Origin of the sequence: Nocardioides marmoribigeumensis (assembly GCF_031458325.1) — a bacterium.
GTDB classification, from domain to species: Bacteria; Actinomycetota; Actinomycetes; order Propionibacteriales; family Nocardioidaceae; genus Marmoricola_A; species Marmoricola_A marmoribigeumensis.
Window position 1 is genome coordinate 956,143 of sequence record NZ_JAVDYG010000001.1, and the last position, 57,671, is coordinate 1,013,813.

Consider the following 57,671-nt stretch of genomic DNA (forward strand, 5'->3'; position numbering starts at 1 on the left):
TCGGCGTGATGGTCACCCGTTCGGTGTACCCGTGCGGGCAGGGTCCATCCGCCTGTGTCGGCCCCACACAAGCCGGTCGCTCTGAGGCGTGACCGAGGTGTCGGACTCTGCCGGCCCCTGCAGTGCTGCCGACGGTCGCGCGCTCGACCACGACAGCTACCCGGTGACCTGATCGTGCGCTGCAACCAGTGCTCCTGGGATAGACATCTCCTGTGAGCGTCACCGCAGACTACGAAGACCTGGTCGAGCTGGTGCGCGCCTACGGGACGTTCGCGGCGAGGTTCGGGGCCAAGTCGGTGATCAAGGTGGCGAAAGCCGGCGGCGCGTTCCACGAGGTCAAGGCCATGCGCTCTCCGTACTCGCGCCCGGAGGGCTTGATCACGCTCTACGAGAAACTGGCTACGGAGGAGGAGCGCATCGACCCGAACTACGAGTCCCTACAGTCGGGGCAGCCCTTCGAGCACCTGGCAGCAAGATTCATGTCGAGTCACCCTGGGCTGACCTCGACCGACGCGGCCGCGATCGCGGAGCTCCACCGCTTGCACTGGGACCGCCACAGCGAGACGTCCTGGCGACGCACCGTCGCCGCTGTCATTGCGATTGCGGCCTTCGCCGGCCAGTTCTTCACCGCCGAGGTCTTCAAGACCATGCACTGGACGGGATACGGGACGTATCGGACCGCGCTCGCGTTCGGCACTCTCCTGGCTGCTGCCTACCTCTCGATGATGATTCTGACTCTGTCCTCTGCGACGCGACGATCGGCGCCGGTCCGTGACGTGGAGCTGGTGATCGTGCTCGTGACCGCACTCGTGCACCGCGCCGAGAGCGCACGGGCTCGACCCACAACGCAAGGCAACGAATGATCAGGCATCCGTCTGGCGCCGAGAGTTGCGGAGGCGTGGCTCGAGCGGGGGACAACCGCGGTGCCTGGTAGCGGGATGTCGTGGGACCACCTGATCTCCTGGGCGCTCGAGGGCGGGCCCGCGCCGGTCGAGCTGACCGACGACAAGGTCGCCCGCATCGCGATCGCCGAGGAGCAGCTGCGTCACGCCGGCCGCTCGGGTGCGGTCTACGGCCTCACGACCGGCGTCGGAGCGCTCCGCCACGTCCCCCGACCCGAGCCCACCCCGGACGACGGCTCGTCCCCCGGTCTCCGGCTCTGGCGCAGCCACGCGAGCGGCGTCGGCACGACGTACGACGACGCGACCGCCCGGGCCGGCATGGCGATCCGCCTGCACCAGATCACCTCGGGCCGCTCAGGGGTCTCGTCCGGGCTCGCCTCGTCGCTCGGGGCGGCGATCGCGTCCGGCGCCGTGCCCGACCTGCACCAGTCCGGCTCGATCGGCACCGGTGACCTCGTCCCCCTCGCCGAGCTCGCGCTGACGCTGCTCGGCGAGCGCCCCTGGCGGTCCGGCTCGGCGCCCATCGCCCAGGTCGACGACGCCGACGCGCTGCCGTTCATCTCCAGCAACGCGATGACGCTCGCGCGCGCGGCCCTCGTGCACCACCGGATGGTCAACCTGTCGGTCGCCGCCGAGAAGGTCGCGGCCCTCTCGATCGCGGCGCTCCGGGGCTCGCTCGAGCCGTTCGACCCGCGCGTCCACGCCCGCCGACCGGACGCGTCCCAGCAGCGGGTCGCCGCGCGCATCTTCGCCTACCTCGAAGGGGCCGACTGGGAGCAGGCCCGCATCCAGGATCCCCTCGCCCTGCGCACGATCCCGCAGGTGCACGCTCCGTTCGTCGACGCGCTCTCGACGCTGGTCGAGTCCGTCCTCATCGAGGTCAACGACCCCACCGAGAACCCGATGGTCGGCGACGACGGCCGCCCCGTGCACCACGGTGGCTTCATGACCGCGCGCCTGTCGGCGACGCTCGACGCGTTGCGCCAGGCGAGCTATCCGGTGCTGTCGCTCTCAGCGGCGCGCCTGTCGCACCTGCTCAACCCGTCCCTGACCGGCCTCCCGGCCTTCCTCGCGAGCGGGCCGCCGGACAGCTCGGGCCTCATGGTCCTGGAGTACGTCGCCCAGGACGCCCTCGCGCGGTGTCGCCTCCTCACCTCACCGGTCTCGACGGGCAACCTCTCGATCTCGCTGGGCCTCGAGGAGCACGCGAGCTTCTCGACCCAGGCGGCCTGGGCGTGCGAGTGGCTGGTCGAGATGGCGCAGACCGTCCTCGCCTGCGAGCTGGTCGCCGCCGTACGGGCGCTGCGCATGAGTCGCGACCGGCTGACCGGCGTCCCCTTGGAGGATCTGTACGACCGCGCGGCCGCCGTCCTCATGGAGGAGCGCGCAGACCGATCCCTCACCCCCGACATCGCCGCCGGGGTGGACCTGGTCGAGCGGGGCCTCGGCGGGTAGCGGCATCCCGCACCCGCGGACCGCCACGGGCGTCGAGCGCCTCAGTCCGTGGCCAGGACCAAGACCCGGTCGTCGGCCGAGACCGCGAACGTCTCGGACTTGGAGGGATTCACCACCACACCGGAAGGCAGCTCCGCTGACCCGACCAGCTCCGTCGAGCGATAGCCGAAGGCCGTCTCCCCACGACGGCGTGCCGACTCGACGATCGTGGCGAAGTTGACCTCGCGGCCGGTCTCGACGTAACGCTCCGCCGGCCGCAGGTAGATCTCCGCACCGTCTGCATCGAGAAGGTCGAGGAAGACGGGCTCGAGTCGACGGTCTGAGGAGAGCTGGGCGAGCATCAGGCTGAGGATCCTGTCGCTCACGATGACGTCGTCGACGTGCGCGACCTCCGCCAGAGGACGGTTGCGGTCGTCCAGCAGCTCGCTGACCACCGCGGGGACCTGGCCGTCGCCGACGATGTCGCGGACGTGCAGGAGGGTTACGAGGGTCCGGGCGTCCGCTTGCTGCACCTCGAGGTGCTCGGAGTAGCAGAGCACGATGACGTGATCGAGGCCGGCGTGGACGTGCCGGTCGAGCACCTTGCGGGAGGCCGTCGGGCCGCACACGATCGTGGGTTCCACGTTTGCCAGCTGGGGCAGGTCGGGCTCGCCGAACTCTGTCAGCACCGTCAGCGTCGAGCCCGGCTCCACGTAGGCGTCGAGCTCTCGGACGATCGTCCTGGCTCGCTCGTTCCAGCCCAGCAACAACGCGGTGACCGGGGCCTCGGACTGCGGCGCCGTGCGTGCGATCAGGCACTCGTCGGCCGTGGACGCGCTGGGCGAGGGCGACGCCAGGACCGAGTCGTCCTCGGCCAGGACGATCAGCGCCTGGTCCCCGATCAAGGTGTCGTGAGGTGGGTTGAGACGCGCGGTGCCGTCGCTCGCCAGCAGGCCGAGCACGGCCACGTCCTCGTAGGCACCGAGCGCGTCGCCGTACCGCTGGCCGGTGAGTCCGTGCCCGGCGTGGAAGTAGATCTCGTCACCATGGAAGTCGAAGAGCTCGATGTAGACCGCTGCTGCTCCCGACTGACGGGAGGTCTGCACAATCAGCCGGGCCACGGTGCCGCGCTTGTCCACGATGACGGCGCGGCCCTTGCCGACCATCCGGGCGGTCTCCAGATTGTCCGGGTCCGCGATCTCGGCGACGATCGGAGCATCGCTCTCGCTCTTGTGGGTGAGGGCGAGGAGCACCTTGATCACCTCGCTGTCAGGGTCGGGTCCTGCGGAGGAGAGCACCACGACCGAGCGCGCCGTAGCCGCGCTGCTCAGGGCCAGGTCGCCGAGGTCGGTCGGTGACCCCGTGCGGCACACGACACGGGTTCCCCTGAGGTCAGGGACTCTGTATCGGATCTCCTCCTCCATGGCGACCTTGTCCCGCTCCGCCAGGATCACGACCACGGGCCGGCGCACACTCTCGTTGGCGATCGCCAGCTCGGCGAGGATGGTGAAGACGGCATCCGACCATCCGAGGATCACGATGTGTCCGGACTCGATGACCTGTGACCGGCCGCGACGCAGGTCAGCCAGCCTTGCGTCGATCCCAGCGGCGATGACTCCGATCAGCGCGCTGACGATGACGAGACCGCAGAGTGTCAGGGCGAGCATCGTGAGGAGGTACGACCAGTTGCCGGAGTCGTTGGCGACCGTGCCCGGGTCGAGAGCGTGCAGGAGCGAGGCGAAGAGCTCCCCGAAGAAGCCGTCGCCCTGTCCCTGGCGCAGGTCGAAGGCCGAGGTGACCACAGCGAAGACCATGGTCATCAGCAACGTCGCCGCGCCCAGCCACACCACCAGCGCAGGCGTGCCTCGGGACATCGACCTGTCGAACGCGTATCGCAACCGCGCCGTGCGACCTGGGCCCCTGAAGCTCCGTGCGGCAGAGGTCGACCTGGATCTCTTGACGATCGCTCGCTTCGTCCGAGCTCGCATCTGCCGGCCGGTCTGTCCCATGGATCCCCCGATCGCATCCAGTCGCCTCAGGAGCGTGGCTGGGGCTCACGGGCTGAGACGGCCAATTGTCCGGAACATTAACGCCGCGCGAGCACGGACGTGACGCAAAGGCCGCGACTGGCGACGCTCAGCGCTCCAGCAGCGCGACGGTCCTCGGGTCGGGCTCACCGTCGAAGAACGCGTCGAGCACCCGCTGGAACACCGGCTCGGAGCCGGCCAGTGCGAACAGCGTCATCGACGACCTGAGCTTCGCGTCGTCGGGTGATCCGAGGATCTCCCGCGGGGTTCGATCGGGGTGCTCCAGGACCGCCTCGGCACACTCCACGAGGCGTGGGCCCAGCACAGGGTGGTCGAGGTACGCCCGTGCCTCCGCGAGCGAGCCGATCGCGTAGGTCTGCGACATCGACGAGTGACCGAGGCCGGCGACCTGCGGGAAGACGAACCACATCCAGTGGCTCGTCTTGCGACCGGCGCGCAACTTACCCAGCGCCCGCGCGTAGACCTGCTCCTGCGCCTCGACGAAGCGCCCCAACGGGTAGGCGTCGGCATCCATCGGCCGAGGGTACGCAAGGAACCCCGGCTCAAACCTCCGCACCCCCGAAAGCCGCAACCGGACTAGGCAGCGGACGGCAGGAGGCTTCCGAACGTCCCGAAAAGGGCAAACGTGATGCATCTGGCACCCACCATGAACGGGAGCCGACCCAGGCCGCGGGCAGCGTCCGTCAGCGACACCCAGACCGGAGGGACCGATGAGCGAAGCCGTGCCCGTCGTGGCTCCTCTGGCCTCGGTCCAGGAGCGAGCCCACCAGGCCTCCGACCTGGCTCAAGCCCTCGTCGAGGAGGTCAAGCCCCGGCTCCGCGGCTGGCTGCACGCGGCGATCGTCCCGGTCACCCTCGCCGCCGGCCTGGTGCTGGTCCTGACCTCTGCGCCCGGGGCGGCGCGCGTGGGCTCGGCCGTCTTCGCCACCTCGGCCCTGGTCCTCTTCAGCGTCTCCGCGACGCTGCACCGTGGCCGCTGGGGGCTGCGCACCAACCGGCTGCTGACCCGCCTGGACCACGCCTGCATCTTCCTGCTCATCGCCGGCACCTACACCCCGTTCACGCTGCTGCTGCTGGACGGGACCCGGCAGGTCCTCATGCTGTCGATCGCGTGGGGCGGCGCCCTCCTGGGCGCGACCTTCCGGGTCGTCTGGACCGGGGCACCGCGCTGGCTCTACACCCCGCTCTACATCGCCCTGGGCTGGGCCTCGGTCTTCTTCCTCGGCGACTTCCTCGCCCGGGGAGGCGTGACGGTGGTGGCGCTGATCGCCGCCGGCGGCCTGCTCTACACGGTCGGTGGCGTCGTCTACGGCCTGCGGCGGCCCAACCCGATCCCGTCCTGGTTCGAGTTCCACGAGGTCTTCCACGCCTTCACCGTCGTGGCGTTCGCCGCCCACTACACCGGCGTCACCGTCCTCACCCACACCCTTCGCTGAGCACACGTGGACGTCCGCGTCGGGCTGTGTGGCTGGACGATCTCCCAGTCGTCCTACGTGCGCCGCTTCCCGGTCGTCGAGATCCAGCACACCTTCTACGAACCGCCCGCCGACGCCGTCCTCGAGCGCTGGCAACGCCAGGTGCCGGCCGACTTCGAGTTCACCATCAAGGCCTGGCAGGTCGTCACGCACGAGTCCACCAGCCCGACCTACCGGCGCATGAAGAACCCGCTGCCGACGAGCGCCCGAGGGCAGGTCGGAGCGTTCCGGACGACCCCGGCGGTCCTCGCGGGTTGGGAGCGCACCGTCGAGTGCGCCCGCATCCTCCGCGCCACCGCCGTGCTGCTCCAGTGCCCCGCCGGCTTTCGCCCCACCGCGGACAACGTGGACCGTCTGCGCACCTTCGTGCAGCAGGTACGACCCCCCGCCGGCCGACTGCTCTGGGAGCCGCGCGGCGAGTGGTCGACCCAGCTGCTGACCGAGCTCTGCACCGAGCTGGACCTGGTCCACGTCGTCGACCCGATGAAGACCGAGACGGTGACGCCCGAGCAGACCTACTACCGGCTGCACGGGACCACTGGCTCGCGGCACGTCCACACCGATGACGAGCTGCGCCGCCTGCGGGACCTGGTCGACGGGCGTCCGTCGCCGTACGTCATGTTCAACAACCTGCCTCGCACGGGCGACGCCGAGCGGTTCCTCGCTCTGCTGGGTCACTGAGCCCGGGAGTGCGGCGACAGGATCCCGGCCGGACGCCGCTCAGTGGTCCTCGTGCCAGTTGGCCACGATGGCAGCGATCGGTGGGAGCACGGCAGCGACGGCCGACATCACGAGGGCCGCGGTCGTCGACCACAGTCGGACCACGTTCCACGCGAGCAGGATCAGCACGAGGCACGACCCCATCAGGGCGAAGTACCACCGCCGGCGCCGGCGGAGCCTCTGGCTCTGCGGCGCCCGCACCTCGGTGGCCGTGACGTGTTGCTGGCGTCTCATCACCTCCACGTTCCCACGCCCGCCATGGGGTCACGCCCCGGTCTGGACCCGTGACGCGACGGAGGTGAAGGCGTCGAGGACCCTGCGCACCGCGAGGCGCTCGGCACGGTCAGGCCGGGACATCGCGAAGATGTAGCGCCCCGTGGGGATGCCCTGCACGGGTCGGAGCGTGACACGTTCGCCCGGCGTGGTGAAGCGCGGGAGCACCGCGACCCGGTCACTCGCCGCGACGAGCGCCTCGATCAGCCGGTTGTCGCGCAGGCGTTGCACGATCTGGACCGGTCGGCCGGTGGACTCCTCGACGGCGACACGGACGCTGTCGAAGGGGAAGCCGAGCGGGACGCCGTACCACTCGTGCTCGACCAGCTCCTCGGGACGAGCCTTCTCGGAGTCGGCCAAGGGATGCCCGTGGCGCATCGCGATGTCCAGCGGTTCGCGCACGAGGAGCCGGACGCTGAGTCCGTCCGCGCCGGCCGGTGCTCGGCGGCTCAGGCTGTGGGCGATGACGATGTCGTGGTCGGCCGTGAGCGCGCCGTAGGCGGACTCGGCGACGTCGGCGTCGACGCAGGTGAGGTCGATCGCGGTGTCGGCGAGGTCGGCCATCACCCCGGGCAGCAGGAAGGTCGCCGCACTCGGGAGGGCGACCACCGAGACGGTGCCGGCCGGCTCGCCGCGGAACTCGTCCCAGCGCGCCTGTACGACGGCCAGCGCCCGCGCGACCTCGCGGCCGCCCTCTGCCAGGAGCCGACCGGCGTCGGTGAGCTGCAGGCCACGCCCGGCCTGCTGGACGAGGGGTACGCCGGCGTCGCGCTGGGCCGCGCGCAGGTGCTGCGAGACGGCCGAGGGGGTGCGGTGGGTGGCCTGAGCCACGGCCGTGACCGAGCCACGCTCCGCGAGGTCGCGGAGCAGCTCGAGGTGGCGGACGTCCATGAAGCGAGGCTACAGAGTCAATGAACTACTTTTCGCTTGTGCTTCACAGACTGGCTCCGGACGATGGACGGGTGCCCGCCTCTCACCGCCTGATCGCCATGGCCGTCGCCGTCCTCTGGGGCGTCAACTTCCTGGCGATCCATGCCTCGCTCGAGCAGTTCCCGCCGATGTTCCTGGTGACGCTCCGGTTCGCGCTGATCGCCGTACCGACGCTGGTGCTGGTGCCTCGACCGGCGGTGGAGACCCGCTGGCTCGTGGCCTACGGGCTCGGGTTCGGGGTCCTGCAGTTCCTGTTCCTCTACTGGGGCATGGCCGCCGGCATGCCCACCGGACTGGCCTCGCTGGTGCTGCAGTCCTCGGCACCGTTCACGGTGCTGCTGGGCGTGGTCCTCTTCCGCGACGTCCTCAGTGCCCGGCGGCTCCTCGGGCTGGCGCTGTCCTGCCTCGGACTGGCCGTGGTGGGGTGGCAGCAGAGCCAGAGCGCCGCGCTGCTGCCCTTCCTGCTCGTCCTCGCCGGCGGCTTCGGCTGGGCGATCGGCAACGTGGCCAACGCCCGCGCGCAGGCCCCGAACCCGCTGCACCTCACGCTGTGGATGTCGGTCGTGCCTCCCCTGCCGATGCTGGCGCTCTCCCTGGTCGTCGAGGGGCCGTCACGGATCTGGTCCTCGCTGGACCCGACCGCACCCGCGATGCTCCCGGCCCTGCTCGGGCTCGCCTACACCGTGCTCCTCGGCACCGTCGTGGGGTCGGGGCTCTGGAGCTGGCTGATGGCGCGGCACCCCTCCGGCGTGGTCGCGCCGTTCTCGATGGTGGTCCCGGTCGTCGGGATGAGCGTCGCCTGGGTGGCGCTCGGCGAGGCGGTCAGCGCGGGTGAGGCGACCGGCGCAGGGATGGTCGTGGCCGGCGTGCTCCTCGGCAGCCGTCGCCCGACGCCACGGGACCGCGCACGCGTAGACCTGGGGCCGCCGCAGCTCGAGGACGGGAGCGACCTCCGGCAGCGAGAAAACCAGGAGAGAACGTTCGCCGGTCCGGCATAACTTGGTCGGACGATGAGTGCGACGACGACCGAGACCGCGACACCGGACCAGCTGAGCCCGGCGGCTCCCACGATCGACTCCTCGCGCAGGATCGACGCGTCGCGGATGAGGAGCCGGACGGCAGTGGCCGCGCTGGTCGCCTCAGCCGTGGCGGCGCTCGGGATGACGATGGGCACCGTGGTGGCCGGCAAGCTCGCCGAGGACCCCACCCGCAGGCTGGTCTGGTTGCTCGCGATCTGTGTCGTCGGCGCCGCAGTGGTGGACACGATCGGCAAGGTCGCCTGGGTCGGCTGCTCGGACCGCGCAGAGGGACAGCTGCGCAAGGACCTGCTGAGCGCGGCGCTGAGCCAGCCTCTGCCCGCACTGAGCGAGCAGGCCGTGGGCGAGATCCTCGACCGGGTCGACGACGACTCGCACGAGGTCGGCAACCTCCTGCGGTGGCAGATCTGGCAGCTGGCCCGCACGCTCTTCGCCACCGTGCCGATGTGGATCGTCGCCGGTGTGACCTGGTGGCCGTCGTTCGTGCTCTTCCCGCTGCTCGCGGGTCTCACCTGGCTCGCCATCCGGTCGCTGCTCGGCGAGATCGCGCGCCGCAAGGTCGTCGAGGAGATGGCGTGGACCGACCACGCCGCCGTGCTCGAGGAGGGCATCGCCGGCCGCGACGACCTCCGCACGAGCCTGGGCCAGCCCCACGTCGTACGCCGCGTCGCGCGGCTCTCTGCCGACGTGCACGCGAAGTTCAAGGCCGTCGTCGACATCGAGAGCCGCCTGATCCGACGCGCGGGCCTGCTGCTCCACGGGCTGCTGGCGGGCATCGCGGTCGCCGGGGTCGCCCTCGCGTCCAACGGCAGCCTCTCGGTCGCCGAGCTGGTGACGCTCTTCCTGGTCACCTCGACGTTCGTCGGCCAGATCGCGATGGTGGCCAACCACCTGCCCGACCTGCAGGCCGGCCTCGGCGCCATCATCCGGCTGCGGCAGCTGCTCGCCGTCCCGCCGGAGCCCTCTGGCGGGAGTCGCCTGCCCGAGGGACCGCTCGCGCTGGAGCTGCGCGACCTGCAGTTCGCCTACGCCGAGGGCACGTTCGCGTTGCAGGGCATCGACCTGCAGGTCCCGGCCGGCCAGACCGTCGCCCTCGTCGGCCGCACGGGCTCCGGCAAGTCGACGCTGGCCGCGCTCGTCTCGCGTGCGATGGAGCCGCCTCGAGGGTCGGTGTTCCTCGGCGGGACCGACGTGCGGGACCTGGACCTCCAGCTCCTCCGACGCTCGGTCGGGGTGGTCACGCAGCGCACGGAGATCCTCGCCGGCACCCTCGCGGAGAACATCGCGCTCTTCGCGTCGGTGCCTCGCCGCACGGTCGAGGCGGCCGTGGTCGAGCTGGGGCTGGACGACTGGGTCGCCGGCCTGCCCGAGGGCCTCGACACTCTGCTCGGTCCCGGCGGCACGTCGCTCTCCGCCGGCGAGGAGCAGCTCGTCGCCTTCGCGCGCCTGCTCGTCCGTGACGTCAGGGTGGTCGTCCTCGACGAGGCCACCGCACGCATGGACCCGCTCACCGAACGCCGGGTCGTGGCAGCGGCCGACCGGCTGCTCGCGGCCCGGACCGGCATCCTCGTCGCCCACCGCCTGTCCACCATCGAGCGCGCTCCCCTGGTCGCCGTGCTCGAGCGTGGACGCATCGTCCAGCAGGGCTCCCGCACCGAGCTCGCTGCGGCGCCCGGCCCGTTCCGCGACCTGCTGCTGGCCAGTCGCACCGAGCACGGTCACGAGCTGCCGGCGGGGCCTGGCCTCGACGCCCAGGGCGTGGCCGCCGCCGAGCTGTCCGAGTCCGCCGACACCGGGGTCGGAGGCCGGCGTCGTACGGGTCCGGCGCCCGAGCTCGAGGACGTCGGCACCGGCCCCTCCCTGGCCCGCGGCATCGCGCACGTGCTCGCCGTACGCCCGACGTGGGGTCTCCTGGGAGCGTTCCTGTTCCTCGCGTTCTCCCTCGTCAGCGCCCAGGGGGCCGTCACCGGCCTGCTGTGGGGCCAGGTCGTCGAGGAGCTGCAACAGGGCGGCAACCCCAGGTGGCTGACCGCTGGGGTCGTGGTCAGCCTGCTGGCTGCGCCGCTCATGCTGGCGGACGCCTTCTGGCGCTACCCGCGGTGGTGGATCGAGGTGATGCTCCGAGCCCGGATGGCGGTGCTCTACGGCCAGACCAGCCAGCGCCGCATGGCGCGGACCCCGCCGGGTGAGGTCGTCGCGCGCTCGATGGACGCCGACCGCTACGCGAGGTACGCCGACCGCTGGGTCGACGTGGTCAACGGCCTGGTCATCGCCGGCCTGACCGCGCTCCTGGCCGGCACCTGGGTGGCCGGCGCCGTGCTGCTCGCGGTGCTGGCTGCCTCCGCCCTGGCCTCGACGCTGGGCCGCCCGGTCGCCGGTCGGTCGGCAGCCGCGTCGTCGACCGCACGGGCCGGGTTCGGACGCGCACTCGTCTCGGCGCTGGACTCCGCGCGGACGATCAAGCTGGCGGCCGCCGTGCCCGACGTCCATGCCCACCTGCACCGCGTGGACTCCGGCCGCGTCGCCGCGGCGGTGAAGGAGCACCGGGTCCAGGCCTTCCTCGACGGCGTGCCGACGGTCATGGTGCAGGGCGGGGTCGTGACCGCCTGGGCGATCTACTTCTCCGACGGCTGGAGCCTCGCGGTCGCCCTGCTCGTGGCCAACGCGGTCGGTGGCTTCGACTGGTTCGGCCGGGTCGCCGGGATGGTCGTGACCGAGGCGCCGGGGACGCGGGCGTGGCAGAAGGAGACCAGCCGGTTCGCCAGCGGGGCCGACCTGATGGACCTTCCACCGCAGGTGGACCTGGTCAGCGGTGACGCCCCCTCCCCCGCGGACGTACGCCGCGTGCCGCTGGAACGCCTGGAGCTCCGCGGGTTCTCGGCGGTCCATGACGACGGCACGATCGGCGTCAGCGGCGTCGACCTCACCGTGGAGGCGGGCGAGCTGGTGCTGCTCGTCGGGCAGGTCGGCTCCGGCAAGTCGAGCCTGCTCTCGGCCCTCGCCGGCCTGATCGAGCACTCCGGCTCGCTGCGGTGGAACGGTCAGGAGGTCACCGACCCGCAGGCCTTCCTCCGCCCGGCCCAGGTCGCCCACGTCGCCCAGATGCCGCGGGTCCTGTCGGGCAGCTTCCGCGACAACGTCCTGCTGGGTCACCGGCGCGACTTCGACGGCCCGGTCTCCGCCGCCCGACTGTCACGCGACATCGACGAGGCCGGCGGCAAGGACGCTCTTGTGGGGCACCGCGGTGTCCGGCTCTCCGGAGGCCAGGTCCAGCGCCTCGCGCTCGCCCGAGCGCTGGCTGCCGACGCCGAGCTCCTCCTGGCCGACGACGTCTCCAGTGCCCTGGACGCCGCCACCGAGATCGAGCTGTGGGCAGCCCTCCGTCAGCGGCGCGCGACGGTCATCGGGGCCACCGCGAAGGCGGCCGCTCTCGCCCAGGCCGACCGGGTCGTCGTACTCGTCGGCGGCGAGGTCGCCGCCGTCGGCCCCTGGCGCGAGCTGGCGCGCGCGTGGAGCCACCTTGCGGGTTAGTCCCTGTGAGACATCCGTCAGCGGATCGGGGCGCCCGAGACCGTGCGTGCGATGACCAGTCGCTGGATCTCCGAGGTGCCCTCGAAGATCGTGTAGATCTTGGCGTCGCGGGCCCAGCGCTCGACGGGGTACTCCCGCGTGTAGCCGTTGCCGCCGAGGATCTGCATGGCCTGACCGGTCACCTTGACCGCGGTCTCGGCGGCCATCAGCTTGGACATGGAACCCTCGGCCGCGTCGAACGACTTGCCTTGGCTGGCCATCCACGCCGCCCGGTGCACCAGCAGACGACTGGCATCGATGGAGACTGCCATGTCGGCCAGCATGAAAGCGACGCCTTGGTTCTCGATGATCGCCTTGCCGAACTGCTCGCGCGTCTTGGCGTAGTCGAGCGCAACTTCGTAGGCGGCCCTGGCGATGCCGACCGCCATCGCACCCACGGCTGGACGCGTGCGTTCGAAGGTGGCCATGCTCGCGTTTCCACGCGCGCCCGCACCCTCGCGAGCCCTTGCGAGGCGGGCGTCGAGCTTGTCCTTGCCGCCGAGCAGGCAGCGGCCCGGCACCCGCACGTTGTCGAGCACGACTTCAGCGGTGTGGCTGGCACGGATGCCGTGCTTGTGGAACTTCTGTCCCTGCGAGAGGCCCTTCGTGCCCGGAGGCACGACGAAGCTGGCCTGACCGCGAGTCTTGAGGTCCGGGTCGACGACGGCGGTGACGACATGGACGTCGGCGATGCCACCGTTGGTCGCCCACGTCTTGGTCCCGTTGATGACCCACTCGTCGGTGGCCTCGTCGTAGCGGGCACGGGTGCGCATGGCACCCACGTCGCTACCGGCGTCAGGTTCTGAGGAGCAGAAGGCGCCGAGCTTGAGGTCGCCCGGTGCGCCGAACATCTCCGGGACCCACTCGAGCACCTGCTCCTGGGTGCCGTTGCTGCTCACGCCGGCGGCCGCCAGCGCCGTACCGACGATCGCCAGGCCGATACCGGCATCGCCCCAACACAGCTCCTCCATGGAGATCGGGATGCCGAGGCCGGTCGGGTCGAAGCCCTGCGTGGCGAAGAAGTCCATCGAGTAGATGCCTGCCTTGGCGGCCTCCTCGACTACGGGCCAGGGGAACTCCTCCTTCTCGTCCCACTCCGCGGCAGCAGGACGGATGACGTCGGCAGCGAAGCCGTGCAGCCAGGACTTCAGCTCTTCGTGGTCCGGCGTCAGGTCAAAGGAGGGCGTAGACACAGCCGCGATCGTACGGGGCGTGCTTCGTTTCCATGCATGCATCGGCAACGCCAGAGATCCGACATCCTGATGGCCTTGGCCCGTCTGCGTCACAAGCGGCGGAGTGATGCGGCTTGGCGCGCCGAGGTGGCACGACCAGGCCCTAGCGCAGCGGAACCGTCGAGCGCATGACTCGAATACCTTCAAGGTCCACAGTGGCGAGGAAGTCTTCAACGGTCTCTTCGTGGCCGTCCGGGGCCAAGGGGCCGAGTCGCACTGACCGCACCGGTAGTTGTAGCGATGAGTTTGATGCCCTTTCAGGGAAGTACGGGTGACTGAGGTCATGACCGTCGGGCGACCGCCCCAACTCGCGATAAGCGACAATCCCGCTATCCGTCGGCCGGTACTTCATGTAATCGGCGCCCAGCAGGTGAGTCACCACTGTTCGCACTTCGTGCTCGCCTGAGAACCCGTCCGTCTTCACAAGGTGGGCAAGAGTCGCTAGGTCGCTTATTGCCACCGCCTGCAATTCGCTCCGCCAGACGTCGTGCTCCTGCTCCTGCTCAGCAGAGCTGAGAGTCGGGTCTGGGGGCGGCGGTGTGGCGGTGGTCATGGCGCGCCATAGATCTGTAACGGCTAGTTGCACCTCACGAGGGTCGTATACGACTCTCAGCCAGGGAGCGACGAAGACGACATCGAAGTCGATCTCTATCCGCTCGGGATGCGGACTGGCAGCTGGAGGTCTCCCTCCATCCGCGATTGCAGCCAGGGGTGCAGATGGATCCAACTCGATGGCATAACCACGGGAGGCCCCTCCATAAAGGCGCCACTGGTTCGCGTCGTCGCCCCGCAGGGATGCGCAGAGAATGCAGACGTGTCGAACTTTGTCCAAAGGATCCCGAGCCCAGTCCCTCAACCAGGTCAGAGTGCCATCTCCCGGGTGCGCGGATAGCAGGTCATCGATCACTTCGGTGATGAGTTTCCAGCCCTGAAGGATCTCAGCGTGGTCGTTCATGCTGGTGGCCTGCGAGGCCCAGAGACGTCGGGCTCGCAAGGCACCGATCATGCCGCCCGAGGACGTGTAGTGATAGATGGGGTCCGTGACAGGGACCAATGGGCCGCGTTCGCGCGACAGAAGGCTCGCCACGGCTGAGACCCTATGCCAGTTCGCTTCCTGGATCCCGCGCGTCCTCTGGGATCTCACCTACTTGTGGGTTGTCAGCATCATGGACCGAGACGCGCGGCAGACGCAGTGACGCTGGTCGGTGCACGTCGGGCAGGCATTAGGTCGGGTCGGAAATGCCGTCGCCGTGGCTGAGGAGCACAGCCGCCCAGGCGAGCCGGGTGCCGAGCGGGGGAGGCTGGAGGTTCCACTCGTGAGCATGTACGAGCGGGACCTTTCCAAGCGCCTGGAGTTCTCTCGTAAGTTCAACTCGGTCGTCTTCAGAGAAGAAGCTGCCAGGAACCGCAACGGAAGCCTCTTCAAGTAGCTCGGCGGCTTCAACAAGCGTTCCAAGATGCTGCCGCCACAACTGGTCGTACGCGAATTCAGCTATGTGGTCGCGGAACTCTGGCTTCTCCGTAACCAGGATCCCACCGGGTGCGCCCCAGCAGCGCCTTAGAACCTCCCCAGCGGAAAAGTGGACTGCTCGACTCGTAGCGGAGTGCAGATACTCGTACTCATCTCGAAGGCCGACTTCATTGGCGACCCACGCGGTCGACGGAAGGGTCCCCTGCCATCCCCAAGCGGTGCGGAGTTGACGCAGTTCATCCCTGATCTGCACGAGGGTGCCTGCTTGTGCATCCACGAAGCCCGGTGGATACCACAAGTCCAGCGACATGACCCGATCGCCCACATAGTCTCGTTGCGCTACAAGCGAGCGAATCGCGTCCCACCGACCCATGGCTAGAAGCAGCGAGTTGGCGTCGCTGCTGCTCATCCGAGATAGCAGTGCGATCCAGAGTCGCTCCTCAAGGTACGCGCGCACTAACGAAACGGCGAGGTGACCATGCCCTGCTCGTCCTAGAGCGACCGCCCCTTGCAGCGCGTCGGTCTGTCGGCGAAGACAGTTGTTGACTGTAAGCCCCCGCAAGTTTGGAAGGTCAGCATCCCAAGCTAGCGGGCCGAATCGCACCGTCTCGCGGATCGCGGAAGCGAACCTGCCTAACGCCGCCAGTCGCGTACCAATGCCACTCCCGTCCTCGCCCCCCTCGGCCATCGAGGCCCTCGCTTTCCGATCAGATGAATGATCCACTGCTTATCGGCCGAAGTTAGTCCCTGGGCGCGCAGTCAGGGCTGAGCGCCCCGAGAAAGGTCGACCTAGTCCGGACGACAAGGCGGCGGGATGTCGCAGCTTGCGGCTCGAATCAGAGTCATTCACCGTCGTCTTGGATGCCTCAGTACTGTCACGCGTCCAGACCTGGCGGCGAAGTCGTGGTGGCGGCGGCACCCTGACAAGTTGGTACAAACCCGCTCAGCAAATGGGTCCCGTTCTTTGGCCAGCCGAATGAGGTCCCGACTCATCCGCTCCTGGACACTTATCTTTCGTCTTATGAGCGTGCGTAAATCTCGTCGCGATGAAGCTGGCAGCATGTCGGAAGGCGTGGTCACCGGGGTGCTCAGTGGACTCGTCACCGCTGGTCTCATCGCTTTATTCACGTTCGTCTCGCGAGACCAACTGGCCGAGCTTGTGACTCGTAGGTATCCCACATGCGACGCCCCGCGCGGACTCACCGAAGTGCCGCGCGAACTCGTCCACCCCGACGGTGAGGCGCTGTCATCGCCTGACTACTCTCCGACAAACGCGACAGACGGGTATCTGGGAAGCACTTGGATTCCACCACTTCGGCCCGAGAGTTTCGACGCACATCAGGCGCTGTACTACAACAGCGTTGACCGGAACACGTTGACGCTGCGGTTCGACCGCAGTGTCGACGTAGCGCTCGTGTGTGTAAACAATGGCGCCGCCATCTCGGGCACGATTTACCAGAACTGGGGTAAGGCCCGCACGGTATCCGTTTGGACAAGACATGACAGCGATGCACAGGTGACCACCCTGCGTGTGCAGCCAACTGAGGCACTACAGGTCCCGCAGCAAGTGGCGCGAGACCTGGGCCAAGTCCAACAACTGTCCATAACTTTGCTCGACTCATACGCTGGCCTGCGAGTCGAAACTTACGATCCGCAGTCGTGCGGCTTTGAGGCTGATTACACGGATCTTCCGGATGGTGAACAAGCAAAGTCGCGATACACCGACGGCTGCTTTCGAGCGCCTATCCCTAGGGCTGGCCTGTCCGAGGTCACTGTGTTCACGCGTGACGACTAGCTCCATGCGACTACCGATGATGAGGGCGTGCGGGAAGCCTGAACTCGGTGACACATGCCCCGACAGACGCCCGTGAGGCGGACTCCAGGCCACGCCATCTCGCGGCGGATTGACGCACGCGGCGGCTACACCCGCGCTGGTGAACGGATGAATCGAAAGCCCTTCGAGCGGGTCAATCTCTCCTGGGCCTACTGGTCGCCGGGCCAAGCCTCGCCTGGTGGCCAAGGGTCCGGAAGTCCGAAGAGCTGGTCCGCCTTCGTGGCGGCTGTGACCTCAACCAGCGTGCCGTCGGCAATGCTGAGCGTGTCGCCAGGAAACCCAACCGCTTCGGGAAGTTCGTGGATCGGGTTCGGGTGCCGCCACAGGGTCGTCTCCGCGCGCTGCACGTAGTAGGGCATGAGCTGATTCACGAGAAGAACGCCAGAGACGTTGCGGTTGGTCCAGGTCGGTGGCGTGCCGAAGTAGCCATCTGGCCGCCGGACTTCCCGGGTGACCATTGAACCGTCGGGCGCCTCGTCGATCTGAACGGCGACGTGTCCGTACATAGCGTTGCTGCTGTGCCAACGGTCCCTGTCGTGGATATACGTGCCGACCGCGATGATGAACGGCGTTCCGAGGTCCCCGTACTCGTGGTGCTTCGTGGCTAGGGCCTTCTTGATCGCCGGTGCGTCGTCGATGAAGTCGACACCCGTGTGCCCGTAGACAGCGATCGCCCGGTCGTTCGGCCCCGTGCCTCGGGCATCGGGCTTCTTGGGAACCGCCCTGAACCTGACCGCCCAGTCATCGTGTTCCCATCGACGCGTCGGTGCTGCGTCCGCATCCCAGGGGGCATCGGGGTCGAGCTCCGCGAGCCAGCGTCGGAGGTCCTTCCGAAGGCGCGCTGAGGCGGGTGGCGATGCCCCCTCTTCGAGCTCGTCCAGCCACAGCATGAAGTTGGGGTCGCCCAACTGATTCACCGTGTCGAACAGCACGGCTCGGCGTTGCGCTGCCGCCTTCTCGGCCGGAGTCGAGCCGGGCGCCACGGCCTCGATGAAGATCCGAAGGTTGTCGCGCTCTGCCAGGAAGTCCGGGCGGCGCCTGGTGCCCCGAACCTTGGGATGGATGGTGACGCTGTACCCAGCCCTTACGAGGCTTTCGTGCAAGTAGAGCTCGAGGAACGCGCTGCGGAATTGCTCGTCGTCGCGGGACCGGAACCGCTGGCGCAGGTCGTTGTGCTCCTGCTCGCTGGGGATGTGATCGAGCCACTCCTGCATGAGAGCGCGAGGGTGCTCCCAGTAGTCACCCGCGATGCGGTTGAGGAACTCAAAGGTCGACTCCTGGTGGGTCGATGGCGTGGCGTCGGTTCGCTCGAAGTCATCGAACAGTGGTTGGCGTTGTCCCCCCATGCAGGCCAGCGTGCCAGCACCTGCCGGCCGCGACGTGGTCAGGCGCGTGCTGCATGCGGGGTGTCGCCGAGGGGGGTATCTGCTCTCGGCAGATCCGGTGAGTCACCCGACGCCGACAGGCGGCGAGGTGATGCTGCCACGTTGTTGCGGATCAGCCGTTTGCGAGGTCGAACCTGAACTTCATTTGTCTGCCCTCCCTGCGGAAGAGCCGAGCCTGACTTCCGAGTGGATTGGGTAGCCACATGAAGGTGCGCAGTTCATCGGTGAGCACATTGGCTACAAACAGGATCGTGTACTGCTCGTGCGGCGCGAGGTCGAGCGCTCGCGTGATCTCAACCTCCGGCAGACTGAAGATTGTGTCGTCGCCCGTGCTGGCCTTGACCTCGATCAGGTAGGTCACCTCGCCCATGGGAACGCTGAAGTCGTAGCCGAGGGAGTCGTCGCCGAGCAGTCCGCCGAGGATGTCGTTGCGATATCCCGAGCACCAGGTCTCTTCGCGCAGCAGCCCGAAGTTCGCCTCAATCCAGTGGGCCGCGAACAACTCGCCGGCAAGGCCGATGTTCTGGATCTTCTCTGGAGGAGGCGACGACGCGCGGATCGGCTTCGTTGGTTTGCTCGGGTCCTTGGGCGATCGTTCGGACAGTTCGTTCAACGAGGCCAGAGTCGGCAGGCTGCCGAGTGAGGCCACCGAGAGGCGGGATGCGATCGCTTCGTCAAGTCGGAGCAGATCGTCGGGTTCGCCGGTAAATGTGTCGCCGCCGTACTCGATGGCCGACTTGCGGCGCTTCTCGTCCTCTGCGGCCGCTCGCCTTCGTTCTCTGGCCTGCTTGAGGTCGTCTTGTGTGATGCCGAGGTCTTTCTGGCTCAACGTGCGGGGCATGTCGTGAGGCCAGTAGCCGTGCTCATGCAACCAGCCGACGAGTTCCTCGGACGTTCGCTCGGCGAAGTCCAGGAAGCCGGAGCTCCTGATCTGCGCGGCGACTGAGGCGACGTCGATTGGAGCCGGCACCGTGGCTTGGTTGAGTTCACACCAGGTGAGCACGGAGTCGCGGGACGTCGTGAGCGGCTGAGTCAGTGGGCGTCCCCGAAGCTCCTCGACCGGCGGCAGGCTGCTGCTCGCTGGTGGCCCGGCAACTCTCTCCAGCCAGTCGTCCGTGTGGGTGGCCATGATCTCGGGTGGGAGGTGCCAGAATTCTTCGGCCCAGGAGGGTTCGGCGTGCAGCTCCGGCAGCCCGGTCAGCTCCACGTACGACGCCATCGCGGCGGGGTCGGCCGCGACCCGCTCCGCGAATCGGTCACGGAGCTCGTCGAGGAGAGCGGATCGCCGAGACGCGAGGTAGTGGGAGAAGGCGCGGCCGTGCGCGTCGCCGTTCGACAGGGGCTCGAACCCGAGAAGTTTGAGGCCCGCGTTGGCGTCGGCCAGCGTCACGATCCCGTCCTCGACCGGTCCCCAGACGCGCCCGCTGTCGGCATAACCGAGAAGTGCGGCCGCGTCAGCTCCGGTCGAAGCACCGAGCCTCGCCCTGAGCCAGATCTCCAGCTCTGCACGGTCGTCGTCGTGGCTGCTCTCGCGCAGTTCCTCAGCCAGCTCGGGGGCGACTGTAGCAAGCACCGCCACCAGCACCGACAGGTCTGGCCGGATTCCTCCACGCTCTGCGTTCGCGATCTCTACGTCCGCCAGGTGTAGCCCCAGGGCGTCCGCGAGGTCCGACAGAGAAGGGGTGCCGCCTTGCACTAGCGACTGCAGGTCTATGAGGGCGAGCCGGAGGTCCTTGAACACCCCAGATGCACCGATCGCCTGGCAGATACCCTCGGCGGCGATCTCGGCGAGCTTGACTCGGCTCTGGCCGGATCCACCGCGAACCAGCACCAGCCCGGTGCCGTCGTCTTGTTCGACAAAGCACGACATGTGCCTGGTCGTCTCCTCGACTTCGTGTCCTGCTACGGACGTGGAGAACGTGTCGACCAGCGCGATCCGTGTAGTGCGCAGATCGAGGGCCGTCCTCTCCAGCTGCCGATCGGTCCGCCGCGCGATCCCCTGCTGGTGGGAGAGCACGAGCAGCACGAGGGTCTCCAACCAGTCTCCGATGACCTCCAGGACCGGTCCTGTCAATGCAGGATCGGTGAATCTGACGGCGATCTCGGCGTCCGCGACTGAGCGGAAGCGGGGTGACACGGTCGAGGCGAGGAAGTCTCCGACACGCTTGGACAACTGTCGGTCGGAGAATCCGAGCCGCGCAAGCGGTACATACGCCAGCAGCGACGCCTGGGGGAGGTCAGGCACCGCGTAGTAAACCGGCTCGCCGTCCGCGGTGAGATCGGCGATCTCGACCTGCGCCTCGCGCTCGACCAGAACGCCTCGAGGCCTGCGGGTGTTCGAGCCGCTCTCGGTCTGAGCGAGGTGCTGCAACCAGCTCCTCTCGTACTCGGCACGGGTCCCACGGACCCACGACCCCGCTGCCGCGATCAGGTCCGCCAGGTGGTCGATCCGATCGACAGCGGCATCGGCGGCGTCCCAGTGACGGAGCCCGAGTCGGCGCAGGCGCGTAACGGCAGTGGGACCGATGACGCGACGGAGATGGGTCGCGGCCGACGGCAGATAGGAGGGCAGGTCCTCGCTCACCCACCAGGCCTCGGTGAGCTTGACGAGGCTCGGTGTCGTGCGGTCGTTGGGCTCGCGCTGAGGGAACCAGGCCTCGGATACCAAGAACGTCGTGAGGAACGACGGCCATCGGCACCGGTCGGCGCTCGCACGTCGGTAGAACACGGCGTCGAAGACGTCATCTTCCCAACGGTCTAGGCCCGCCAGCACCAGCTCGCCGTACACGTCACGAACAGCAAGCGAGAAGCTCGGCCAGTCGAGCTGCCCGGGCAGCATCGCGTTGCTCACCAGGTCGTAGGGGACGCCGGTGTAAGTGGCCTTCTCCCGCGTCCATTTATCCGCCGCACCTAGCCACTGCGCGCGGATCTCGGCGGTCACCCAAAAAGGCAGCTGGGCCGGTGCGATCGTCGCTGGATGGTTGAGGAGGTGACCCGACTGCTTCCACGGCGTATGGGCGGGCTCGACGGGCCACAGGCCGTGCACGACGCCGGCTCGCTCCAGGAACGTGCGCATGAGTTCACGCAGCGAGGGGTCGTCGAGCCAGTCCTCGGGGGCGAGGACGACCGACTCGGAGACGGCCCGCAGCTCGGGCACGTCGCCGGTCTCGCGGAGCAGACGTGCGAGTGCATCATCTACCCACTCCTCTTCGCCGCCCCAGCCGCGACCGAAGAAAGCAGCGTCGGCCGAGATCCAGCCCGATCGCGTAGGGACGCGGAACGGGGTGGTGGGGAACGACTCCTCTCCCAGCGGACTCCGAGCTTGCCGCCAGACATCCAAGGCGTAGAGGAGCGCCTGCGCCAGCCCTTCGTCCGTCAGATCGGCCTCGTCCATCACCTCGGCAACGACCTTGAGGATGTCCTCAGTTCCGAACTCCGCGACGCATCCCCCCAGCCACTCCTTTCCGGGCCGATTGCTCTGGTCTCTCTTCCACGGGATGTCGTCCCGTACGTAAGCGAGGCGTCCCGTCACTGCCGCAGGCGGTTGCCTCCGGGTTCCTATGTCGCCACGTGCGGGTGGGAAGAACACGGTCGGCTGGCCTGGCGCTCCGTTGGCGGCAAGCAGTCCGTCCGCTCCGATCACGATGCGCGCTCCGGCGAGTCCTGTGTGTCCGGGGAGGCCCACGGCCAGCTCGTCGTAGAACTTGGCCCAGACCTTGGCCTTGACGTTTTCGCGGAGAAGGCCTGCAGCGCAGGTCTCGGCGAAGGACACCAGCATCGGTCGTGTGGGCTTCCAGGTCTCCGCGAGCCCGAGCGCAAAAGCCAGTCGCTCGACCCGCGTCAGCCGGTCCGCTCCCAGGTGTGGGGAGACGAGGACCCCGAGCTGCTCCGCCTCGAGCCGTTCCGGGCTGAAGCGCTTGCCGACGGGCTGCCAAAGCGACCCCTTGGCGACCGAGACTCTGGACCCTGGAACCCGCGATGGCAGGATCGGCATCTCGTCTAGCGACCGACTCCGCAGAGTGAGCGCCTTCTTCAGCCTGGTCAGGCTTCCGACCGACCAGCAGGCGACATCGACGAGCGTCCCGTCAGGCAGGTCCAGATCACCCTCAGTCGCCGCGACCAAGAGGTCGGCCGCCAGTTCCGCTGCCTCATCGAGGAAGAGCGCGTTGATGGGATAGTCCTCGTCGAGTGAACGTCTGTTGAGGCTGGAGAAGAACGGCGCTTGGAGGTAGGCGGGAAGGGGGCACGTGACCTGCTCTCCCATTGGCAGGAAGTTGTAGAGCCGAGGCGACTCCAACGAGTCGCCAGCCGACAAGGCGAAGACAACCTCGGCATCGCCCTTCCACGCATCCCAGCCCGGCAGGTGGGCGCCCGCTTCGCGAGTGGCGGTGATGGCGTCGAGAACCTTACGTTCTGCCACAGTGCGGCGGGCGACGATGAACTCGGATCCGTCCTGCAGGAGAGCGGTACTCACCCCGTGGGAGGGGGCTAGGTCGTCCACGAGGCGGGTGAGGCTGACAGGATCCGGGGCATCGTCGCCGACGACCTGGATTTCGATGGTCTCGATCCGGTCAAGGAACAGATGCAAAGGGACATCGCTGCCGGACACCTCATCAAGCTCGCCGCGGGCATTGGCCAAGGCACGCCTCGACTTCAGCGGAAGCCGGATGACGGTGCAGAACCCGACGGCGCCCAGCTCCACGACCCTCACCGGAGCCGACTCGAGCGGGAAGGTCAGGGTGAGCGTTGAGATGTTGTCGGCCAACTCGGCCGCGTCCGCGTCGATTCCGTTCGCCACCCGCTCGAAGTCTTCCGGCTCGCCGAAGCGGAAGGTAAACCCATCGAAACTGTGCGATTCGGGGGCCGCCTTGCTGTAGACCTCGGGACGGTCACTGAACTGCAGGACGCTCTTGAAGCCGACGCCTTTGTTGCCAATTCCTTCGCTCGGGGGCTTGTCGCTCAGCGCCACTGACACGATTGCGTTGAAATTTGCCTCGGACAGCGGGAGCCCGCCGTTGGCTACGTAGAGCGTGCCGCACGCTCCCTCGGTCTCATCGAGGAGAATGCGGATTTGGCCGTCCTCGGAGCCCTTCGGGTGCGCGTCGTGCGCGTTCTGGATCAGTTCGATCAGCGTCCGGCCGTGATAGTCAGCCGAGATGATTCCCTCGATGAACCGCTTCACCTGGAGTGTTGGAAGCTCGCCGTTCCTCCGGCCATGGAGGTACTGCTCGACGGGCCACGCAGCCTTCTTCTCGATCAGTGCGCGGAATTCGGGCGTGGGCAGCACCGCGTCACCTCATCCGAGCTGTCTGCGCGCCGATCACATCGCGAGGGTACGGCGAACTGCACGATCAGGTGGCCGCGATCGTGGACCGACCCGCCAGCCCACTGAAACGCGTGAGTCTTAGTGGGCGGTAGGACGCGGGCTCAGCGGCGCGGGCCGGCGACCGCGAGGATCTCCGGCTGAGCAAACAGCTCCCGAGCCAGGTCATGCACCTCGCCAGGGGTCACGCCCTCGATCCGGGCGAGCGTCTCGTCGATGCCCGGCAGGTCGCCGTACAGCAGGTCGGCCTTCGCAATGCGGGACATGCGGGAGGCGGAGTCCTCGAGGCCGAGGACCAGTCCCCCGCGCAGCTGGCCCTTGCCGCGGGCCAGCTCCTCCTCGGTCACGCCATCCGCGGCGAGCGCCGCCAGCGAGGCGCGGACCACGTCGAGCACCTCGTCGAGCTTGCGCGGCAGGCACGACAGCCCGACGCACAGGGCGCCGGAGTCGGCGGTGTGGACCGGGTAGGAGTAGACGGAGTAGGCCAGGCCGCGCTCCTCGCGCACCTCCTGGAACAGCCGCGACGACGAGCCGCCGCCGAGGATCGTCGACAGCACGCCCAGGGCGTAGCGGCGCTCGTCCTCGCGGCCGATCGCGTTGAAGCCGAGGATGACGTTCGACTGCTCGAACGGCCGGGAGATCGAGAGGGTGCGACCGACGGCTTTCTTGAACGGCGTGGCCGGCCGCCGCGAGATCGGAGCGGCGGCCTCGGAGGACGGGAAGACGAACGCCCGCTTCACCCGGCGTACGACGGCCGCGTGGTCGACGTTGCCGGCGACGCCGATGACCATGTTGGCGGCCGTGTAGTGCCGCCGGTAGAACCGCTGGATCTGCGACCGGGTCAGCACCGAGACCGACTCGGCGGTCCCACCGACCGGGCGACCGAGAGGCGTGGCGCCCCAGGCGGCCTCGGAGAAGAGGTTGGCGACGACGTCCTCCGGGTCGTCGTCGTGCATGGCGATCTCGTCGAGGATCACCTCGCGCTCGGCCTCGACGTCGTGCGCACGCAGCAGCGAGTTGCAGAGCATGTCCCCCAGCACGTCGACCGCAAGGGGCAGGTCGTCGTCGAGGACGCGGGCGTGGAAGCAGGTGTACTCACGCGCGGTGAAGGCGTTGAACTCGCCACCGACGGCGTCCATCGACGCCGAGATCTCCAGCGCGGAGCGCGTGGGCGTGCCCTTGAAGAGCAGGTGCTCGAGGAAGTGGGAGGCCCCGGACAGCCGGGGCGACTCGTCACGCGACCCGGTGCCGACCCAGACACCGATGCTGGCCGACCGGACACCGGGCATGGCCTCCGTGATGACGCGGAGGCCGTTGGGGAGAAGACTCCGCCGGACCGTGGAGACCACGGTGCCGGCGGAGTCCTGCTCCTTCAGAACGGTGCGGGTGGTGCCCGGCGCCTGCTCGGTGAACCGTGCAGGCACGCGGGTCACTCGCTGTCGTCGGTGGCGTCAGCCGCGTCGTCGGAGCCCTCAGCGGACTCCTCGACGACCGGGATCAGCGACAGCTTGCCCCGGTCGTCGATCTCGGCGATCTGGACCTGGATCTTCTGGCCGACGGACACGACGTCCTCGACGGCCTCGACCCGGCGGCCACCGGCCAGCGAGCGCAGCTTGCTGATGTGCAGCAGGCCGTCCTTACCGGGCAGCAGCGAGATGAAGGCGCCGAAGTTCGTCGTCTTGACCACGGTGCCGAGGTAGCGCTCGCCGATCTCGGGCATCGTCGGGTTGGCGATCGCGTTGACGGCCTGGCGGGCAGCCTCGGCAGCCTCGCCGTTGGTCGCACCGATGTAGATCGTGCCGTCGTCCTCGATGGACAGCGACGCACCGGTGTCGTCCTGGATCTGGTTGATCACCTTGCCCTTGGGGCCGATGACCTCACCGATCTTGTCGACGGGGATCTTGACGGTGATGATGCGCGGCGCGAGCAGGCTCATCTCGGCCGGCTCGGCGATCGCCTCGGCCATCACGTCGAGGATCTCCATGCGCGCGTCACGGGCCTGCGACAGCGCCGCGGCCAGGACCTCGGCAGGGATGCCGTCGAGCTTGGTGTCGAGCTGCAGCGCGGTGACGAACTCACGGGTGCCGGCGACCTTGAAGTCCATGTCGCCGAACGCGTCCTCGGCACCGAGGATGTCGGTCAGCGCGACGTACTCCGTCTTGCCGTCGACCTCGTCGGAGATGAGGCCCATCGCGATGCCCGCGACCGAGGCGCGCAGCGGCACACCGGCCTGCAGCAGCGACAGGGTCGAGGCGCAGACCGAGCCCATCGAGGTGGAGCCGTTGGAGCCCATCGCCTCGGAGAGCTGGCGGATCGCGTAGGGGAACTCCTCACGCGTCGGCAGCACCGGAAGGAGCGCACGACGGGCGAGCGCGCCGTGGCCGACCTCGCGACGCTTGGGCGAGCCCACGCGACCGGTCTCACCGGTGGAGAACGGCGGGAAGACGTACTTGTGCATGTAGCGACGCGTCTTCTCGGGGCTGAGCGTGTCGAGCTTCTGCTCCAGCGTCAGCATGTTGAGGGTGGTGACGCCCAGGATCTGGGTCTCGCCACGCTCGAACAGCGCCGAGCCGTGCACGCGCGGGATGATCTCGACCTCGGCGTGCAGGTCGCGGATGTCGGTCAGGCCGCGGCCGTCCATGCGGACCTTGTCGCGCAGCACGCGCTGACGCACGAGCTTCTTGGTGACCGAGCGGAACGCCGCACCGATCTCCTTCTCGCGACCCTCGAACTGCGGGCCGACCTGCTCCAGGACGGCGTCCTTGACCTCGTCGAGCTTGGACTCGCGCTCCTGCTTGCCGGCGATGGTCAGCGCCTGCGCCAGGTTGTCCGAGGCAGCAGCCTCGACCGCGTCGTAGACGTCGTCCTCGTAGTCGAGGAAGATCGGGAACTCCTGCACCGGCTTGGCCGCCTGCTTGGCCAGCTCGGACTGCGCGTCGCACAGCTGCTTGATGAAGGGCTTGGCCGCGTCGAGGCCGGTGGCCACGACGGACTCGCTCGGCGCCTCGGCGCCGGACTGGATCAGGTCCCAGGCGGTCTCGGTGGACTCCGCCTCGACCATCATGATCGCGACGTCGCCGGACTCGGTGACGCGGCCCGCGACGACCATGTCGAACACGGCGTGCTCGAGCTGGCTGTGCGACGGGAACGCCACCCACTGGCCCTCGATGAGCGCGACGCGCACGCCGCCGACCGGGCCGGAGAACGGCAGGCCGGAGAGCTGGGTCGACATCGACGCGGCGTTGATCGCCAGCACGTCGTAGGGCTGGTCGGGGTCGAGCGCCAAGACCGTGATGACGACCTGGACCTCGTTGCGCAGGCCCTTCTTGAAGGTCGGGCGCAGCGGGCGGTCGATCAGGCGGCAGGTGAGGATCGCGTCCTCACCGGGACGACCCTCGGACCGGAAGAACGAGCCGGGGATCTGGCCCACGGCGTACATCCGCTCCTCGACGTCGATCGTCAGGGGGAAGAAGTCGAAGTGGTCCTTCGGGTGCTTGCCGGCGGTCGTCGCCGACAGCAGCATCGTCTCGTCGTCGAGGTAGGCCGTGACGGAGCCGGCGGCCTGACGGGCCAGCAGGCCGGTCTCGAACTTGACGGTGCGGGTGCCGAACTTGCCGTTGTCCAGAACGGTCTCGACGGCGGAGATGACAGGTTCCTCCACGGGAACTCCTCTTCGTGCAGAGGAGCGAGCGCGAACGCGCTGGACGAGCCATGTGCTCGTGGAGCCGGGTCCCGGTGGACCTGAACGGCCGGTCTTCGATCGAGGCCTGCGGGGGATGTGATCACCCGAGGGCCACTACCGAGGACCGGGCCGACGATTCGGCTCGCTCCTGGTGGATGGATCTTCAGTTGTGGGGCGTCCCGGGTGCGGGACAGGGCCGAACGTAGTCGGAGCGGCCACCCGTGAGGGGTAGCCGCTCCGGCAAGTTCAGCGACGCAGTCCGAGTCGCTCGACGATCGAGCGGTAGCGCTCGATGTCCTGCTTCTGCATGTAGTTGAGCAGGCGGCGACGACGGCCGACGAGGAGCAGCAGGCCACGACGCGTGTGGTGGTCGTGCTTGTGCTGCTTGAGGTGCTCGGTGAGGTGGGCGATCCGGTGGCTGAGCAGCGCGACCTGGACCTCGGGGGAACCCGTGTCGCCCTCGGACAGGGCGTACTCGGCAGCGATCTTCTTCTTGGTCTCAGCGTCGGTACCTTGCGACAAGGCGTTCTCCTCGATGGGGGTCTCGTTGCGCGGCGCGCCGGGGCTTGTCCACCCGGGCACTCTCGATCCGCGGCCGTTCAGACGGCAACCTGGAGAGACTACCAACGCCCCTCGGGGAGACCCAAATCGCAGGTCAGACGCCCACCCGGGTCAGGCGGGCCGGTGCGGTCCGCGCTGCCCACACCTCGAGCGTACGGCGGCCCGTGGGAACGCGGACCGGCCGTCGGGAGTCGTCACGACATGAACGCTCGCCTGGTCGTCACCGCCGCCGTCCTCCTCGGTCTCGCCGCGTGCGGCGGTGACCCGCCCCGCACCATGTCGGGGGCCGGCCCGCGCACCGCCGACTTCGCGTACGACGACACCGGGGTCCCGATCGAGCCGGGGACCTACCGGGTGCCGCGCTCCCCGTGGTCGGCGGTCGACTTCACGGTGCGGTTCCCGCAGGGCTGGACCGCGCAGTACGGCCACGTCTACGCCGGCACCACCAGCGAGAAGACCGAGCACGGCTTCTATGCCGTCGTGGTCGACGAGATCTTCGCCGACGCGTGCCACCGCAGCGAGGTCGTGAAGAAGGTCGCCCCGGGGACCGACGCCCTCGTCGCGGCGCTGCGGCACCAGCCGGGACCGCGGGTGAGCAAGCCGGTGCGGACGACGATCGGCGGCCGGCCCGCGGTGCGTCTCGAGCTCCGCGTGCCGAAGGGGCTCGACCTCGGCGGCTGCCGCCTGACCCTCGACGGTGTCGACGGGCTCCAGATCTGGAAGAGCGTGCCGGCCGACAAGTACTTCGTGCTGCTCCCGGACTCGGTCTACACCGCCCACATCGTCGACGTCGACGGCCGGCACCAGGTGTTCCTGTCGTCCTACCGCACGGCGACCTCGGCCGCGGACCGCGCCGAGCTCCAGCAGGTGCTCGACTCGATCCGCATCGACTCCTGACCCCTCAGCGACCGGCCCTCCTCGTCGCGGCCGCCTTCTCCCGAGCCTTCTCGCCGGCCTCGATCGACGGCAGCGTCACGGGAGGTACGGCGACCAGCGGCGGTGGCACGAGCCGCGGCGGGCGGGGAGAGTGCCAGGCTCCCGGGAGCGCCTCGAACTGGTCGTACTGCGTGCGCTCGGGCAGCGGGAAGACGTTGTAGGCCTCGCTGTAGCGGCCCCCCTCGGCGTACCAGGGGAACGGCATCACGTCGGCACCCGTGGCGTCGTAGACATAGCCCGCGTCGAGCTCGAGCGGCTGGCCGTCCTGGTCGAACAGCTGCACCCCGACCAGCGGCTTGCCGTCGCGGTCGTAGGCGTAGACGTTGCGCACCGGCGTGCCGTCGAGCGAGAGGCCGGGGACGTAGGGGTACGACGTGTCGTGCACGTCGTAGGTGCCCGACGCGGGGAACTGCCCCAGCACCACCGGTGTCAACAGGACCGCGAAGGCGTTGAGCCCCACGATCGTCAGCCGCACCCACGCAGGACGACGCGGCCACAGCCGCCCGCGCCCCAGCTGGACGCTCAGGACCGCGGCCACGACCAGGAGCAGGAAGCCGACCGCGGGCCCCTCCACGCTCGGGACGGGTGTGGGGCGGCCGCCGTTCAGCATCGCCAGCAGCTGGACCGCGACCCACGCGCGGGCCACCCACCACACCGGACGCACCGCCTCGAGAAAGCCCCCGACCCCGGCGAGACCGGGGCGGTGCAGCACGCCGAGCGTGCGGTCGCGGGCGTCGTCGAGCAGGTCGGTCAGGCTGCCGCGGGGGCGCAGCCGGCCACGCGGGGTGAGGCCGGCAGCCGCGCGCAGCTCGGCGGCGTAGGCCGCGGGGTCGCCCAGGACATCTGGCCCCTGCTCGGCGACCAGGTCGGACAGGTCGGCGGCGAGTCCCTCGGTGAGGTCGTCGCGCTCCTCGGCGGGCAGGTCCGCGAGGTGGCGGCGCACCGCGGCGACGAACTCCTCCACCTCGGGACGGACGTCGAGCTGGATCGTGGGCTCGTTCATCGGGTGGCTCCTGTGGCGTTCGAGAGAAGCGTGGTGACGGAGGTGGCGAAGGCGTCCCAGTCCTCGCGCTGCCGCTTGAGCTGCGCCTTGCCGGTGGCGGTGATGCCGTAGTACTTCCGGTGCGGTCCGGACTCGCTCGGCACGACGTACGACGTCAGCGCGCCCGCCGAGTAGAGCCGCCGCAGCGTGCCGTAGACCGAGGCGTCGCCGACGTCGCCGAGCCCGGCCGTGCGGAGGCGGCGGACCACGTCGTAGCCGTAGCCGTCCTCGTCGTCGACCACCGCGAGCACCGCGAGGTCGAGCACCCCCTTGAGGAGCTGGGTGGTATCCATGCGCTGCACACTACTGCGGATCACGCGGTAGTGCGAGAGGCGACACACCAGGATCGTTCCCATGGGGCTGGTCGACACCGTGCTGAGCGAGCTCGCCTCACGGGCCGATCCGGAGCGGGCGCAGCGGCAGCGGGACTACATGAAGTCCGAGCTGCCGTTCCACGGCGTGAGCCTCCCGACGGTGCGGGCGCTGGTGACGGACGCGCTCCGCGACCACCCACTGACCTCCCGCGAGGAGTGGGAGGCGACGGTCCGTGACCTGTGGGACGGGGCCGCGTTCCGCGAGGAGAGGTACGCCGCCCTGGCCGTCGCGCGGTCGGATCGCCGCTGGCTCGACGCCCGGGTGCTCGGCCTCGCGCGGCACCTCGTCGTGACCGGGGCGTGGTGGGACCTGGTCGACGAGACCGCCTCCCACGTGGTCGGGCCCGCGCTGACGACGGACCCGGTCGCCGTCACGCCGGTGATGCGGGACTGGGCGGTCGCGCCGGACGTGTGGCTCCGCCGTACCTCCGTCATCTGCCAGCTCCACCGCGGCCCCGGGACCGACCTCGATCTGCTGCGGTTCGCCATCGAGGCCAACGTGGACGACGACTCGTTCTGGCTGCGCAAGGCGGTCGGCTGGGCACTGCGGCAGCACGCGCGCACCGACCCCGACTGGGTCCGCGCCGAGGTCGAACGGCTCGGCGACCGGCTCTCGCCGCTGTCCCGCCGCGAGGCGCTCAAGCACCTGCCGTAGCGGCGAACCTGTCACTTCCCGAGCGTTGCAACGCTCGGGGAGTGACAACTTCACTAGGTACCTAGTGAAAACGAGCCCGTGTGAGGATGCCCCCATGGCAGCCACCAGCACCGAGACCGTCCACGGCGTCTGCAACCTCTGCGAGGCGATCTGCGGGGTGCTGCTCACCGTGGAGCGGAGCCCCGAGGGGGACCGGGTGACCGGCATCAAGGGCAACCCCGAGGACCCCCTCTCCCGCGGCCACATCTGCCCCAAGGGCACGGCCCTGGCCGACATCCACACCGACCCCGACCGGCTGCGCAAGCCGATCCGCCGCGTGGGGTCCGAGTGGCACGAGATCGGCTGGGACGAGGCGATCGAGCTCGCGGTGACCGGCCTCGCCGACGTGCAGGACGAGCACGGCGACGACGCGGTCGGGGTCTACCTCGGCAACCCCAACGTCCACTCGCTCGGCGCGATGACCCACGGCAGCCAGGTCACCAAGGCGCTGCGCAGCCGCAACACCTACTCCGCCACCTCGGTCGACCAGCTGCCCCAGCAGCTGGTGGCCCACCTGCTCTACGGCCACCAGCTCCTGCTGCCCGTCCCCGACATCGACCGTTCCTCCCTGGTCGTGGTCTTCGGCGGCAACCCGATGGCCTCCAACGGCTCGCTGTGGACCGTCCCCGACTTCCCCCAGCGCCTGCGCGACCTGCAGAAGCGGGGCGGCCGTCTCGTCGTCCTCGACCCGCGCCGCACCGAGACCGCACGGGTCGCCGACGAGCACCACTTCGTGCGCCCCGGCACCGACGCCGCCGTCCTGCTCGCGATGGTCCACACGTTGTTCGCCGAGGACCTCACCCAGCCCGCGGAGTACGTCGACGGGGTCGACCGCGTCCGCGAGGCGGTCGCCGGCTTCACCCCCGAGTGGGCCGCCTCGGTCTCGGGGGTCGACGCCGACGTGATCGTCAAGCTGGCAAGGGACCTGGCGGGTGCGGACGCTGCTGCGGCGTACGGCCGGATGGGCGTGTCCACCCAGCCCTTCGGCACCGTCTGCGCCTGGGCGGTCAACGCGCTCAACATCCTCACCGGGCACCTCGACTCCCCCGGCGGCGCGATGTTCACCTCCCCCGCGCTCGACATCATCGGCCAGGGGCTGATCGGCCGAGGCGGCCACGGACGCTGGCGCTCACGGGTGCGCGACCTGCCCGAGTCCAGCAGCGAGCTCCCCGTCGCGACGCTGGCCGACGAGATGCTCACCCCCGGCGACGGCCAGGTGCGGGCGCTGCTCACGATGTCCGGCAACCCCGTGCTCTCGACCCCCGACGGCAGGCGGCTCGGCGAGGCCCTCGCGGGGCTGGACTTCATGGTCGCGGTCGACCTCTACCTCAACGAGACCACGCGTCACGCCGACGTGATCCTCCCGCCGACGTCGGCGCTCGAGCGCGACCACTACGACCTGGTCTTCCAGGCCCTCGCCGTGCGCAACACGGCCCGCTTCACCCCGGCGGTCGTCGAGCCCGCCAAGGGCACCCGCCACGACTGGCAGATCATGCGCGACCTCGCCCTCGGGCTCGTGGCCAGGCGGGAGGCGCGCACCGGCAAGAAGTCCGGGCTCCGCGCACGCGCCAAGCGTGAGCTGCGGCTGCGCACCTCCCCCACCGTGATGGTCGACCTCCTGCTGCGCCGCGGCCCGGCCAAGCTGTCGGTCCGCGCGCTCAAGAAGTCGCCGAACGGCGTCGACCTCGGCCCCCTCGAGCCCCGCCTGCCCGGTCGCCTCAAGACCACGGACAAGCGCATCGACCTCGCCCAGCCGATGGTCCTCGACGTGCTCGCCCGCGTGCGCTCGTCCCTGGCCGCCCCGGCGGGCGACGAGCTGCTGCTGATCGGCCGCCGCCACCAGCGCGACTGCAACTCCTGGATGCACAACACCGAGCGCCTCACCAAGGGCAAGGCCCGCCACCACCTGCTGATGCACCCCTCCGACCTCGCCTCGCGCGGCCTCGAGGACGGCGCCGTGGTCCAGGTCAGCTCCCGGGTCGGCAAGGTCGCCGTCGAGGTCAGGGCGACCGAGGACGTCATGCCAGGGGTGGTGTCGCTGCCCCACGGCTACGGCCACGGCGCCCCCGGCACCCGCCTGTCGCACTCCAACGGCGTCGCCGGCGTCAGCATCAACGACCTCACGGACCCCGAGGCGCTCGACGTCTCCGGCAACGCCGCCCTCAACGGTGTGCCGGTGACGGTGACGACCTCTTGATCGAGCTCTACGACGACCCCGACGCGTTCCTCGCCGTCGCCGAGGACCACCTGCGGGCCGACCCCGTCGTCTCGACGGTGCTCGCCACCGCCACGCTCGCCGACCGGCGGGACCGGGCCGACGGTGTCCCCCTGCCCCACCGGCCCCGCTGGTGGGCGGTCTCCCGCACCGGGTCCGAGGTCACCGGCTGCGCCTTCCGCAGCCCGACCCCCTTCCCGCCGTACCTCCTGCCGATGCCGGACCGCGACGCGCGCGCCCTGGCCCGCGCCCTACACGAGCGCTGCGAGGACGTGCGCGGGGCGTCCGGTGCGACGGAGGCCTGCGAGGCGTTCGCCGCCGGGTGGTCGGCGCTGACCGGCGCCCGGTCCCGCGCACTGGTGTGGTCCCGGCTGTTCGAGGCCCCTGCGATCGAGCCGCCCGCGGGCGTCCCCGGGGAGCTGCGTCGCGCCGGTGCCGCCGACCTCGACGTCGTCGTCGACCACCTCGCCGGCTTCCAGCACGACGCGGAGGTCCAGGCCGGCCGGGACGGCAGCGCCCGCGCCTACGACGACCTCGACCGCGACGCCGCGCTGCGCCGGATCCGCGCCGGCGAGTTCTGGGTGTGGAGCGTCGACGGGCAGGTCGTGAGCTCGGTCGGTGGCCACGACGACGTGTTCGGCGCCTCGCGGGTCGGGCCGGTCTACACCCCGCCGCAGCACCGGCGGCACGGGTACGCCGCCGCCGCGACCGCGGCCCTCTCCCAGCGGCTGCTCGACCGGGGCGTGCGGCCCTGCCTGTTCACCGACCTGGCCAACCCGACGAGCAACGGCATCTACACCCGCATCGGCTTCCGGCCCGTCCGCGACACCGTCGAGCTGACGTTCACCGACCGCACCGACCGCACCGACTGGGCGCACGCGCTCGCGTAGCACGCCCGCGCAGGGTCCCCAAGACCGTCCGGTCCGTGACCGCGGTTTGTCGAGGTCAAAGACGAGTGGCAGTGTGCAGATACGGCTCACGCACGTCGTGGGCCGCCACGACGTGCACGCAACCCCAGAGAGGACGACGAGGTCATCATGAGCCTGCACCTGGGCGACACCGCCCCCGACTTCACCGCAGAGACCAGCGAGGGCCAGGTGTCCTTCCACGACTGGGCCGGCGACAGCTGGGTGGTGTTCTTCTCCCACCCGGCCGACTTCACCCCCGTCTGCACCACCGAGCTGGGCCGCGTCGCGCAGCTCCAGGACGAGTGGGACGCCCGCGGCGTCAAGGTCATCGCGCTCTCGGTCGACTCCACCGAGCAGCACGCCGGCTGGAAGCCCGACATCGAGAAGTACTCCAACACCACGGTGGCCTACCCGATCATCGCCGACGAGGACAAGAAGGTCGCGCTGGCCTACGACATGATCCACGAGGGCGAGGGCGACTCCTCCTCGGTGCGCTCGGTGTTCATCATCGACCCGGCCAAGAAGGTCCGCCTCTCGCTGACCTACCCCAAGTCCGTGGGCCGCAACTTCGACGAGATCCTCCGGTCCGTCGACGCGCTGCAGACCACCGACAAGGCCGCCGTCTCGACCCCGGTCGACTGGCGCAAGGGCGACAAGCTCATCGTCCCGCCGACGCTGTCCACCGATGACGCCAAGCAGAAGTACGACGACGTGGAGGAGTTCTACCCCTACCTCCGCACCACCTCCGGCCCCAAGGCCTGACCCGGCGCGGATCGGCCCGAGACCCAGGGCCGCGGTCACCACGCGGTGACCGCGGCCCTTCGTCGTCTCCTGGACCGACCACCCGGACCGGCACATCGACCGGTCCCCCGCCGGGCCGCGCCTGGGGCGGGACCTCGACCCGCGATCGTGCCGGTCCGCAGGGCCGCCGCACCCCCTACCGCTGGTCAGGGCAGGGCGTGCGCCTTGCCGTCCATCGACGCGGTCGGTGCGATCCCCATCGCCTTGAGGATCGTCGGCAGCACGTCCGGGGTGCGGAAGGACTCCGTGGTGCGGTCGGCGGTCATGCCCGGCGCCCAGAAGACCATCGGCACCCGCTGCACCGACTCCTGCGCGCCGCCGTGGTCGCCGTAGACGCCGTAGCTGGTGCGGTCGTGCAGCAGCCCGACCACGTCCGGCCCGTCCGGGGCCGCCATCGAGTCCACGATCTCCTGCCCGTGGGCCGCCCACCACGCGTGCTCCGACGGTGACATCGACGCCGTGCCGCGCAGCCGGTAGTGGCTGCCCTCGCGCCAGTAGGACGCGATGACACCGGGGAGCTCGAGCATCCGGTCGGCGCCCTGCTGGGCCTTGCTGCGCCGGTGGTCGACCAGCCAGGACTCGACGGCGGTCGACTGGTCGGAGAACTGCAGGTTGCCGTCAGCCTCCAGCGGCGCGATCGCCGCGCTCGGCGAGGAGTAGGTGACCGTGTCCGGAGCACCCGCTCCGGCGCCCGCGTCGTACACCCCGAGCGCCCTTGCCGAACACGTTGCCCCAGTCGCGGTAGGCCTCGTCGGTGTAGCCCATGTGCTTGGGCAGCAGCCCGGACATCAGCACGTTGTGCGCGATGACCGTCTCCGAGGCCATGTAGCCGAGGTAGGCCTGGTCGAAGCTGTGGCCCTCCTCGCGCAGCCGGCGGTAGTTCGGCATGTCGAACTGGTCGGCGTACTGCGGGAGCATCTGGTCGAACAGCACCACGAGCACGCGGTCGGCCGGCGGCGCGCGGCCGCGGCGGAGGCCGCAGCGATCGCGACACGGGTGGACAGCGGCCACCGACCTCGGGGAGGTCGTGCCTGCGGCGCCATCACTCCAACGGCAGCCGGCGGGTGGCCTGGTCGTCGACCTCGGCGTCGACGGCGCGGCCACGGTCGCGGTAGGACGCGACGTAGGCCGCCCGGACCGCGATCGCCCGCTCGAGCTCGGCGACCACGCCGGTGAAGAACTCGTTGCGGTAGGTCTCGTCGGTCACCGCGAAGACCGTGAAGTAGAGCCCGGCGAACGCCGACAGGAACACCGAGACCTGGAGCAGCTCGACCGACACGTTGGGCAGCCACTCGAGGTTGTGCACGCCCGCATCGACGACCCACGCCTTGACGATCTCCTCCTGCATCGTCAGGGCGCCGAAGACCAGGAAGAACAGGAACACCGACAGGGCGAGCAGCAGCGTCTGCACCATCTGGGTGATCACCAGCACGAGCGTGAGGTTGACGCGCTCGTAGCGGATCACGTGCGACTCCTGGGCGAGGACGCCCGTGCGCCTGGCGAGCCGGGCCGCCTCACCCTCCATCGGGGTGCCGCGGCAGACCAGCACCACGCGCTCGTCGTCGAGGTCGTCGTCGGCCCGCTCGATCTCCTCCGGCAGGCGGGTGACGAAGAACAGCAGCCCCAGCAGCAGGAACAGCAGCACCGTGACCCAGAGCGAGGCACCGTCGAGGTAGGCGCTCATCATCCACACCTCGGCGTTGATGAACAGGAAGGTCATGAACACCAGGAGCAGCGGCAACGCGCGGGTGGCCATCGGCAGCAGGCGCCGCAGGCTCCCGCCGGTCTGGGACAGCGCGTAGGTGAGGATCGGCCGCGCTCGCAGGGCGGTGAGACCGTAGATCACGAAGCCACCGATCCCCAGCGTCAGCAGGAAGGCGGGGGCGACGGCGGGGTCACCGGACAGCCAGGCCAGCAGCCCGCCGACCGCGAGCCCGACGAGCACCGCGATCGCTGCGAGGGGCACGAACCGTCGCGGCGCCAGCGCGGCCCGGACCTGGGCGCGCTCGGCCGGCACGAAGTAGGGCATGCCGTGACGCAGGAACCACGTCTCGGTCTCGACGATCGGGTCTTCGGAACGGGGTCGTCTCAGGGTCACGGTTCAGGCGATACCCAACGCAGCACGGGCCTCACGCACGTCCTGCTCGATCGCCTCGCCCAGCTGCTCGGCGTCGTCGAAGCGGCGCTGCTCGCGCAGGTGCGCGACGAACTCCACCTCGACCTCGAGGTCGTAGAGGTCGAGGTCGTCGGGTCCGTCGATGACGTAGGACTCGACCCGACGCTCGCGCTGACCGGGGAAGGTCGGGTTCTTGCCGACGCTGATCGCGACGGGGTGCCGCTCGCCGGTGGGCAGCACGCGCAGCCAGCCGGCGTAGACCCCGTCGGTGGGGACGGCGCCGACGTCCGCGGCGGCGAGGTTGGCGGTGGGCCAGCCCATCCCCCGACCGCGACCGTCGCCGCGCCCGACGACCCCGCGCACGGAGTAGGGGCGGCCCAGCGCCTCAGCAGCGCCGGCGACGTCGCCGGTGGCCAGGCAGGTGCGGACGTAGGTCGAGGACCAGACCTGCGGCCCGGCCGACAGCTCGATGCCCTCGACGATGAACTCGTTGTCCACGCCCAGCCGGTGCAGCAGCGCCACGTCACCCGCGGCGCGGTGACCGAAGCGGAAGTTGGCCCCGACCACGACGGCGGAGGCGTGCAGCGTGTCGACCAGGATCTCCTCGACGAACCGCTCCGGCGGCCAGTCGGAGACCTCGTCGGTGAACGGCACCACGAGCAGGTCGTCGGCGCCGGCGGCCTCGAGCAGCTCGGCCCGGCGCTCGATGCTGCTGAGCATCGCCGGGGCGCTGACCGGGCGCAGCACGGCGATCGGGTGGGGGTCGAAGGTGACTGCGACGACGTGGCCGAGGTCGAGCCGGTCGGCGACCTGACGTGCCCGCTGGAGCACACCGACGTGCCCGAGGTGGACCCCGTCGAAGTTGCCGATCGTCACCACCGTGTGGCCGAGGTCCGCAGGGACCTCCTCGAGACTGCGCCAGATCCGCACCCTCGCCTCCTCACTCTCGTGTGGCTCCCAGCCTCCCACAGGGTCAGAGGAAGACCGCGACGGGTTTGCTGTCCCCGTCCTCCCTCGCGGGCGCGGGTGCGTAGAGACCGAGCAGGTCACCGCCCGGGCCCAGCACCGCGGTCGGGCCGGTGGTGAGGCCGAGGCTCAGCCGCTTGCCGTGGCCCACCCGCACCTGCTCCTCCTCGCCGACCTCGACGAACGGGAAGAACCGTCGCGCGGCCTCGCCCAGGCCCATCAGCGGCAGGTCCTCGGTCAGGTCGTCCAGCGGGGTCGCGTCGGCGAGGGTCACGGCCCGGGCGCCGGAGCCGATGGAGGTACGCCGCAGCGCGGTCAGGTGCCCACCGACACCGAGCGCCTCGCCCAGGTCGCGTGCGATCGCGCGGACGTAGGTGCCGCTGCTGCACCGCACGCTGAGGTCCACGTCGACCCAGTCCTCGACCAGGCGCACGTCGTGGACCGTGATCTCGTCGATGCGCACCCGGCGGGCGGGCAGCTCGACGGCCTCCCCGGCCCGGACCCGCGCGTAGGCGCGCTTGCCGTCGACCTTGACCGCCGACACCGACGAGGGGACCTGGTCGACCTCCCCGACCATCCCCTGCAGGGCCGCGTCGATCGATCCACGCTCACCGCGCAGCGTGTGGAGCGAGTGACCAGTCGGGGTCACCCCGGGGAGGGGCTCGCCCTCCGCGTCGTCGGTCGTCGTGGCGAACCCGAGCCGCACGGTGGCGTCGTACGCCTTGTCGCTGAGCGCGAGGTGACCGAGCAGCCGGGTGGCGCGGTTGACCCCGAGCAGGAGGACGCCGGTGGCCATCGGGTCGAGGGTGCCGGCGTGGCCAACCTTGCGGGTGTGGGCCAGCCGGCGGACCCGGCCGACCACGTCGTGGGAGGTCAGCCCGCCTGGTTTGTCCACGACCAGCAGGCCGGACGGACCGTCGGGGGCAGCGCGGCTCACTCGTCCTCGTCGGGCTCGATCTCGCGGGGCTTCTTGTAGGGGTCGGCCTCGCCGGCGTAGGTCTTGCCGGCCGAGCCGGCGGACACCGCCGCGTCGGACTCGCGCACCTGCGCGAGGAGCTCCTCGAGGTGGCGGGCGTTCTCCGGCAGCGCGTCGTGGATGAACTCCAGCGTCGGCACGTGACGCGTGCCGAGCTGCTTGCCGACCTCGGAGCGGATCAGGCCCTTGGCCGACTCCAGCGCGGCCGCGGACGCGACGACCTCCGCCTCCTCGCCGAAGACGGTGTAGAAGACGCTCGCGTGCTGGGTGTCGCCGCTGACGCGCACGTCGGTGACGGTGACGAACCCGAGCCGCGGGTCCTTGATCCGGCGCTCGAGCATCTCGGCGACGACGACCTTGATCCTGTCCGCGATCCTGCGAACACGAGGGCTAGCCATTCTTCAAGCCTTTCAGGACGTCAGCGCCAGCAGCCGGGCGCGAGATGAGGGGGGTGCCGCGGGGGTGGCCTGCGGGTGCAGGCCGAGCGATCACGCTGCGGTCGCCCGGGTTGCGGCGGCGGGGCCGTGGATGGGACTGGCCCCCGGAGCGACGAAGGAGCGGAGGGGTGGGTGGCCCCGCCGCCGCTGCCCGGGTGGCCGCGAACGCAACCACCCGGGCAGCAGCCGGAGCATCAGCCCCGAGGGATCTCGCGCATCTCGAACGCCTCGACCACGTCGCCGAGCTTGATGTCCTGGAAGTTGCGGAGCACGAGACCGCACTCGAACCCTTCCCGGACCTCGGTGACGTCGTCCTTGACCCGCCGCAGCGAGGCCAGGTCGAGGTTGTCCGCCACGACGTTGCCGTCGCGGATGACCCGCACCTTGGCGTTGCGCCGGATCGTGCCGCTGGTGACCATGCAGCCCGCGATGTTGCCGAGCTTGCTGGAGCGGAAGATGTCGCGGATCTCGGCCTGGCCGAGCGTGGACTCCTCGAACTCCGGCTTGAGCATGCCCTTGAGCGCCGCCTCGATCTCCTCGATGGCGTTGTAGATCACCGAGTAGTAGCGGATCTCGACGCCCTCGCGGTCGGCCAGCTCCGTCGCCTTGCCCTGCGGGCGGACGTTGAAGCCGATGATGATCGCGTTGGACGCGGCGGCCAGCATCACGTTGGTCTCGGTGATCGCACCGACACCGCGGTCGATGACGCGCAGCGACACCTCGTCGCCCACGTCGATCTTGGCCAGCGAGTCCTCGAGCGCCTCGACCGAGCCGGACACGTCGCCCTTGAGGATCAGGTTGAGCTCCTGGGCCTCGCCCTCCTCCATGGACTTCATGAAGTCCTCGAGGCTGCGGCGGACACGACGCTGCGCCTGGAGCGCGGCACGCTCGCGCGCCTCGCGCTTCTCGGCGATCTGCCGGGCCATCCGGTCGTCGTCGACGACCATGAAGTTCTGGCCCGCACCCGGGACGGCCGTCAGGCCCAGCACCATGGCCGGACGGGACGGGAACGCCTCCTCGATGTTGTCGCCGTACTCGTCGAGCATCGCGCGGACGCGGCCGTGGGCCGGACCGGCGACGATCGAGTCACCGACCCGCAGGGTGCCTCGCTGGACCAGGACCGTCGCGACGGGACCACGACCGCGGTCGAGGTGCGCCTCCACGACGAGGCCCTGGGCATCCTGCTCGGGGTTGGCCCGCAGGTCGAGGGACGCATCGGCGGTGAGCACGATCGCCTCGAGCAGCGAGTCCAGGTTGAGCTCGGACTTGGCCGAGACGTCGACGAACATCGTGTCGCCGCCGTACTCCTCGGGGACCAGGCCGTACTCGGTGAGCTGGCCACGGACCTTGGTCGGGTCGGCCTCCGGCTTGTCGATCTTGTTGACCGCGACCACGATCGGCACCTCGGCGGCGCGGGCGTGGTTGAGCGCCTCCACCGTCTGCGGCATCACGCCGTCGTCCGCCGCGACCACGAGGACCGCGATGTCCGACGAGCGGGAGCCGCGGGCACGCATGGCGGTGAACGCCTCGTGACCCGGGGTGTCGATGAAGGTGATGCTGCGGTCGTTGCCGTCGACCTCGGTGTGCACCTGGTAGGCACCGATGTGCTGGGTGATGCCACCGGCCTCCTTGGCGACCACGTTGGCACTGCGCAGCGCGTCGAGGAGCTTGGTCTTTCCGTGGTCGACGTGACCCATGACGGTGACGACCGGCGGACGGGCCGCCAGGTCGGTCTCGTCGCCCTCGTCGGCGCCGAACTCGAGGTCGAAGGACTCGAGCAGCTCGCGGTCCTCGTCCTCGGGGGAGACGACCTGCACGGCGTAGTTGAGCTCCTCACCGAGCAGCTCGAGCGTCGCGTCGTTGACCGACTCGGTCGCGGTGACCATCTCGCCGAGGTGGAACAGCATCTGCACCAGCGAGGCGGGGTCGACGCCGATCTTCTCGGCGAAGTCGGTCAGCGAGGAGCCGCGGGCGAGGCGGACGACCTCACCGTTGCCCTTGCGGACCCGCATGCCGCCGATCGTCGGCGCCTCCATGTTGTCGAACTCCTGGCGGCGCTGCCGCTTGGACTTGCGACCACGACGCGAGGGACCACCGGGACGACCGAAGGCGCCACCGACACCGCCGGGACGGCCACGGCCACCACCGCCGGGACGACCGCCACCGGGACCGCCACCGAAGCCACCGGGGCGACCCGGAGCACCGCCGCCGCCACCGGCGCCGGGAGCGCCGGGACGACCGGCACCGGGAGCACCGGGACGACCCGGAGCGCCACCGCGGGCGCCGGGACCACCGGGGCCACCGGGGCCACGGCCGCCGGGGCCACCGGGACGGCCGCCTGGGCCACCGCCGAACGCGGTCGGGGACTTGGGCATCATCGCCGGGTTGGGGCGAGGCATGCCGGGGCGACCCGGGGCGCCACCCTCACGACCGGCCGGCGGACGCGGGGGACGGTCGGCGCCGCCGCCCGGCGTGGGCGGACGGGTGCCCATGCCCTGGGGCGCACCGAAGGGGTTGTTGCCCGGACGCGGCGTGCCGCCACCGGGGCGGGGCGCGCCACCACCGGGCCGGGGGGCGCCGGCGCCACCACGGGGAGCACCACCCGGACGGGGTCCGGGGGTGGCACCGGGGCGGGCCTGGCCGGCGCCGCCCTCGGCGGACTCGCCGCCGCTGGGCTGAGCGTCCTGACCCGGCTGACCCGGACGCGGCGCGGCCGGACGCGGGGTCTCGGCGCGGGCGGCCGGGGCCTCGGGCGCTGCCGGAGCCTCGGGGGCCTCGGGCGCCGCGGGTGCCTCGGCGGCCGGGGCGGGCTGACGCGGGCCGGGACGCGGCCCCGGACGGGCGCCGCCACCGGCGGGCTCGGAGGCCGGCCGGCTGGGGGCTGCGGGAGCGGACGGCGCGGACGGCTGGGTCGCCGGGGCGCTGGGGGCGGAGCTGCTCTCCGGGGCGGACGGGGCCGCCTGCTTGGCAGGCGCCGCCGGCGCCGCGCTGGCGCGCATCTCGTCGCCGTACCGCTTCTTGAACTTCATCTCGACGGGCGGCTCGATCGTCGACGACGCCGACTTCACGAACTCGCCCATCTCCTGGAGCTTGGCCAGGACGACCTTGCTCTCGACTCCGAGCTCTTTAGCGAGCTCGTGGACTCGGACCTTTGCCACGCTTCTCCTCCTGGTCCGAGTCGGGGTGACCGGACCGTTAGCTGTCGTGCATGCTCATCGGGAAGTACTCATCGAGTGCTCATGAGCTGCTGCTCCATCTCAGTCGGTTCTGACGGTCTTTCTGATCTCGACCTGCTCCACGTGCTCGGTCAGCCTGTGGGGGTCGAGCGCGGCCTGGGCACGAAGTGCCCGGGTGAACGCCCGACGCCGCAGTGCGAGGTCGAGACACGCGGTGGAGCGGTGGAGGTAGGCACCACGCCCCGGTGAGCGGCCGGCCGGATCGGGTGCGAGCACCCCATCCTGCGCGACCACGCGCAGCAGGTCTTGCTTGGCTGCTCGCTGCCGACATCCCACGCACGTGCGGACCGGGTGCGACTCGTTGGTCGACACAGATCAGCTTCCTGGTGGTCGGACGGGAGCGGACAACCGTCTGCCAGCATAGCCCGCCGGTCCGCGCAGACCGAATCGGCGAGCGCCTGCCGGCTCAGGCGGTCGGGCGGGGCACCCCGGTGACCACCGGGTCCTCGTCGGAGCGGATGTCGATGCGCCAGCCGGTCAGGCGAGCGGCCAGGCGGGCGTTCTGGCCCTCCTTGCCGATCGCGAGCGAGAGCTGGTAGTCGGGCACGACGACCCGGGCCGACCGTGCCTCGAGGTCGACCACCTGCACCGAGGAGACGCGGGCCGGCGAGAGGGCGTTGCCGACCAGCCGCGCCGGGTCGTCGGACCAGTCGATGATGTCGATCTTCTCGCCGTGCAGCTCGTGCATCACCTGACGCACCCGCTGACCCATCGGGCCGATGCAGGCGCCCTTGGCGTTGACCCCCGGGACCGTGGACTTGACCGCGATCTTGGTGCGGTGGCCGGCCTCGCGGGCGATGGCGCAGATCTCGACGGTGCCGTCGGCGATCTCGGGCACCTCGAGCGCGAAGAGCTTCTTGACCAGGTTGGGGTGGGTGCGCGAGAGGTGCACCTGGGGCCCGCGCATGCCACGGCGCACGCTCACCACGAGCGCCTTGATGCGCGTGCCGTGCTCGTAGCGCTCCCCCGGCACCCGCTCGGGCGCGGGCAGCATGGCCTCGAGCCGGCCCAGGTCGACCAGCACGTCCTGCGGGTCGCGGCCCTGCTGGATCGTCCCGGAGACCAGGTCGCCCTCGCGGCCGGAGAACTCCCCGAACTTCACGTCGTCCTCGGCGTCGCGCAGCCGCTGCAGGATCACCTGCTTGGCGGTGGTGGCGGCGATGCGGCCGAAGCCCTCGGGCGTGTCGTCGTACTCCCCGACCCGGTTGCCCTCGTCGTCGAGCTCGGCGGCGAGGACCTGGACGCGACCGCTGCGGCGGTCGATGACGACCCTCGCCTCGGTCTTGGCGCCCGGGGTTTTGTGGTACGCCGTGAGCAGCGCCTGCTGGAGGGCGTCGACGAGGATGTCGAAGCTGATCTCCTTGTCGCGCTCGAGCGCGTGCAGGATCGACATGTCGATGTCCACGGCTCAGCCCTCCTTACGGTTGAACTCGACCTGGATGCGTGCGGTGGTGACCTCGGCGTAGGACAGGGGCTGCACGCCCTCGTCGGTCTCGACCTCGGCGTGGTCCTCGTCGCCGTCGACGATGCGGCCGGTGAGGGTGCCACCGTCCTTGAGGGAGACCTTGACCAGCCGGCCCGCGTTGCGGCGCCAGTGGCGCGGCAGCGTGAGCGGGCGGTCGACGCCGGGCGAGGTGACCTCGAGGGTGTAGGGCTGCTCCCCCATCACGTCGGAGGAGTCGAGCAGCGCGGAGACCTGCTTGGTCACCAGCGCGATCTCGTCCATGGTCACGCCGCCGTCCTTGTCGACCGCGATGCGCAGCAGCCGGCGACGTCCGGCCGGGGTGACCTCCACGGCCTCGAGGTCGAAGCCACTGGCCAGCAAGGGACCGGTCAGCTCCTCGACGAGCTGCTCCCGGGTGCGATCGACCACCACGGACTCCTCCTCTGCAGTTGTCGGTGCGGCGCGTGCGCCGCCCTCGAGGCAGACCCTACCGAAGGGGTGTGGCGGCTCGCGTGCCGCCGTTGCTCGCCCGGAGCCCGTTGTAGCCTCAGCGCATGCGCCCCACGACGCCCCGTGCGTCCCACCGGTTACCCGGTTCCCCCCTGGTCGCGTGCGTGGTCGCCGCGGTGGCCCTGGGCGGCCTCGCCGGGTGCAGCAGCGACTCCTCCAAGGCCTCCGGCACGCCCTCGAAGACCCCTGCCTCGGCCACCTCCAGCTCCTCGGGCTCGCCGTCGGCGAGCCCGAGCGCCACCGGGGCCCCGACGCCGGAGAAGCCGACGCCACCGGTCTTCGCCCCCGGCGAGAAGGGCCAGAAGGCGTTCGCGGAGTACGTCGTCACCAGCTGGGGCTACGCGCTCTCGACCAACGACGCGACCGCGGTGACCGGGCTCTCCCCGTCCAAGAAGGAGCAGTGCCGCGGCTGCCAGGACCTCGCCGCCGAGCTGAAGCGCCGGGCCAAGGACGGCTGGCACGTCGACTTCCCCGGGGCCCAGGTGCGGCGCACGACCCTGAAGAGGAGCGACGACCGGATCCTCGCCACGACGGTGGCCGACATCCCGGCGTCGCAGTCCTACTTCGACGACGGCACGTTCCGCAACGACAACGAGGCCCACAAGGGCGCGAAGTTCCTCATCGACCTCCGCATCGACGGCAGGGCCAAGAAGCGACACTTCGTGCTCCTGGCCTTCAGCCTCCGGTGACCGCCCCCGTCGCCCGGCGGGCCGCCGCCGTCTCCCGTCGTGTGCTCGTCTCCCGGAGGGCCGTGCTCGGGACCGGGGCCGCGGTGGGGCTCGCCGCCGCGCTGGCCGCGTGCGACGACGTACCCCTGGAGCAGACGCGGCCCGGGGCCTTCGCCCCCCCCGCAGCGACGGCGCTGCCGACGCCGGGCCCCGACCCCGACCGGGCCCTGCTCGAGGCCGCGCTGCTGCTCGAGGCGACCCAGGTCGCCCGGCTCGATCGGGCGCTGCGGATGAGGCTCCCCCGCGACGTGAGCCGCCGGCTCGCCGCGGCCCGGGCCGTGCACTCCGCCCACGTCGAGGTGCTGCGCGGCGACGACCCGGCGCCCCGTGCGACGGCGCCCGACCCGCCGCAGCGGCGGCTGCTCGGCCGGCTGCCCGCCATCGAGGCCTCGATCGCCGAGCAGCACGCCTCCGGCGCGCTGGGCGCGGAGAGCGGGCCGTTCGCGCGGATCCTCGCCTCCATGGCCGCCGCCGCGCGCCAGCAGGCGACCCTCCTCGCCGGGGACCAGCCGTGACGCCCGACGAGGCCCTCCAGGCCACCCTCGCCGCCGAGCACGCCGCGGTCTTCGCCTACGCCGAGCTCGGCGGCCGGGTCTCGACCTCGCAGTCCCCGACCGCGGCCACGGCCCTGCGTGCGGCGTACGACGTCCACCGCGAGCGGCGCGACCACCTGCGGACGCTCATCACCCAGCGTGGGGGCCGGCCGACCCCGCCGGCGCCGGGCTACCGCGTGCCCGCGGCGAGCCGGCGTACCCCCCAGCTGCTGGCCGTGGCGAGGTCGCTGGAGGAGCGGTCGGCCGAGGTCTACGCCCAGCTGGTCGCCTCGTCGGTCGGCGAGACCCGGCGCTGGGCCGTCGCCGCGCTCGAGGACTCCGCCGTGCGCGGGCTGGGCTTCGGCGCCGGGGCCGAGGCGTTCCCCGGTGCGCCCGAGCTCACCTGAGCCCGCCCCGCCTGTCCCGAGCGCCGCGGTTCCACGCACATGAGCGCTCTCCCACGCGACCGAGGCAGCGGGTCGGAGGTCAGCTACGCCAGTCGCGGACGAGCCCGAGCACGTCGGCGAGCCGGTGGGCGACGGCGTCGGGCGATCCCTCGCTGTGGCCGTGCTGCTCGGCCGGGATGTCGGAGTGCGGCACGTGGACGGCACGCATGCCGACCTGGTGGGCACCCCAGATGTCGTCGAAGAGCCGGTCGCCGACGAACACGCAGCGGGTCGGGTCGTCGACGCCGACCGCCCGCGCCGCGGCGAGGAACGCCTGCGGGGACGGCTTGGTCCACTCGATCTCGCTGGAGTAGACCGCCCCGTCGATCAGGTCGAGCACGTCGTCGCGGCGGAAGATCTCCTCGTGCCACGCGCGCGGCCAGATGGTGTTGGAGAGCACCCCGACCTTGAGCCCGTCGTCACGCAACGCGCGCAGCAGCGGCGCCACGTCGGGGTCGGTGAGGGTGTGGGGCTCCCACCACTCGCGGTAGGCCGTGAGCAGCTCCTCGTCGTGGCGCAGCCCGGCCGCAGCGAAGATGTCGGCCACCGTCGCGCTGGTGTGCTGGTCGCGGGACCGGCCCCAGACCTCCTGGTTGGCCCGCAGCAGGTCGAGGTGGGCGTCGGGGTGCGGGTCGAGGGCGGCCTGCGCCAGGGCGTGGGCCTCCTCGACGAAGTCGACCGTGTGCCAGGGCGTGAGCGTGCCGCCCCAGTCGAAGATCACGGCCTCGACCGGCACCTCAGCCACGGACGGCCTGCACCACCTGGGCGACGACGTCGGCGCGCGGCACGTCGGCGCGCTCCCCCGTCGCCCGGTCCTTGACCTCGAAGACCCCGTCGGCGACGCCGCGGCCGGCGACCACGATCGTCGGCACGCCGATCAGCTCGGCGTCCTTGAACTTCACGCCGGGGCTGACCTTGGGCCGGTCGTCGAAGAGCACGGTCAGGCCCTGCTGCTCGAGCTCCCTGGCCAGCTCCTCGGCGGCCTCGAAGACGGCGGCGTCCTTGCCGGTCGCGACCAGGTGCACGTCGGCCGGCGAGACCTCGCGCGGCCACACCAGCCCGAGGTCGTCGTGGGAGTTCTCCGCGATGCTGGCCACCAGGCGGGAGGGGCCGATGCCGTAGGACCCCATCGTGACCGTGACGAGCTTGCCGTTCTCGTCGAGCACCTTGAGGTCGAGCGCCTCGGCGTACTTCTTGCCGAGCTGGAAGATGTGGCCGACCTCGATGCCGCGCGCGGACTCCAGCACGCCGTCTCGGCCCGCCTCCTCGCACGCGGGGCAGGTGTCACCGGGGCGCACCTCCGCGGCCTCGATCGTGCCGTCGGCGGTGAAGTCGCGACCCGCGACGAGGTCGACCACGTGGCGGCCGGACTCGTCGGCGCCGGTGACCCAGCGGCTGCCCTCGACGACGCGGGGGTCGACCAGGAAGCGGATGCCGGACTTGTTGTCCTCCCCCAGCACGCCGGGGCCGATGTAGCCCTTGGCCAGCTCGGGGTGGGCCTCGAAGTCCTTGTCGGTGAAGGGCTCGACCTCGGCGGGCTCGACCTGCGCGCCGAGCCGCTTCTCGTCGACCTCGCGGCCGCCGGGCACGCCGATCGCCAGGGGCGCGCGGGTGCCGTCGGGGTGGTGCAGCATCACCAGGACGTTCTTGAGGGTGTCGTCGGCGGCCCAGGGCCGGTCCTCGCGGGGGAGCGCCTGGTTGAGGTGGTCGACCAGCGTCTGGATGGTCGGGGTGTCGGGGGTGTCCTCGACGTGGGCCGCGGGCGCGCCGTCGTACGACTGCGCGGGCGGGGTGGGCACGCGGACGGCCTCGACGTTGGCGGCGTAGTCGCAGGTCGTGCAGCGGACGTAGGTGTCCTCCCCGACCGAGGCGTTGGCGAGGAACTCCTCGCTCGCCGAGCCGCCCATCGCGCCCGACATCGCCTGCACGATCACGTAGGACAGGCCCAGGCGGTCGAAGATGCGGATGTAGGCGTCGCGGTGCGCGTCGTACGACGCCTGGAGGCCGGCCTGGTCGATGTCGAAGGAGTAGGAGTCCTTCATCACGAACTCGCGGCCGCGCAGCAGGCCCGCGCGGGGACGCGCCTCGTCGCGGTACTTCGTCTGGATCTGGTAGAGGCTGACCGGCAGGTCCTTGTAGGAGGAGTAGAGGTCCTTGACCAGCAGCGTGAACATCTCCTCGTGCGTGGGCCCGAGGAGGTAGTCGCCGCCCTTGCGGTCCTTGAGGCGGAACAGGTTGTCGCCGTACTCCGTCCAGCGGTTGGTCGCCTCATAGGGCTCGCGCGGCAGCAGCGCGGGGAAGTGCACCTCCTGAGCGCCCATCGCGTCCATCTCCTCGCGCACGACCCGCTCGACGTTGCGCAGCACCCGCCAGCCGAGCGGGAGGTAGGAGTAGATCCCCGGGGCGGCGCGGCGGACGTAGCCGGCGCGCACGAGCAGCCGGTGGCTGGGCACCTCGGCGTCGGCGGGGTCCTCGCGGAGCGTGCGGAGGAACAGCGTGGACAGGCGGAGGATCATGCGCGCAAGGCTACTTCTCGGCGTACGCCTGGCTCGACGGGGTTTGCGAGCGCCTCCCCCGCGCTGTAAATCGGAGTTACGGTCGCTCATCCCCCGTTGTGCCGCGACCGCAATGACCACATCCCCGCCGAAGACCACGGGTGCGGTGGCGGCGGCGCCGTCCGGGGTCCCGAGCACTTGTGCGGTGTCGTGGTCGCTCCGCACGTGGCACGACACCAGATGAGCGACCGTAACTCCGATTTACACGGGAGGAGCGGCGCCGGTCAGCGGCCGGCGCGCAGGGCGCCGCGGACCAGCGGCAGCTGGAGCGGCAGGCGGGCGAACGCGGCGACCTTGAAGGCCGTGCTCGGGGTGCGGGAGGCGTCGAGCGCCATCTTGAGGTTGCCCGGGTAGACCCCCAGGAGTACGGCGGCGCTCGCCGGGCCGGCGACCCGCCGGGCCCGCGGCACGAGGAGCCCCACCGCGCAGAGGAGCTCGGCCACGCCGCTGAGCAGGATCACCTCGCGGTGCGCGGGGACCCAGCCGGGCATGAGTGGCTCGAAGGTCTGCGGCCGGACCAGGTGGACCACCCCGGAGACGAGGAACGCGCCGACCACGGCCTTGGCATCGGTGCGCAATGGGGCGGCGTCGGTCACGAGACTCCTGGGGGTCAGAAGAGGATGGTGGTGAACGTGGCGGTCTGCCGGAAGCCGACCCGCTCGTAGACCTTGAGCGCCGGGGCGTTGTAGCCGTTGGCGTAGAGCGACACCACCGGGGCGACCTCGCGCAGCGCGTGCGTGACGACCGCTGCCATGCCCGCCTTGCCGAGGCCGGTCCCGCGGAGGTCCGGGGCGACGTACACCCCCTGGACCTGGCAGGCGTGCGGGGTGACCGCGGCCAGCTCGGCCTTGAAGACCACCCGCCCGTCGTCGATGCGCACGAACGACCGGCCCGTGCCGACCAGCTGGGTCACGCCGGCGTGGAAGATCGGGCCGCCGCCGTTGCACTCCGGGGAGACCCCGACCTCCTCGGTGTGCATCGCGACGCAGGCGGGGTAGAGCACGTCGAGGTCCTGCAGCGTGCTGCGCCGCACCTGCGGGTCGGCCTCGACCAGCGGCGCCGAGGAGATCTCGAGGTGCGGCTGCCCGGCACGGATGTCGCGCGGGGTCGGCCACTCCGGACCCAGCCGCTCCCACAGGACGTCGACGTCCTCCGACCGGCCGACGATCGCCGCGCAGGTGGGGCCGCGGCGCAGGGCCCGCTCGGCGAAGCGCTCCAGGGCCTCCGGCGTGGCCATCGCGGGGATCAGGTTGGCGGCGCTGTGGCACACCGAGACCAGCTCGTCGTCCTCGTAGTAGCCCCACATCTCGCCGCCGAGCCAGCGCGGCTCCAGGCGGGTGGTGCGGGCCCGGAAGTCGGCGACCACGTTGACCACCGGGTCGCGCGCCAGCAGCCCGGTGACCTCGTCGAGGTCACCGGGGCCGAGGACGCGGAGCGCGCGCTGCGTGCGGAGCACGGTCGAAGCCTATGCGCAGCTACCGTGCGCCCATGACGGGTTGGACGAAGAGGGGTACGACGGCCGCGCTGGTCCTGCTGCTCCCCCTCGCCGGCCTCGCCTCGTGCGGCGAGGAGCGACCCGCGCTGAGCGCCCGCGAGTGCCGGTCCGCGTGGGAGGACCTGCGCCAGACCCAGTCCGAGAACGGCAGCATCGCGCCGCGGGGCACCCGGACCGCGGGACGGTGGCAGCAGGAGTACGACGTGGCCGGGTCCCGCGCGAAGGGCGCCGACCCCGGCGACCTCCCCTCGTGCTCCGAGGACGTCGCCGCGGCCCGGGCGCGGTTCGACCGGCTGGTCGACCTCGGCGCGGCGATCCAGCGCCACGACCTCGCCGAGCAGCTCCGCCGGGCCGAGGCCGACCTCCGCCACGCCCAGGGGCTCGGCAGCTTCGCCGTGCTCCCGCCCCGGCTCGCCACGGCGTTCGACCGGCTCCGCTCGGTGGCCCCCGAGGTGCACCAGGCCGTCGCCCGGGCCGAGCAGCCGGCGGCGGACGTCGACCTCGACGACGGCGGGGCCGTGCACGACCTCGCCGCCGCGATCGGGACCGCCGCGACCAGCCTCCCGTCGTACGCCGTCGGGAGGCGGGCGCTCGAGGTGATCGGGCGCTACGAGCTCCACGAGGAGTGAGCCGGGCGGCGCAAATTCACTAGGTACCTAGTGAATTTGGTGCTCCCCGAGCGAAGTTTCGCTCGGGGAGTGACGGAACCACTAGGTACCTAGTGAAACCGAACCGGGTCAGCCGACCGTGACCTCGGCCGAGCCGCCCTCCTGGACCTCCATCGTCTCGGCGATGCGCATCGCCTCTTCGATCAGGGTCTCCACGATCTGGGACTCGGGGACGGTCTTGATCACCTCACCGCGCACGAAGATCTGGCCCTTGCCGTTGCCCGAAGCGACGCCGAGGTCGGCCTCGCGGGCCTCGCCGGGGCCGTTGACGACGCAGCCCATGACGGCGACGCGCAGCGGGACCTCGAGGCCGTCGAGACCGGCGGTCACCTCGTCGGCGAGCTTGTAGACGTCGACCTGCGCGCGGCCGCACGACGGGCACGAGACGATCTCGAGCTTGCGGGGGCGCAGGTTGAGCGACTGCAGGATCTGGATGCCGACCTTGACCTCCTCGACCGGCGGGGCCGAGAGGGAGACCCGGATCGTGTCGCCGATGCCCTTCGACAGCAGGGCTCCGAACGCGGTCGCCGACTTGATCGTGCCCTGGAACGCGGGGCCGGCCTCGGTGACCCCGAGGTGCAGCGGCCAGTCGCCCTTCTCCGCGAGCAGCTCGTAGGCGCGCACCATCACGACCGGGTCGTTGTGCTTGACCGAGATCTTGAAGTCGCGGAAGCCGTGCTCCTCGAACAGCGATGCCTCCCACACCGCCGACTCGACGAGCGCCTCGGGCGTGGCCTTGCCGTACTTCTCCAGCAGCCGCTTGTCGAGCGAGCCGGCGTTGACCCCGATGCGGATCGAGGTGCCGTGGTCCTGCGCGGCCGCCGCGATCTCCTTGATCTGGTCGTCGAACTTCTTGATGTTGCCGGGGTTGACGCGGACCGCAGCGCAGCCGGCCTCGATCGCGGCGAAGACGTAGCGCGGCTGGAAGTGGATGTCGGCGATCACCGGGATCTGCGACTTGGTCGCGATCGCGGGCAGCGCGTCGGCGTCGTCCTGCGAGGGACAGGCGACGCGCACGATGTCGCAGCCCGCGGCGGTGAGCTCGGCGATCTGCTGCAGCGTGGCGTTGATGTCGGCGGTCAGCGTCGTGGTCATCGACTGCACCGAGATGGGCGCCTCGCTCCCGACCTGCACCTTGCCCACCTGGATCTGGCGGGTCTTGCGTCGCGGCGCGAGGACGGGGGGCGGCGCGGACGGCATCCCGAGGGAGACCGAGGTCATGTGGAACCTTTCCGTACGGCGCCCAGGGGCGCCTGAGAGTGCGTCAGCTGATGGTGACCGGGGCGACCAGGTCACCGACGATGAGCACCATGCCCATCACGAGGAGGACCGAGGCCACGACGTAGGCCACGGGGAGGAGCTTGGCCACGTCGACGTAGCCGGGGTCGGGCAGGCGGCGCAGCCGGGCCCAGCCGCGGCGCAGCGCCTCGTAGAGCGCGCCCGCGATGTGGCCGCCGTCCAGGGGAAGCAGCGGGACCAGGTTGAACATGCCGAGGAACAGGTTGAGGCCGCCGAGCAGCGTCACCAGGAACCACAGCCGGTCGGCCAGCGGGCTGGTCCGGTCGCTGCTCACCTCGCCGGCGATCCGGCCGGCGCCGACCACGCTGATCGGACTGTCCTGGGCGCGCTCCTGGACGCCGACGATCGCCTTGGCGACGCCCCACACCTTGACCGGGAACTGGCTCAGCGCGACCACGGTGTCCTTGGTCATCACACCCATCTGGCCGATGGTCCAGAGGGGCCCGTGCTTGACCATCAGCACCTGCGGGCTGAGGCCCAGGAAGCCCGCCTTCAAGGTCTTCTCGGTGCCGTCGAGGGCGTTGACCTTGTTGACCACGGTGTTGGTAACCGTCGTCCGCTGCTTGCCGTCGCGTTCGTAGACGATGACCGCCCGGCCGGCCTCGTTGTCGCGGACCAGGTCGACCATCTGGCGCCAGCTGGTGACGGGCGTCCCGTTGAACGAGACCAGCTTGTCACCCGGTCGGAGTCCGGCCATCGCAGCCGGAGCCGCCGGGTCCTTGTCCGTGCAGACGCGGTTCGCCTCGGTCGAGGGCACCACGCACCTCGAGACGGTGCCCACCGTCGTGGTGACCTTCTCGGGGTTGCCGTGGAAGCCGAACAGGCAGGCGAACAGCACGAACGCGATGAGGATGTTCACCATCGGGCCGCCGGCCATCACGATGACCTTCTTCCACCACGGCAGGCGGTAGAACAGGCGCGGCTCGTCGCCGGGGCTGATGTGCTCGGCCTCGGCGGCGCGGGCGTCGGAGATCAGCTGGCCCAACAGACCGGTGGTCATCTGGCGGGGCTGACCGGTGGGGTCGTCCTTGGCCGGCGGCAGCATCCCGACGAGCTTGACGTAGCCGCCCAGCGGCAGCGCCTTGAGGCCGTACTCCGTCTCGCCGCGCCTGGTCGACCAGACGGTGCGGCCGAAGCCGACGAAGTACTGCGAGACCTTGACCCCGAAGCGCTTGGCCGGCCACATGTGGCCCACCTCGTGCAGCGCGATCGAGGTCGCCATGCCGACGGCGAAGAGCAGCACGCCGAGCACGAACAGCAGCACGCTCACGATGGCTCCTCAGCAGGCTGGGCGAGGCCCAGCAGTCGGCGGGCCTCCTCGCGGGCCCAGGTGTCGGCGGCCAGGACGTCGTCGACGTCCAGCCGCACCTTCGAGGGTACGACGTGAGCGGTCAGCACGCGCTCCACCGTGGGCACGATGTCGGTGAACCGGATCCGGCCCTCGTGGAAGGCGTCGACCCCCACCTCGTTGGCGGCGTTGTAGACCGCGGGTGCGGTGCCCCCGGCCGAGCCCGCGGCACGGGCCAGCCGCACCGCCGGGAACGCCTCGTCGTCGAGGGGGAAGAACTCCCAGGTCTGGGCGGTGGTCCAGTCGACGGGCGGGGCGGTGTCGGGCACCCGGTCGGGCCACGCCATGCCCAGGGCGATCGGGATCAGCATGGTCGGGGGCGAGGCCTGCGCGAGCGTCGAGCCGTCGGTGAACTCGACCATCGAGTGCACCACCGAGGTCGGGTGCACGACCACCTCGATGCGGTCGAAGGGGATGCCGAACAGCAGGTGGGCCTCGATCACCTCCAGGCCCTTGTTGACCAGGGTGGCGGAGTTGGTGGTCACCGTGCGGCCCATGTCCCAGGTCGGGTGGGCGAGGGCCTGCGCCGGGGTCACATCGTGCAGCTCCGCGACCGACCGCCCGCGGAACGGGCCGCCGCTCGCGGTCAGCACCAGTCGTCGTACCTCCGCGGCGGAGCCGCCCCGCAGGCACTGCGCCAGCGCGCTGTGCTCGCTGTCGACCGGGACGATCTGCCCCTCGCCGGCGACCCGGGTGACCACGTCGCCGCCGATGATCAGCGACTCCTTGTTGGCCAGCGCGAGGACGTTGCCGGCCTCGAGCGCGGCCATCGTGGGACGAAGGCCGACCGCTCCGGTGATGCCGTTGAGCACCACGTCGCAGGAGTACGCCGCCGCCTCGGTCGAGGCGTCCTCCCCCAGCCCGTGGACGGCCGGGGAGAACTCCGCGACCTGCTCCTCGAACAGCGCGCGCTGCGAGCCACCGGCGGTCAGGCCGACCACGCGGAACAGGTCGGGGTGGGCGCGGACCACGTCGAGGGCCTGGGTGCCGATCGACCCGGTCGACCCGAGGACCACCACGTCGCGAGGGCGCGGCGAGGCGCTGAGGGACTGCACCCTCCCATCCTCCCAGGAGGTCCGCGCGGGAATGCCGCCGCCGCCCGGGCCGGAGCCCTACCCTGGTGCCGGGGCGTCCGCACCGGTGCCCAGGAGGGAGCACCCCGTGGTCGTCTCGGCCATCGGCCAGCGCATGAGCGCCGCGTCGATCCGCCATGTGCTGATGACGGTGCTGGTCATGCTCGGGCTCTTCTACTACCTCTACGGCCCGCCGCTGACCCAGGCGTTCCAGCGGGCCGCGGTGGCCAAGTGCGTCGACCTGACCGGGAAGAACTACCGCACCTACTCACTGGAGTGGAAGACCACCTGGTTCGGCTCCCTCGAGCCGCCGCACTGGCTCTGCACCGACCGGCGCGACAACGCGCTGAAGGACTACGACCTCGGTTGGTGGGTCGACCTCTGACCGTTCGGCCACATCTGGGCGAAACGTCTCCGAGGTGTCTGGACCACCCCTACCTTCAAGGCTTCCTACTCTCGGAAAGAGGCCCATGACGCTCCGTCGTACCGCCCTTCTCGTCCTGCCCGCCCTCGCCCTCTCGCTCACCGGCACCACAGCTGCCGAGGCCCGGTCCTACAGCTGGAAGACGATGACGTCCATCAGCGGCGGCAAGGTCCAGGCCTGCCGCGTGCCCACCTCGCTGGACAACCCGTACAAGTTCCGCTTCCGGGTCAACGCCATGAAGGCGACCAGCCGCGTCTCGGGCGTCGCCTACCGCATGAAGGGCGAGCAGCAGCTCTCCGGCGGCTGGCGCACCGGCTACATCCGCCCCCGCCACGTCTCCGACGTCGCCGTCGTCCGCCTGCCCCGCGGCCGCGCCTACTCCCTCAACATCGGGATCGGCACCGGCGGCATGGGCAACGGCGGCCCGTTCCGCGCCGCCGACATCCCGCGCTGCTGATCCTCTGCTGATCCTCGGCTGATCGCGAGGGCCCCGCTCGGGGTCACACCCAGGCGGAGGCCCTCACCAGCAGCTCGACGAGCGTCCCCAGACGCGTGGTGAACTCACACCGGGGGTCAGCCGTCGCGGCGACCCCAGGGGGCGCCGTGCTCGGTGAGCAGGTCGAGGAACGGAACTGCGTCGAACGCCTCGGGACCGAGGACGCCGGTGCCCGACCAGACGCCGGTCGCGAGCAGCTCCAGCGCGACGACCGGGTTGACCGCGGTCTGCCAGACCACGCACTGGTGGCCGTACTCCCGCATCGACCACTCGTTGTCGACCACGTGGTAGAGGTACGTCGCGAACGGCTCCCCCGCCTTGTCGCGACCGGTGACGTGGAGGCCGGCGCAGGTCTTGCCCGTCATGCGCGGGCCGACCGTCGCCGGGTCGGGAAGCACGGCGGCCACGACGTCGCGCGGCGAGACCTCGACGCCCTTCACGCGCACCGGGGCGGTGCGGTCGAGCCCGAGGGTGTGGAGCACCTTGAGGATGGTGATGAACTCCTCGCCCAGGCCGTACTTGAACGTGACCCGCTTGCAGTCCACCCAGCGCGGCATGAGGAGCACCTCCTCGTGCTCCACGTTGACGCACTCGACCGGGCCGATGCCCTCGGGGAAGTCGAAGACCTCGGGCTCGCTGAACGGCGGCGTGGTGAACCAGCCGCCGTCCTCGGCGTGGTCCTTCTCCCAGACCACCGGCGGGTTGAGGCACTCCTCGATCGTGGTCCACATCGAGAACGACGGCGCGAAGACCTCGTTGCCGTCCTCGTCGGTCACCACGAGGTTGGCGCCGTCGCGCGTGCCGAGCTCGTCGATCTCGGAGAACAGGTGGTCCGCGGCGTAGCGCGCGAACACGTCGGAGAGCCCCGGCTCCACGCCGATGCCGACCAGCGCGAGACGTCCGGCGGCCTCCCAGTCGCGGGCGACCGCGAACTGCTCGTCGCCGAGCTTCACGCCCACCTTGGAGTACGGCGAGGTGGGGTGCCGCTGCGAGAGCGACATCGCCATGTCGAGATAGTCGGCCCCGGCGGCGAACGCGCCCTCGAAGACCGGCATGTCGAAGACCGGGTCGACGGCGTTCATCACGTGGGTGATGCGGTGCTCGCGGCACAGCGCGGTGACCGAGTCCGCCGACGAGGCGTCGACCTGCGCCGCGACGTAGCGGTCATCGATCGCGGCCGCGCGCTCGGCGCGCGCGAGGTCGTAGTCGGCGACCACGACCGTCTCGAAGAAGTCGCGCCGGGCGGCGATGGCCGTGAACGCGCCGCCGACGCCACCGGCGCCGACCAGGAGGATCCGCACCTCAGTCGCCGATGTAGGACATGACGTGCTTGATGCGCGTGTAGTCCTCGAGGCCGTACATCGACAGGTCCTTGCCGTAGCCCGAGTGCTTGAAGCCACCGTGCGGCATCTCGGAGATGAACGGGATGTGGGTGTTGATCCACACCGCGCCGAAGTCGAGCCGACGCGACATCCGCAGCGCCCGCGCGTGGTCCTTGGTCCACACCGAGGAGGCCAGGGCGTACTCCACGCCGTTGGCCCAGCGCAGGGCCTCGGCCTCGTCGGAGAACTTCTGCACGGTCATGACCGGGCCGAAGATCTCGGTCTGGATCTGCTCGTCGTCCTGGCGCAGCCCGGACAGCACGGTCGGGTCGTAGAAGTAGCCCTTGTCGCCGTGCCGGGTGCCGCCGGTGACGACCTCGGCGTGGTCGGGCAGGCGGTCGACCATGCCGGAGACGTGGGCGAGCTGGTTCTCGTTGTTGAGCGGGCCGTAGTAGGTGCCCTCGGCGGCCGGGTCGCCGGTCGGCATGCCCTTGGCGGCCTCGGCCAGCGCGGCGACGAACTCGTCGTGCAGACCGGCCTGCACGAGCACGCGGGTCGCGGCGGTGCAGTCCTGGCCGGCGTTGAACAGGCCCGCGCCGGCGATGCCCTCGGCGGCGGAGGCGACGTCGGCGTCGTCGAAGACGATGACCGGCGCCTTGCCGCCGAGCTCGAGGTGCACGCGCTTGAGGTCGCGCGAGGCGGACTCGGCGACCTGCATGCCGGCACGCACCGAGCCCGTGATCGCGACCATC

At 70.5% G+C, this 57,671-nt stretch carries 52 protein-coding genes (2 of these 52 only partly in view); 18 read left to right on the forward strand and 34 right to left on the reverse strand.

Annotated elements, in window-relative coordinates; translation table 11 throughout:
• Positions 1–16: the start of an ATP-binding cassette domain-containing protein gene (locus J2S63_RS04630; protein ID WP_310299237.1), read on the reverse strand. The gene continues 2,348 nt to the left of window position 1, outside the view; the window shows 16 of its 2,364 coding nt (coding positions 1–16); the start codon lies at positions 14–16; its stop codon lies beyond the left edge, outside the window.
• 196 nt (positions 17–212) lie between these two features.
• On the opposite strand from J2S63_RS04630, the gene J2S63_RS04635 reads away from it, so the two are divergent.
• Both J2S63_RS04635 and J2S63_RS04640 read left to right on the forward strand, forming a co-directional pair.
• Entirely contained in the window at positions 213–863 is a 651-nt protein-coding gene (locus tag J2S63_RS04635) for a hypothetical protein (RefSeq protein WP_310299239.1), read from the forward strand.
• 75 nt (positions 864–938) lie between these two features.
• Positions 939–2,357: an aromatic amino acid lyase gene (locus J2S63_RS04640; RefSeq protein ID WP_310299242.1), complete on the forward strand. Its 1,419-nt coding sequence runs from the start codon at positions 939–941 to the stop codon at positions 2,355–2,357.
• Between the two features lie 41 nt (positions 2,358–2,398).
• Here J2S63_RS04640 and J2S63_RS04645 read toward each other — a convergent pair whose 3' ends face one another.
• The gene (locus J2S63_RS04645; RefSeq protein WP_310299245.1) at positions 2,399–4,210 is read right to left on the reverse strand and encodes a CASTOR/POLLUX-related putative ion channel; all 1,812 of its coding nucleotides are present in this window, start codon (positions 4,208–4,210) and stop codon (positions 2,399–2,401) included.
• A gap of 262 nt (positions 4,211–4,472) precedes the next feature.
• A complete protein-coding gene (locus tag J2S63_RS04650; protein WP_310299248.1) occupies positions 4,473–4,898 on the reverse strand; it encodes a DUF1810 domain-containing protein in 426 nt (141 codons plus the stop codon).
• Between the two features lie 196 nt (positions 4,899–5,094).
• On the opposite strand from J2S63_RS04650, the gene trhA reads away from it, so the two are divergent.
• Positions 5,095–5,820 carry a PAQR family membrane homeostasis protein TrhA gene (trhA, locus tag J2S63_RS04655; protein ID WP_310299251.1) on the forward strand — a complete coding sequence of 242 codons (726 nt, stop codon included), beginning with the start codon at positions 5,095–5,097 and terminating at the stop codon, positions 5,818–5,820.
• 6 nt (positions 5,821–5,826) lie between these two features.
• Entirely contained in the window at positions 5,827–6,540 is a 714-nt protein-coding gene (locus tag J2S63_RS04660) for a DUF72 domain-containing protein (RefSeq protein WP_310299254.1), read from the forward strand.
• A 39-nt stretch (positions 6,541–6,579) separates the two neighbouring features.
• Here the strand turns inward: J2S63_RS04660 and J2S63_RS04665 are convergent, their stop codons facing one another.
• Both J2S63_RS04665 and J2S63_RS04670 read right to left on the reverse strand, forming a co-directional pair.
• Positions 6,580–6,813: a DUF3099 domain-containing protein gene (locus J2S63_RS04665; protein WP_310299260.1), complete on the reverse strand. Its 234-nt coding sequence runs from the start codon at positions 6,811–6,813 to the stop codon at positions 6,580–6,582.
• A 30-nt stretch (positions 6,814–6,843) separates the two neighbouring features.
• Positions 6,844–7,743 (reverse strand): LysR family transcriptional regulator, encoded by a 900-nt coding sequence (locus J2S63_RS04670; RefSeq protein ID WP_310299263.1) that lies wholly within the window; start codon positions 7,741–7,743, stop codon positions 6,844–6,846.
• A gap of 71 nt (positions 7,744–7,814) precedes the next feature.
• Between J2S63_RS04670 and J2S63_RS04675 the strand changes: the two genes are divergently transcribed.
• Together J2S63_RS04675 and J2S63_RS04680 are read left to right on the forward strand one after the other, a co-directional pair.
• A complete protein-coding gene (locus J2S63_RS04675; RefSeq protein ID WP_310299266.1) occupies positions 7,815–8,780 on the forward strand; it encodes an EamA family transporter in 966 nt (321 codons plus the stop codon).
• 12 nt (positions 8,781–8,792) lie between these two features.
• Positions 8,793–12,350, forward strand: a complete 3,558-nt coding sequence (locus tag J2S63_RS04680) for an ATP-binding cassette domain-containing protein (RefSeq protein WP_310299268.1) — start codon at positions 8,793–8,795, stop codon at positions 12,348–12,350.
• Positions 12,351–12,367: 17 nt separating this feature from the next.
• On the opposite strand, the gene J2S63_RS04685 is transcribed toward J2S63_RS04680, so the two are convergent.
• The 3 genes from J2S63_RS04685 to J2S63_RS04695 all read right to left on the reverse strand — a co-directional run bounded on the left by J2S63_RS04685 (position 12,368) and on the right by J2S63_RS04695 (position 15,501).
• The gene (locus J2S63_RS04685; protein ID WP_310299271.1) at positions 12,368–13,675 is read right to left on the reverse strand and encodes an acyl-CoA dehydrogenase family protein; all 1,308 of its coding nucleotides are present in this window, start codon (positions 13,673–13,675) and stop codon (positions 12,368–12,370) included.
• Positions 13,676–13,724: 49 nt separating this feature from the next.
• The gene (locus tag J2S63_RS04690) at positions 13,725–14,708 is read right to left on the reverse strand and encodes a hypothetical protein (protein ID WP_310299273.1); all 984 of its coding nucleotides are present in this window, start codon (positions 14,706–14,708) and stop codon (positions 13,725–13,727) included.
• A gap of 136 nt (positions 14,709–14,844) precedes the next feature.
• Positions 14,845–15,501, reverse strand: coding sequence for a hypothetical protein (locus J2S63_RS04695; protein WP_310299276.1), 657 nt, complete (start codon positions 15,499–15,501; stop codon positions 14,845–14,847).
• A 612-nt stretch (positions 15,502–16,113) separates the two neighbouring features.
• Here J2S63_RS04695 and J2S63_RS04700 point away from each other — a divergent pair.
• On the forward strand, positions 16,114–16,887 hold the full coding sequence (locus J2S63_RS04700) for a hypothetical protein (protein ID WP_310299280.1): 774 nt from the start codon (positions 16,114–16,116) through the stop codon (positions 16,885–16,887).
• 188 nt (positions 16,888–17,075) lie between these two features.
• Here the strand turns inward: J2S63_RS04700 and J2S63_RS04705 are convergent, their stop codons facing one another.
• The 5 genes from J2S63_RS04705 to rpsO form a co-directional block, all read right to left on the reverse strand.
• Entirely contained in the window at positions 17,076–18,272 is a 1,197-nt protein-coding gene (locus tag J2S63_RS04705) for a hypothetical protein (protein ID WP_310299283.1), read from the reverse strand.
• A gap of 151 nt (positions 18,273–18,423) precedes the next feature.
• The gene (locus tag J2S63_RS04710) at positions 18,424–23,598 is read right to left on the reverse strand and encodes a sacsin N-terminal ATP-binding-like domain-containing protein (protein WP_310299286.1); all 5,175 of its coding nucleotides are present in this window, start codon (positions 23,596–23,598) and stop codon (positions 18,424–18,426) included.
• A 140-nt stretch (positions 23,599–23,738) separates the two neighbouring features.
• Entirely contained in the window at positions 23,739–25,058 is a 1,320-nt protein-coding gene (locus J2S63_RS04715; RefSeq protein ID WP_310299289.1) for a M16 family metallopeptidase, read from the reverse strand.
• A 5-nt stretch (positions 25,059–25,063) separates the two neighbouring features.
• Complete coding sequence (locus J2S63_RS04720; protein WP_310299292.1) at positions 25,064–27,295, reverse strand: polyribonucleotide nucleotidyltransferase; 2,232 nt, start codon at positions 27,293–27,295, stop codon at positions 25,064–25,066.
• Positions 27,296–27,562: 267 nt separating this feature from the next.
• The gene (gene rpsO / locus J2S63_RS04725; protein WP_310299294.1) at positions 27,563–27,838 is read right to left on the reverse strand and encodes a 30S ribosomal protein S15; all 276 of its coding nucleotides are present in this window, start codon (positions 27,836–27,838) and stop codon (positions 27,563–27,565) included.
• Between the two features lie 240 nt (positions 27,839–28,078).
• On the opposite strand from rpsO, the gene J2S63_RS04730 reads away from it, so the two are divergent.
• On the forward strand, positions 28,079–28,774 hold the full coding sequence (locus J2S63_RS04730) for a hypothetical protein (RefSeq protein WP_310299297.1): 696 nt from the start codon (positions 28,079–28,081) through the stop codon (positions 28,772–28,774).
• A 4-nt stretch (positions 28,775–28,778) separates the two neighbouring features.
• On the opposite strand, the gene J2S63_RS04735 is transcribed toward J2S63_RS04730, so the two are convergent.
• On the reverse strand, positions 28,779–29,816 hold the full coding sequence (locus J2S63_RS04735; RefSeq protein ID WP_310299300.1) for a hypothetical protein: 1,038 nt from the start codon (positions 29,814–29,816) through the stop codon (positions 28,779–28,781).
• Positions 29,813–30,148 (reverse strand): PadR family transcriptional regulator, encoded by a 336-nt coding sequence (locus tag J2S63_RS04740; RefSeq protein WP_310299302.1) that lies wholly within the window; start codon positions 30,146–30,148, stop codon positions 29,813–29,815. Before J2S63_RS04740 ends, J2S63_RS04735 begins: the two co-directional genes overlap by 4 nt.
• A 61-nt stretch (positions 30,149–30,209) precedes the next feature.
• On the opposite strand from J2S63_RS04740, the gene J2S63_RS04745 reads away from it, so the two are divergent.
• The 4 genes from J2S63_RS04745 (at position 30,210) to J2S63_RS04760 (ending at position 34,808) form a co-directional block, all read left to right on the forward strand.
• Positions 30,210–30,884: a DNA alkylation repair protein gene (locus J2S63_RS04745; protein ID WP_310299304.1), complete on the forward strand. Its 675-nt coding sequence runs from the start codon at positions 30,210–30,212 to the stop codon at positions 30,882–30,884.
• A 94-nt stretch (positions 30,885–30,978) separates the two neighbouring features.
• Positions 30,979–33,120, forward strand: coding sequence for a molybdopterin-dependent oxidoreductase (locus J2S63_RS04750; RefSeq protein ID WP_310299307.1), 2,142 nt, complete (start codon positions 30,979–30,981; stop codon positions 33,118–33,120).
• Positions 33,117–34,028, forward strand: a complete 912-nt coding sequence (locus J2S63_RS04755; RefSeq protein WP_310299308.1) for a GNAT family N-acetyltransferase — start codon at positions 33,117–33,119, stop codon at positions 34,026–34,028. The genes J2S63_RS04750 and J2S63_RS04755 overlap by 4 nt, the downstream gene beginning before the upstream one ends.
• Positions 34,029–34,175: 147 nt before the next feature.
• Positions 34,176–34,808 (forward strand): peroxiredoxin, encoded by a 633-nt coding sequence (locus J2S63_RS04760; RefSeq protein WP_310299310.1) that lies wholly within the window; start codon positions 34,176–34,178, stop codon positions 34,806–34,808.
• A gap of 185 nt (positions 34,809–34,993) precedes the next feature.
• Here J2S63_RS04760 and J2S63_RS04765 read toward each other — a convergent pair whose 3' ends face one another.
• From J2S63_RS04765 to rimP, 10 genes are all read right to left on the reverse strand, one after another.
• Complete coding sequence (locus J2S63_RS04765) at positions 34,994–35,551, reverse strand: alkaline phosphatase family protein (protein WP_310299313.1); 558 nt, start codon at positions 35,549–35,551, stop codon at positions 34,994–34,996.
• Positions 35,466–35,789, reverse strand: a complete 324-nt coding sequence (locus tag J2S63_RS04770) for an alkaline phosphatase family protein (protein WP_310299316.1) — start codon at positions 35,787–35,789, stop codon at positions 35,466–35,468. The genes J2S63_RS04765 and J2S63_RS04770 overlap by 86 nt, the downstream gene beginning before the upstream one ends.
• A 100-nt stretch (positions 35,790–35,889) precedes the next feature.
• Positions 35,890–36,945 (reverse strand): hypothetical protein, encoded by a 1,056-nt coding sequence (locus J2S63_RS04775; protein ID WP_310299318.1) that lies wholly within the window; start codon positions 36,943–36,945, stop codon positions 35,890–35,892.
• Positions 36,946–36,948: 3 nt separating this feature from the next.
• Positions 36,949–37,893, reverse strand: coding sequence for a bifunctional riboflavin kinase/FAD synthetase (locus J2S63_RS04780; protein ID WP_310299321.1), 945 nt, complete (start codon positions 37,891–37,893; stop codon positions 36,949–36,951).
• 43 nt (positions 37,894–37,936) lie between these two features.
• Positions 37,937–38,866, reverse strand: a complete 930-nt coding sequence (gene truB, locus J2S63_RS04785) for a tRNA pseudouridine(55) synthase TruB (RefSeq protein WP_310299324.1) — start codon at positions 38,864–38,866, stop codon at positions 37,937–37,939.
• On the reverse strand, positions 38,863–39,303 hold the full coding sequence (gene rbfA, locus J2S63_RS04790; protein WP_310299328.1) for a 30S ribosome-binding factor RbfA: 441 nt from the start codon (positions 39,301–39,303) through the stop codon (positions 38,863–38,865). Before rbfA ends, truB begins: the two co-directional genes overlap by 4 nt.
• Positions 39,304–39,536: 233 nt before the next feature.
• Entirely contained in the window at positions 39,537–42,500 is a 2,964-nt protein-coding gene (infB, locus tag J2S63_RS04795) for a translation initiation factor IF-2 (protein ID WP_310299330.1), read from the reverse strand.
• A gap of 99 nt (positions 42,501–42,599) precedes the next feature.
• Entirely contained in the window at positions 42,600–42,890 is a 291-nt protein-coding gene (locus J2S63_RS04800) for a YlxR family protein (RefSeq protein ID WP_310299333.1), read from the reverse strand.
• 94 nt (positions 42,891–42,984) lie between these two features.
• Positions 42,985–43,983, reverse strand: coding sequence for a transcription termination factor NusA (gene nusA / locus J2S63_RS04805; RefSeq protein ID WP_310299336.1), 999 nt, complete (start codon positions 43,981–43,983; stop codon positions 42,985–42,987).
• A 3-nt stretch (positions 43,984–43,986) separates the two neighbouring features.
• The gene (rimP, locus tag J2S63_RS04810; protein ID WP_310299339.1) at positions 43,987–44,451 is read right to left on the reverse strand and encodes a ribosome maturation factor RimP; all 465 of its coding nucleotides are present in this window, start codon (positions 44,449–44,451) and stop codon (positions 43,987–43,989) included.
• A gap of 125 nt (positions 44,452–44,576) precedes the next feature.
• Between rimP and J2S63_RS04815 the strand changes: the two genes are divergently transcribed.
• The 3 genes from J2S63_RS04815 to J2S63_RS04825 are packed head-to-tail and all read left to right on the forward strand — an operon-like array spanning position 44,577 to position 46,200.
• Positions 44,577–45,221 carry a DUF6318 family protein gene (locus tag J2S63_RS04815; RefSeq protein WP_310299342.1) on the forward strand — a complete coding sequence of 215 codons (645 nt, stop codon included), beginning with the start codon at positions 44,577–44,579 and terminating at the stop codon, positions 45,219–45,221.
• Entirely contained in the window at positions 45,218–45,775 is a 558-nt protein-coding gene (locus tag J2S63_RS04820; protein ID WP_310299345.1) for a hypothetical protein, read from the forward strand. Before J2S63_RS04815 ends, J2S63_RS04820 begins: the two co-directional genes overlap by 4 nt.
• On the forward strand, positions 45,772–46,200 hold the full coding sequence (locus J2S63_RS04825; protein ID WP_310299348.1) for a ferritin-like domain-containing protein: 429 nt from the start codon (positions 45,772–45,774) through the stop codon (positions 46,198–46,200). Before J2S63_RS04820 ends, J2S63_RS04825 begins: the two co-directional genes overlap by 4 nt.
• 79 nt (positions 46,201–46,279) lie before the next feature.
• Here the strand turns inward: J2S63_RS04825 and J2S63_RS04830 are convergent, their stop codons facing one another.
• From J2S63_RS04830 to J2S63_RS04845, 4 genes are all read right to left on the reverse strand, one after another.
• Entirely contained in the window at positions 46,280–46,984 is a 705-nt protein-coding gene (locus J2S63_RS04830; protein ID WP_310299351.1) for an HAD family hydrolase, read from the reverse strand.
• On the reverse strand, positions 46,977–48,755 hold the full coding sequence (locus tag J2S63_RS04835; RefSeq protein WP_310299353.1) for a proline--tRNA ligase: 1,779 nt from the start codon (positions 48,753–48,755) through the stop codon (positions 46,977–46,979). Before J2S63_RS04835 ends, J2S63_RS04830 begins: the two co-directional genes overlap by 8 nt.
• Positions 48,756–49,018: 263 nt before the next feature.
• Positions 49,019–49,390, reverse strand: coding sequence for a DoxX family protein (locus J2S63_RS04840; RefSeq protein WP_310299355.1), 372 nt, complete (start codon positions 49,388–49,390; stop codon positions 49,019–49,021).
• Positions 49,391–49,404: 14 nt separating this feature from the next.
• Positions 49,405–50,250: a GNAT family N-acetyltransferase gene (locus tag J2S63_RS04845; protein ID WP_310299357.1), complete on the reverse strand. Its 846-nt coding sequence runs from the start codon at positions 50,248–50,250 to the stop codon at positions 49,405–49,407.
• 32 nt (positions 50,251–50,282) lie between these two features.
• On the opposite strand from J2S63_RS04845, the gene J2S63_RS04850 reads away from it, so the two are divergent.
• Positions 50,283–50,918, forward strand: a complete 636-nt coding sequence (locus J2S63_RS04850; protein WP_310299359.1) for a hypothetical protein — start codon at positions 50,283–50,285, stop codon at positions 50,916–50,918.
• 108 nt (positions 50,919–51,026) lie between these two features.
• Here J2S63_RS04850 and ispG read toward each other — a convergent pair whose 3' ends face one another.
• Genes ispG through dxr form a run of 3 tightly spaced genes read right to left on the reverse strand, consistent with a single transcriptional unit; the run spans position 51,027 to position 54,659 of the window.
• Positions 51,027–52,178: a flavodoxin-dependent (E)-4-hydroxy-3-methylbut-2-enyl-diphosphate synthase gene (gene ispG, locus J2S63_RS04855; protein ID WP_310299361.1), complete on the reverse strand. Its 1,152-nt coding sequence runs from the start codon at positions 52,176–52,178 to the stop codon at positions 51,027–51,029.
• A 43-nt stretch (positions 52,179–52,221) separates the two neighbouring features.
• Positions 52,222–53,526, reverse strand: coding sequence for a M50 family metallopeptidase (locus J2S63_RS04860; protein ID WP_310299364.1), 1,305 nt, complete (start codon positions 53,524–53,526; stop codon positions 52,222–52,224).
• Positions 53,523–54,659, reverse strand: coding sequence for a 1-deoxy-D-xylulose-5-phosphate reductoisomerase (dxr, locus tag J2S63_RS04865; protein ID WP_310299366.1), 1,137 nt, complete (start codon positions 54,657–54,659; stop codon positions 53,523–53,525). The genes J2S63_RS04860 and dxr overlap by 4 nt, the downstream gene beginning before the upstream one ends.
• Positions 54,660–54,765: 106 nt before the next feature.
• Between dxr and J2S63_RS04870 the strand changes: the two genes are divergently transcribed.
• Together J2S63_RS04870 and J2S63_RS04875 are read left to right on the forward strand one after the other, a co-directional pair.
• Positions 54,766–55,062, forward strand: coding sequence for a hypothetical protein (locus J2S63_RS04870; RefSeq protein ID WP_310299367.1), 297 nt, complete (start codon positions 54,766–54,768; stop codon positions 55,060–55,062).
• An 85-nt stretch (positions 55,063–55,147) separates the two neighbouring features.
• Complete coding sequence (locus J2S63_RS04875; protein ID WP_310299369.1) at positions 55,148–55,558, forward strand: hypothetical protein; 411 nt, start codon at positions 55,148–55,150, stop codon at positions 55,556–55,558.
• 116 nt (positions 55,559–55,674) lie between these two features.
• Here J2S63_RS04875 and J2S63_RS04880 read toward each other — a convergent pair whose 3' ends face one another.
• A complete protein-coding gene (locus J2S63_RS04880) occupies positions 55,675–56,898 on the reverse strand; it encodes a saccharopine dehydrogenase family protein (protein WP_310299372.1) in 1,224 nt (407 codons plus the stop codon).
• A 1-nt stretch (position 56,899) separates the two neighbouring features.
• Positions 56,900–57,671, reverse strand: the 3' portion of a protein-coding gene (locus J2S63_RS04885) for a gamma-aminobutyraldehyde dehydrogenase (protein ID WP_310299374.1). Its footprint extends 659 nt past the window's final position; 772 of the gene's 1,431 nt are visible here — the last part of the coding sequence; its start codon lies beyond the right edge, outside the window; its stop codon occupies positions 56,900–56,902.

Coding starts and splice junctions, on each gene's coding strand:
- J2S63_RS04645 (WP_310299245.1), bottom strand. CDS start 4,210: ATGTCCCGAGGCACGCCTGCGCTGGTGGTGTGGCTGGGCGCGGCGACG.
- J2S63_RS04695 (WP_310299276.1), bottom strand. CDS start 15,501: ATGAGCAGCAGCGACGCCAACTCGCTGCTTCTAGCCATGGGTCGGTGG.
- J2S63_RS04850 (WP_310299359.1), top strand. CDS start 50,283: ATGACGGGTTGGACGAAGAGGGGTACGACGGCCGCGCTGGTCCTGCTG.
- J2S63_RS04705 (WP_310299283.1), bottom strand. CDS start 18,272: ATGGGGGGACAACGCCAACCACTGTTCGATGACTTCGAGCGAACCGAC.
- J2S63_RS04750 (WP_310299307.1), top strand. CDS start 30,979: ATGGCAGCCACCAGCACCGAGACCGTCCACGGCGTCTGCAACCTCTGC.
- J2S63_RS04735 (WP_310299300.1), bottom strand. CDS start 29,816: ATGAACGAGCCCACGATCCAGCTCGACGTCCGTCCCGAGGTGGAGGAG.
- ispG (WP_310299361.1), bottom strand. CDS start 52,178: ATGACCTCGGTCTCCCTCGGGATGCCGTCCGCGCCGCCCCCCGTCCTC.
- J2S63_RS04740 (WP_310299302.1), bottom strand. CDS start 30,148: ATGGATACCACCCAGCTCCTCAAGGGGGTGCTCGACCTCGCGGTGCTC.
- J2S63_RS04665 (WP_310299260.1), bottom strand. CDS start 6,813: ATGAGACGCCAGCAACACGTCACGGCCACCGAGGTGCGGGCGCCGCAG.
- J2S63_RS04815 (WP_310299342.1), top strand. CDS start 44,577: ATGCGCCCCACGACGCCCCGTGCGTCCCACCGGTTACCCGGTTCCCCC.
- J2S63_RS04745 (WP_310299304.1), top strand. CDS start 30,210: ATGGGGCTGGTCGACACCGTGCTGAGCGAGCTCGCCTCACGGGCCGAT.
- J2S63_RS04730 (WP_310299297.1), top strand. CDS start 28,079: ATGAACGCTCGCCTGGTCGTCACCGCCGCCGTCCTCCTCGGTCTCGCC.
- J2S63_RS04640 (WP_310299242.1), top strand. CDS start 939: ATGTCGTGGGACCACCTGATCTCCTGGGCGCTCGAGGGCGGGCCCGCG.
- J2S63_RS04670 (WP_310299263.1), bottom strand. CDS start 7,743: ATGGACGTCCGCCACCTCGAGCTGCTCCGCGACCTCGCGGAGCGTGGC.
- J2S63_RS04835 (WP_310299353.1), bottom strand. CDS start 48,755: ATGATCCTCCGCCTGTCCACGCTGTTCCTCCGCACGCTCCGCGAGGAC.
- J2S63_RS04680 (WP_310299268.1), top strand. CDS start 8,793: ATGAGTGCGACGACGACCGAGACCGCGACACCGGACCAGCTGAGCCCG.
- J2S63_RS04760 (WP_310299310.1), top strand. CDS start 34,176: ATGAGCCTGCACCTGGGCGACACCGCCCCCGACTTCACCGCAGAGACC.
- J2S63_RS04650 (WP_310299248.1), bottom strand. CDS start 4,898: ATGGATGCCGACGCCTACCCGTTGGGGCGCTTCGTCGAGGCGCAGGAG.
- J2S63_RS04700 (WP_310299280.1), top strand. CDS start 16,114: ATGAGCGTGCGTAAATCTCGTCGCGATGAAGCTGGCAGCATGTCGGAA.
- J2S63_RS04875 (WP_310299369.1), top strand. CDS start 55,148: ATGACGCTCCGTCGTACCGCCCTTCTCGTCCTGCCCGCCCTCGCCCTC.
- trhA (WP_310299251.1), top strand. CDS start 5,095: ATGAGCGAAGCCGTGCCCGTCGTGGCTCCTCTGGCCTCGGTCCAGGAG.
- rbfA (WP_310299328.1), bottom strand. CDS start 39,303: ATGGCTAGCCCTCGTGTTCGCAGGATCGCGGACAGGATCAAGGTCGTC.